This window comes from Acinetobacter lwoffii (genome assembly GCF_024129435.1).
Taxonomy (GTDB): domain Bacteria; phylum Pseudomonadota; class Gammaproteobacteria; order Pseudomonadales; family Moraxellaceae; genus Acinetobacter; species Acinetobacter lwoffii_F.
Genome location: NZ_JAMXXN010000017.1, coordinates 1 through 55,802 on the forward strand (window position 1 = coordinate 1; position 55,802 = coordinate 55,802).

General features: G+C 42.3%; 50 protein-coding genes and 1 pseudogene. 32 read left to right on the forward strand and 19 right to left on the reverse strand.

Going from position 1 to position 55,802, the window contains the following annotated elements:
* Window positions 1-323 precede the first annotated feature (323 nt).
* The 5 genes from NI455_RS10965 (at window position 324) to NI455_RS10985 (ending at window position 4,678) form a co-directional block, all read left to right on the forward strand.
* Window positions 324-1,688 (forward strand): MFS transporter, encoded by a 1,365-nt coding sequence (locus NI455_RS10965; protein WP_114541999.1) that lies wholly within the window; start codon window positions 324-326, stop codon window positions 1,686-1,688.
* A gap of 342 nt (window positions 1,689-2,030) precedes the next feature.
* Entirely contained in the window at window positions 2,031-3,380 is a 1,350-nt protein-coding gene (locus NI455_RS10970) for an aromatic acid/H+ symport family MFS transporter (protein WP_253114135.1), read from the forward strand.
* A gap of 112 nt (window positions 3,381-3,492) precedes the next feature.
* Window positions 3,493-3,924, forward strand: a complete 432-nt coding sequence (locus NI455_RS10975) for a hypothetical protein (protein ID WP_244783327.1) — start codon at window positions 3,493-3,495, stop codon at window positions 3,922-3,924.
* A gap of 3 nt (window positions 3,925-3,927) precedes the next feature.
* The gene (locus NI455_RS10980) at window positions 3,928-4,299 is read left to right on the forward strand and encodes a hypothetical protein (protein WP_244783326.1); all 372 of its coding nucleotides are present in this window, start codon (window positions 3,928-3,930) and stop codon (window positions 4,297-4,299) included.
* A 55-nt stretch (window positions 4,300-4,354) separates the two neighbouring features.
* Window positions 4,355-4,678 carry an ankyrin repeat domain-containing protein gene (locus tag NI455_RS10985; protein WP_004728940.1) on the forward strand — a complete coding sequence of 108 codons (324 nt, stop codon included), beginning with the start codon at window positions 4,355-4,357 and terminating at the stop codon, window positions 4,676-4,678.
* Between the two features lie 49 nt (window positions 4,679-4,727).
* On the opposite strand, the gene NI455_RS10990 is transcribed toward NI455_RS10985, so the two are convergent.
* Both NI455_RS10990 and NI455_RS10995 read right to left on the reverse strand, forming a co-directional pair.
* Window positions 4,728-5,279, reverse strand: coding sequence for a type 1 glutamine amidotransferase domain-containing protein (locus tag NI455_RS10990; RefSeq protein ID WP_168730570.1), 552 nt, complete (start codon window positions 5,277-5,279; stop codon window positions 4,728-4,730).
* A gap of 366 nt (window positions 5,280-5,645) precedes the next feature.
* A complete protein-coding gene (locus tag NI455_RS10995) occupies window positions 5,646-6,335 on the reverse strand; it encodes a TIGR04219 family outer membrane beta-barrel protein (RefSeq protein WP_253114137.1) in 690 nt (229 codons plus the stop codon).
* Between the two features lie 134 nt (window positions 6,336-6,469).
* Here NI455_RS10995 and NI455_RS11000 point away from each other — a divergent pair, with 134 nt between their 5' ends.
* The 4 genes from NI455_RS11000 to zupT all read left to right on the forward strand — a co-directional run bounded on the left by NI455_RS11000 (window position 6,470) and on the right by zupT (window position 10,998).
* Window positions 6,470-7,918 (forward strand): aldehyde dehydrogenase family protein, encoded by a 1,449-nt coding sequence (locus NI455_RS11000; protein WP_253114140.1) that lies wholly within the window; start codon window positions 6,470-6,472, stop codon window positions 7,916-7,918.
* Between the two features lie 585 nt (window positions 7,919-8,503).
* Window positions 8,504-9,979, forward strand: coding sequence for a sodium-dependent transporter (locus tag NI455_RS11005; protein WP_253114142.1), 1,476 nt, complete (start codon window positions 8,504-8,506; stop codon window positions 9,977-9,979).
* 10 nt (window positions 9,980-9,989) lie between these two features.
* Window positions 9,990-10,100, forward strand: a complete 111-nt coding sequence (locus NI455_RS11010; RefSeq protein WP_004647694.1) for a methionine/alanine import family NSS transporter small subunit — start codon at window positions 9,990-9,992, stop codon at window positions 10,098-10,100.
* Between the two features lie 88 nt (window positions 10,101-10,188).
* Window positions 10,189-10,998, forward strand: a complete 810-nt coding sequence (gene zupT / locus NI455_RS11015; protein ID WP_253114144.1) for a zinc transporter ZupT — start codon at window positions 10,189-10,191, stop codon at window positions 10,996-10,998.
* 70 nt (window positions 10,999-11,068) lie between these two features.
* Here zupT and rsmB read toward each other — a convergent pair whose 3' ends face one another.
* Both rsmB and fmt read right to left on the reverse strand, forming a co-directional pair.
* Window positions 11,069-12,376: a 16S rRNA (cytosine(967)-C(5))-methyltransferase RsmB gene (rsmB, locus tag NI455_RS11020; protein ID WP_253114147.1), complete on the reverse strand. Its 1,308-nt coding sequence runs from the start codon at window positions 12,374-12,376 to the stop codon at window positions 11,069-11,071.
* Window positions 12,373-13,335 (reverse strand): methionyl-tRNA formyltransferase, encoded by a 963-nt coding sequence (fmt, locus tag NI455_RS11025; RefSeq protein WP_253114150.1) that lies wholly within the window; start codon window positions 13,333-13,335, stop codon window positions 12,373-12,375. Before fmt ends, rsmB begins: the two co-directional genes overlap by 4 nt.
* Before the next feature lie 408 nt (window positions 13,336-13,743).
* Here fmt and ilvD (NI455_RS11030) point away from each other — a divergent pair, with 408 nt between their 5' ends.
* The 4 genes from ilvD (NI455_RS11030) (at window position 13,744) to NI455_RS11045 (ending at window position 19,390) form a co-directional block, all read left to right on the forward strand.
* Window positions 13,744-15,573 carry a dihydroxy-acid dehydratase gene (gene ilvD, locus NI455_RS11030; protein ID WP_080633081.1) on the forward strand — a complete coding sequence of 610 codons (1,830 nt, stop codon included), beginning with the start codon at window positions 13,744-13,746 and terminating at the stop codon, window positions 15,571-15,573.
* A gap of 389 nt (window positions 15,574-15,962) precedes the next feature.
* Window positions 15,963-17,648: a dihydroxy-acid dehydratase gene (ilvD, locus tag NI455_RS11035; RefSeq protein WP_005108266.1), complete on the forward strand. Its 1,686-nt coding sequence runs from the start codon at window positions 15,963-15,965 to the stop codon at window positions 17,646-17,648.
* Window positions 17,649-17,799: 151 nt separating this feature from the next.
* Window positions 17,800-19,122, forward strand: a complete 1,323-nt coding sequence (locus NI455_RS11040) for a hypothetical protein (protein WP_005245482.1) — start codon at window positions 17,800-17,802, stop codon at window positions 19,120-19,122.
* Window positions 19,103-19,390, forward strand: coding sequence for a chorismate mutase (locus tag NI455_RS11045; RefSeq protein ID WP_005094791.1), 288 nt, complete (start codon window positions 19,103-19,105; stop codon window positions 19,388-19,390). The genes NI455_RS11040 and NI455_RS11045 overlap by 20 nt, the downstream gene beginning before the upstream one ends.
* Window positions 19,391-19,511: 121 nt before the next feature.
* Here NI455_RS11045 and NI455_RS11050 read toward each other — a convergent pair whose 3' ends face one another.
* From NI455_RS11050 to NI455_RS11060, 3 genes are all read right to left on the reverse strand, one after another.
* Window positions 19,512-20,807: a solute carrier family 23 protein gene (locus tag NI455_RS11050; RefSeq protein WP_253114153.1), complete on the reverse strand. Its 1,296-nt coding sequence runs from the start codon at window positions 20,805-20,807 to the stop codon at window positions 19,512-19,514.
* A gap of 296 nt (window positions 20,808-21,103) precedes the next feature.
* Window positions 21,104-23,788, reverse strand: coding sequence for a phosphoenolpyruvate carboxylase (ppc, locus tag NI455_RS11055; RefSeq protein ID WP_253114156.1), 2,685 nt, complete (start codon window positions 23,786-23,788; stop codon window positions 21,104-21,106).
* A gap of 149 nt (window positions 23,789-23,937) precedes the next feature.
* Complete coding sequence (locus tag NI455_RS11060; RefSeq protein WP_253114158.1) at window positions 23,938-24,561, reverse strand: TetR/AcrR family transcriptional regulator; 624 nt, start codon at window positions 24,559-24,561, stop codon at window positions 23,938-23,940.
* Window positions 24,562-24,709: 148 nt separating this feature from the next.
* Here NI455_RS11060 and NI455_RS11065 point away from each other — a divergent pair, with 148 nt between their 5' ends.
* The 9 genes from NI455_RS11065 to NI455_RS11105 all read left to right on the forward strand — a co-directional run bounded on the left by NI455_RS11065 (window position 24,710) and on the right by NI455_RS11105 (window position 34,229).
* A complete protein-coding gene (locus NI455_RS11065; RefSeq protein ID WP_253114159.1) occupies window positions 24,710-25,813 on the forward strand; it encodes an efflux RND transporter periplasmic adaptor subunit in 1,104 nt (367 codons plus the stop codon).
* 2 nt (window positions 25,814-25,815) lie between these two features.
* Window positions 25,816-28,953 (forward strand): efflux RND transporter permease subunit, encoded by a 3,138-nt coding sequence (locus tag NI455_RS11070; protein ID WP_253114161.1) that lies wholly within the window; start codon window positions 25,816-25,818, stop codon window positions 28,951-28,953.
* A gap of 131 nt (window positions 28,954-29,084) precedes the next feature.
* Window positions 29,085-29,462: a hypothetical protein gene (locus NI455_RS11075; protein ID WP_005245471.1), complete on the forward strand. Its 378-nt coding sequence runs from the start codon at window positions 29,085-29,087 to the stop codon at window positions 29,460-29,462.
* A 104-nt stretch (window positions 29,463-29,566) separates the two neighbouring features.
* A complete protein-coding gene (gene dnaJ / locus NI455_RS11080; RefSeq protein WP_005104999.1) occupies window positions 29,567-30,685 on the forward strand; it encodes a molecular chaperone DnaJ in 1,119 nt (372 codons plus the stop codon).
* 599 nt (window positions 30,686-31,284) lie between these two features.
* Entirely contained in the window at window positions 31,285-31,500 is a 216-nt protein-coding gene (locus NI455_RS11085; RefSeq protein WP_005105001.1) for a cold-shock protein, read from the forward strand.
* Between the two features lie 110 nt (window positions 31,501-31,610).
* The gene (locus tag NI455_RS11090; protein WP_004280858.1) at window positions 31,611-31,838 is read left to right on the forward strand and encodes a hypothetical protein; all 228 of its coding nucleotides are present in this window, start codon (window positions 31,611-31,613) and stop codon (window positions 31,836-31,838) included.
* Between the two features lie 69 nt (window positions 31,839-31,907).
* The gene (locus tag NI455_RS11095) at window positions 31,908-32,105 is read left to right on the forward strand and encodes a hypothetical protein (protein ID WP_004280859.1); all 198 of its coding nucleotides are present in this window, start codon (window positions 31,908-31,910) and stop codon (window positions 32,103-32,105) included.
* Window positions 32,106-32,706: 601 nt separating this feature from the next.
* Complete coding sequence (dapB, locus tag NI455_RS11100; protein WP_005108275.1) at window positions 32,707-33,528, forward strand: 4-hydroxy-tetrahydrodipicolinate reductase; 822 nt, start codon at window positions 32,707-32,709, stop codon at window positions 33,526-33,528.
* Window positions 33,529-33,584: 56 nt separating this feature from the next.
* The gene (locus NI455_RS11105) at window positions 33,585-34,229 is read left to right on the forward strand and encodes an START domain-containing protein (protein WP_253114163.1); all 645 of its coding nucleotides are present in this window, start codon (window positions 33,585-33,587) and stop codon (window positions 34,227-34,229) included.
* 48 nt (window positions 34,230-34,277) lie between these two features.
* On the opposite strand, the gene ahr is transcribed toward NI455_RS11105, so the two are convergent.
* From ahr to NI455_RS11160, 11 genes are all read right to left on the reverse strand, one after another.
* Entirely contained in the window at window positions 34,278-35,306 is a 1,029-nt protein-coding gene (ahr, locus tag NI455_RS11110) for an NADPH-dependent aldehyde reductase Ahr (protein WP_253114165.1), read from the reverse strand.
* A 4-nt stretch (window positions 35,307-35,310) separates the two neighbouring features.
* Window positions 35,311-35,892 carry a DNA-3-methyladenine glycosylase I gene (locus NI455_RS11115; RefSeq protein ID WP_253114167.1) on the reverse strand — a complete coding sequence of 194 codons (582 nt, stop codon included), beginning with the start codon at window positions 35,890-35,892 and terminating at the stop codon, window positions 35,311-35,313.
* A 24-nt stretch (window positions 35,893-35,916) separates the two neighbouring features.
* Window positions 35,917-36,162 carry a hypothetical protein gene (locus tag NI455_RS11120; RefSeq protein ID WP_253114169.1) on the reverse strand — a complete coding sequence of 82 codons (246 nt, stop codon included), beginning with the start codon at window positions 36,160-36,162 and terminating at the stop codon, window positions 35,917-35,919.
* Window positions 36,163-36,177: 15 nt separating this feature from the next.
* Window positions 36,178-36,720: a M23 family metallopeptidase gene (locus tag NI455_RS11125; protein WP_253114172.1), complete on the reverse strand. Its 543-nt coding sequence runs from the start codon at window positions 36,718-36,720 to the stop codon at window positions 36,178-36,180.
* 69 nt (window positions 36,721-36,789) lie between these two features.
* Window positions 36,790-37,818, reverse strand: a complete 1,029-nt coding sequence (gene mutY / locus NI455_RS11130) for an A/G-specific adenine glycosylase (protein ID WP_290447036.1) — start codon at window positions 37,816-37,818, stop codon at window positions 36,790-36,792.
* A gap of 162 nt (window positions 37,819-37,980) precedes the next feature.
* Window positions 37,981-38,340, reverse strand: a complete 360-nt coding sequence (locus tag NI455_RS11135; RefSeq protein WP_253114201.1) for an HIT family protein — start codon at window positions 38,338-38,340, stop codon at window positions 37,981-37,983.
* Between the two features lie 94 nt (window positions 38,341-38,434).
* The gene (locus tag NI455_RS11140) at window positions 38,435-39,169 is read right to left on the reverse strand and encodes a dienelactone hydrolase family protein (protein WP_253114177.1); all 735 of its coding nucleotides are present in this window, start codon (window positions 39,167-39,169) and stop codon (window positions 38,435-38,437) included.
* A gap of 164 nt (window positions 39,170-39,333) precedes the next feature.
* The gene (gene bamJ / locus NI455_RS11145; protein ID WP_253114180.1) at window positions 39,334-40,023 is read right to left on the reverse strand and encodes a BamJ family beta-barrel-assembly machinery protein; all 690 of its coding nucleotides are present in this window, start codon (window positions 40,021-40,023) and stop codon (window positions 39,334-39,336) included.
* Between the two features lie 48 nt (window positions 40,024-40,071).
* A complete protein-coding gene (bamJ, locus tag NI455_RS11150) occupies window positions 40,072-40,776 on the reverse strand; it encodes a BamJ family beta-barrel-assembly machinery protein (RefSeq protein WP_253114182.1) in 705 nt (234 codons plus the stop codon).
* A gap of 167 nt (window positions 40,777-40,943) precedes the next feature.
* On the reverse strand, window positions 40,944-43,127 hold the full coding sequence (locus NI455_RS11155) for a polysaccharide biosynthesis tyrosine autokinase (protein WP_253114185.1): 2,184 nt from the start codon (window positions 43,125-43,127) through the stop codon (window positions 40,944-40,946).
* A gap of 250 nt (window positions 43,128-43,377) precedes the next feature.
* A complete protein-coding gene (locus tag NI455_RS11160) occupies window positions 43,378-44,454 on the reverse strand; it encodes a polysaccharide biosynthesis/export family protein (protein ID WP_219307811.1) in 1,077 nt (358 codons plus the stop codon).
* 737 nt (window positions 44,455-45,191) lie between these two features.
* Between NI455_RS11160 and rfbB the strand changes: the two genes are divergently transcribed.
* From rfbB to NI455_RS11210, 10 genes are all read left to right on the forward strand, one after another.
* Window positions 45,192-46,250 carry a dTDP-glucose 4,6-dehydratase gene (gene rfbB, locus NI455_RS11165; RefSeq protein ID WP_253114202.1) on the forward strand — a complete coding sequence of 353 codons (1,059 nt, stop codon included), beginning with the start codon at window positions 45,192-45,194 and terminating at the stop codon, window positions 46,248-46,250.
* Complete coding sequence (rfbA, locus tag NI455_RS11170; protein ID WP_253114186.1) at window positions 46,250-47,128, forward strand: glucose-1-phosphate thymidylyltransferase RfbA; 879 nt, start codon at window positions 46,250-46,252, stop codon at window positions 47,126-47,128. Before rfbB ends, rfbA begins: the two co-directional genes overlap by 1 nt.
* A gap of 2 nt (window positions 47,129-47,130) precedes the next feature.
* Window positions 47,131-47,556, forward strand: coding sequence for a sugar 3,4-ketoisomerase (locus tag NI455_RS11175; RefSeq protein ID WP_253114187.1), 426 nt, complete (start codon window positions 47,131-47,133; stop codon window positions 47,554-47,556).
* 222 nt (window positions 47,557-47,778) lie between these two features.
* Window positions 47,779-48,894 (forward strand): DegT/DnrJ/EryC1/StrS family aminotransferase, encoded by a 1,116-nt coding sequence (locus NI455_RS11180; protein ID WP_253114188.1) that lies wholly within the window; start codon window positions 47,779-47,781, stop codon window positions 48,892-48,894.
* Window positions 48,895-50,139 carry an O-antigen translocase gene (locus NI455_RS11185; RefSeq protein WP_253114189.1) on the forward strand — a complete coding sequence of 415 codons (1,245 nt, stop codon included), beginning with the start codon at window positions 48,895-48,897 and terminating at the stop codon, window positions 50,137-50,139.
* A 13-nt stretch (window positions 50,140-50,152) separates the two neighbouring features.
* The gene (locus NI455_RS11190; RefSeq protein ID WP_253114190.1) at window positions 50,153-51,040 is read left to right on the forward strand and encodes a glycosyltransferase family 2 protein; all 888 of its coding nucleotides are present in this window, start codon (window positions 50,153-50,155) and stop codon (window positions 51,038-51,040) included.
* Window positions 51,041-51,191: 151 nt separating this feature from the next.
* Window positions 51,192-52,334, forward strand: coding sequence for an O-antigen ligase family protein (locus NI455_RS11195; RefSeq protein ID WP_253114192.1), 1,143 nt, complete (start codon window positions 51,192-51,194; stop codon window positions 52,332-52,334).
* A gap of 2 nt (window positions 52,335-52,336) precedes the next feature.
* Window positions 52,337-53,203 (forward strand): glycosyltransferase family 2 protein, encoded by an 867-nt coding sequence (locus NI455_RS11200; RefSeq protein ID WP_253114193.1) that lies wholly within the window; start codon window positions 52,337-52,339, stop codon window positions 53,201-53,203.
* Window positions 53,203-54,351 (forward strand): glycosyltransferase family 4 protein, encoded by a 1,149-nt coding sequence (locus tag NI455_RS11205; protein WP_253114197.1) that lies wholly within the window; start codon window positions 53,203-53,205, stop codon window positions 54,349-54,351. The genes NI455_RS11200 and NI455_RS11205 overlap by 1 nt, the downstream gene beginning before the upstream one ends.
* Before the next feature lie 104 nt (window positions 54,352-54,455).
* A complete protein-coding gene (locus NI455_RS11210) occupies window positions 54,456-55,409 on the forward strand; it encodes a GNAT family N-acetyltransferase (RefSeq protein WP_253114199.1) in 954 nt (317 codons plus the stop codon).
* 232 nt (window positions 55,410-55,641) lie between these two features.
* Here the strand turns inward: NI455_RS11210 and NI455_RS11215 are convergent.
* Window positions 55,642-55,802 (reverse strand): annotated as a pseudogene (locus NI455_RS11215) (IS5/IS1182 family transposase); the annotation flags it as partial.

Below are 55,802 nucleotides of genomic sequence, written 5' to 3' on the forward strand. Positions count from 1 at the left end.
GGGGTTACCCATGTGAGAGTAAGTCATCGCCAGCTCATTATTCCTAAACACCCCCGACCATAAGGCCGGGGGTGTTTTTTTTATGCGCGGGTTTTAGTCAAATAATTGTGGGAATTGTTGAATATTGATTAAAAACTGGACTCATGGGTTTAGAATTTTAAGGAATAAGTAAGACTTTAGTCGGATATTGCATGAAAAGTAGCTGTGTTGAACTAAGTTGTTGCGAAGACATGGCGATAAGAATCATTAAAAATAATAAATAAGAGTTAGGGTCATGTGTCGTGCTAAAAACAACGAAAAAGACTCACAGGAGGTGAGTAAAAATGGCAGAAAACATGAAGCGAGTAGCAAACACGGTAAGTGTGAATGATGTGATTGATCAGGCAAAATTCACTAAATTTCACTTAAGCATTGTATTGTGGTGTTTGTTTATTGTCCTATTTGACGGATATGATTTAGCAATTAACGGTGTTGTTCTACCTCTACTTATGCAAGAGTGGGGCATGAGTGCTGTTCAAGCAGGCATGCTTGCAAGTACAGCACTCGCTGGCATGATGTTTGGAGCCATGCTGTTTGGGATGCTTGCAGACAAAATTGGTCGTAAAAAAGTTATCTTGATTTGTGTTTCTTTATTTAGTGCTTTTACATTTTTAGGTGGATTTACCACTAATCCAACAGAATTTGGTATTTTACGTTTTATTGCTGGTTTAGGGATTGGTGGTGTATTACCAAACTTAGTCGCTCTAACGTCTGAATATGCACCTAAACGTTTAAAAAGCACACTGGTAACTACCATGTTTAGTGGTTATGCCGTGGGCGGTATTATGGCTGCATTATGCGGTACATGGTTTACACCAAGTTTTGGTTGGGAGATTATGTTCTTCATTGCAGGTATTCCATTACTTTTTGTTCCATTTTTTTGGAAGTTCTTACCTGAGTCTTTAACTTTCCTCGTTAAAGAACAAAAAGTGAATGAAGCACGTCGCTTTATAAAGCAAGTCGAGCCAACTGCAGACATACAAGCAGATACTGAACTTGTTCTAGCTAGCGCTGATCAAACCCAAAGTGCATCAGTAAAAGCTTTATTTACAGAAAATCGTGCCACAGGAACATTCTTATTTTGGATTGCTTTCTTTATGTGCTTACTCATGCTTTACGCACTTGGAAGCTGGCTACCAAAACTTATGATGGCCGCGGGATATTCTTTAGGTAGCAGTTTAATGTTCTTATTAGCACTGAATATTGGTGCCGTGATCGGAACCATTAGCGGTGGTATTTTGGCAGACCGTTTTGACTTTAAACCTGTTCTTATGAGTATGTTAACTGTCGGTGTACTGTCTTTGGTTGGTTTGGGCTTTAATTCTCCAACCCCTGTTATTTATTTACTTGTCAGTTTAGCAGGTGCCTCATCTATTGGTACCAGTATCTTGTTATATAGCTATGTTGCTCAATACTATCCTGTTGCAGTACGTTCTACTGGTATTGGTTGGGCTTCTGCTGTAGGGCGTACAGGTGCAATCGTTGGCCCAATCGTGATTGGTATGCTGCTTGGGATGGAGTTACCACATAAATGGAACTTTATCGCAGTTGCAATGCCAGGTATTATTGGCATCATCGCTATTTCAATGATTCGTAAGCCACAACCTGGTCGCGTTATGGTGAAAAAATTAAAAACAGCCAAAATTTAAACTCTCGTAATTGACCTACTCAGTTAAAAAGCTCCTTACTTAAAGGGGCTTTTTCATATCTTTAGTATGAAATTAAATCAATATTCAATTGGTCAAAAGAATAAGCGGATTAAAAGAGCTTAAATATTGGGCGAATTAAAAAATAAATATCAATTATTCAAAAGTTTATATTAATAATAGTGTGACATATCACGCAAATAAATGACCTTTCGGTGAGCATAGCAGAATATCAATTAGTCTTATTGTGCCTTAAATCCCGCTTGCGTATATTGCCTGACATTGAAGATTGACTTCAGTCTTCAACAAGATGTTATGGACAAGTACTCATGGGAGATGAGAACGATGACAACGGAAAAAATAGATGTAAATTCTGTAGTCGATAATGCGAAATTCACGCCTTTCCACTTCAATGTAGTTGCTTGGTGTTTACTCATTATCTTATTTGATGGCTACGATCTCGCAATCAATGGTGTAGTTTTACCGTTATTGATGCAAGACTGGGGCTTAAGTGCAGTGCAGGCCGGAATGCTTGCAAGTACCGCACTGGCTGGCATGATGTTTGGTGCGATGATCTTTGGTTCCCTCGCGGACAAGATCGGCCGTAAGAAAGTGATCATGATCTGTATTGTATTATTTAGTGGTTTAACTTTTGCCGGCGGCTTTGCTTCAAACCCAACCGAATTCGGTATTTTACGTTTCCTTGCCGGTCTTGGTATTGGTGGCGTAATGCCAAACCTGGTGGCGTTGACTTCGGAATATGCCCCACAAAAAATGCGTAGTACGCTGGTGACCACCATGTTTAGTGGTTATGCGGTAGGTGGCGTAATGGCTGCGTTATTGGGTTCATGGTTTACCCCAAGTTTTGGTTGGCAAATCATGTTCTTTATCGCGGGTATTCCACTGTTTTTATTACCAGTGATCTGGAAATTCCTGCCTGAATCTCTCGCATTTATTGTGAAACAGAATAAGCAGCCAGAAGCTCGTCGTATTGTACGTCGCTTGGCGCCAAATCTGACAGTTACCGAGAATACAACTTTCACTTTGCCACAGGAAAATGTGCCTGAAGCAGCCAACGTGGTGAGCTTGTTCCGTCGTGGTCGTGCGGTCAATACTTTACTGTTCTGGGTCGCGTTCTTCACTTGTCTGTTAACCATGTATGCACTGAGCAGCTGGTTACCGAAGTTAATGATGGCAGCGGGCTACTCGATGGACAACAGCTTGATGTTCATGATGGTGATGAACGTTGGTGCGGTTGTGGGTATTGTCGGTGGTGGTATTCTTGCGGATCGTTTCCACTTGAAACCAGTACTGATGTTCCTCGGTATGATGGGTGCGATTGTGATGAGCTCAATGGGCTTTGCATCTAACCAATTCTTACTTTACATCTTGGTGTTCCTGGCAGGTGCAGCGTCGATTGGTTCACAAATGTTGCTATATAGCTATGTTGCGCAGTTCTATCCACTTGCGGTACGTTCGACAGGGATTGGCTGGTCTTCTGCGATCGGTCGTATGGGTGCGATTGTAGGGCCGATCCTGATTGGTGGTTTACTTGGTATGAACCTGCCTGCTTACTTTAACTTTATGGCAGTCGGTTTACCGGTTCTGATTACTGCAATTGCTGTTGCATTAATCATGCATGACAATGAATCTGAAAAGATTGGTTCAATTGAATCAGCAGTGTCTAAAGCTTAAAGCTAAGTTTTTAAATAAGAAGCCTCCGAAAGGGGGCTTTTTTTAATTTAATTGTTAAATTTTCAAAAGCTTGTATGATTAAAAAGTATATTTTTTATTCAAAGAGGGTTGAATGAACGTATGGTTATTCATACAAAATGCAATTTCAATACTGTCTGACGTATTTGCGATAGCCGCTGCAGGTATAGCTATTTGGCTTTTCTTCACTAAATCAAATGAAATTAAGACAGCTTTCAATTTACTTTTGAATTGGTCATTTCAACTTACCTTGACAGATTTAAAATCAAAAATAGAACGTTTAAATGAGTATTCAGCTAAAAATCCAGATGAGTTAGAAGAAATAAGAAATATTCTTCATGAAATAGCAGGTCAAATGAAAGGAAATGAGCAAATAGTAAAAACATCAAATGATCTAATTTCAAAAATTGAAAAGTTAGCAAGTAGTAAAAATCTAGATGAACCTCGAAAGCGTTCAATTATCAGTGAAATTCGTGAAGTATTGAGAAATATGCAGGTAAATTCCGTTGCATCACCTTTGGAGTAATAGATGTCTAAAATTGTACAAGCTATCAATGCAATGATAGTTAATCCAGATAAAATTAAATCGGTTATTGCTAGTGGAGCAGAATATTTTTTTATATATAAAGATAAATATAAGTGGTCAATAATTAAAAATGAGCAAGATGATTATATTATTTTCTATTATCCAGATGATATAAGTTTAGAAGAAGTGGTTTCTATCTCTAATCAGAATTGGCAAAACTTAAATGCTATAAAATATGCATTATCTGATATTCGTACTAGAGAGGCTGATGCTAGTTTTTCAGAGCTTTACACTCTAGTTTCTGAAAAGGCATATGGAATTGATGAAGTATTTAAAGACATTATTTCTGATCTAGATGAAGATTTACCATTCTAAAGATTAGAAAATTGGTATAACTTGATTAAAATCATCCCAGCATAGATTTAAAATTATGAAACTCAACTCATTCTCCCCAATCCCTGAAGATGATGACGAATTACATCTTCCTGAACTGGTGTACTGGGCTTCTTTAGGCGATGTTGAACAGGTCGAGCAAGGCTTACAGGAAGGTCTGGACGTTAACTCTGCCGACGAAGAAGGCTATAGTGCTTTACAGGCCGCTGCTGAAAATGATCATCTGGAAGTGGTCAAACTCTTGGTCAGCAAGGGTGCTGATATTGCACATCGCAGTCCAAATACTGCTTTAGAGCTGGCTGAAATGGCAGGCAATAAAGAGGTGGTGGCTTATCTGAAAAGTCTGGCCGGAGGTGTCTGAATATAAAAAAAGAACCTCAATGCTGAGGTTCTTTTTTTAGTGTAGGAGCTTAGGCAGCTTCGCCTTCAAGCTCTTTTAAGATCGCTTCATTGAAAGCCGGTAAATCGTCCGGATTGCGTGAAGTAATCAGTACCCAGTCACCTGTATTGCAGCGGTGGACTTCTTCGTCGACCCATTTCCCGCCGGCATTTTCCAGATCTAGCTTGATGCTCTTATATGAGGTCAGATTCTTGTCTTTGATGCGCTGTGCATCAATCAGGGTCCATGGCCCATGACAGATTGCGGCAATCGGTTTGTGATTGTCGGCAAAATGCTGAATGATTTTCTGCGCATCCTGATTGATTCTTAAAGTATCTGCATTGACAGTGCCGCCGGGAATCACCAAAAGATCATAATCATTCGGATCGACATGGTCGAAACTGGTATCCGGCGTGTATTGGGTAGCAGCCTTGGTATCACCTTTGACAGTGGCGACATCTTCATTTTTTTCTGCAGCATGAATCACTTCAAAACCTTTGGACTTTAGAAAATTTAAAGGCTCAGTGAGTTCATCATGTTCAATGCCTTGATTAGATGTAATAAAGAGGACCTTTTTTACCATGATTGCTGTTCCCAAAAAATGTGAGGATTTTTAGCTTAACAACAAGGGGATTCTTACAATGTTGGAGTTTTAGCTCGGAACTGTTAAGCAATGATAAATAAAATAATAGGCAGAAAAAAAAGCCCCGACATCCTGTCGGGGCTTTTTCGTATCTCGTGATTTAGGTATAACTCCTGTCGTACCTCACGTCCTGGTGTTGCGATGTTCTTATTGTTTTTAGGTCTTCGGAGCATCCTGCTCTCTATGTTTATAAAGTAATACACATCCCGGTGGCGCACTAGCAGCAGATTGCGGTTATTGCTGTACGCTTTGGCTTACATCAGCGTAGAGAAATTGAACTTTATAGGCTTAACCGGTTGTATTGCATTAAAAATGTATATCTAGACCGATATAAGGACCTTTAAATTCCAGCTGTAAGTCTGGACGTTGATCCTGTTCAAAATCTACCTGCATGAGGCGATAACCGATTTTGGCACCGACATCGACCAGCAGATTATCAATGAAATCATATTGCAGTTCGGCTTGTACATCGGTCTTTCGGGTATCACTGCCGTGACTGTAAACCGCTTCTGCTTGGGCACTCAGTCCGGTAAAGGGTAATTTAACCCCGGCTGTTGCATAGAGCAGTGGGCTATATTCATCCAGATCGTATTGCGTGAAAGCGCCGGCAGTCCGGTTTTCCACCGTACCATCCAGATTGGTTAAACCTGCACCTATATCCGCATGCACAATGGTATCCAGCAATTCGTAATACAGAATATAGTCAATATTGTTCAGCTTGATATCTGAGGCATTGATAAGAGAACTCTGTTCGCTGGTGCTGTCCAGATTGACGTATTTAATCTTGGCATTTGGTAACAATGGCACAGGATGTTCTACAGCGACAGATAGCTGCGCTGTACCTTGTCGATCTAGCTCATGCTTGAAATTGTTATCCTGACTATAGCCGTCAAAATCCCAGTAACTGAGATCTGCTTTCACGCCGATTACATCTGCATGACTGAGCGTACTGAGTCCAAAACCGAAGAATAAGGTGGTGAGTATTTTTGCGCGCATGGCTCTATTCCCTAAAGCTTTATTAAAATTGGAGGTGTCTGGTTACTTAAAAACATCTTCTTAATATGGAGTAGCAAGTGCATGATATAGAGAATTTCAAAAATGTATATCCTTGGATTTTGTAGGACAATAAGATGGTAGCGAGAAGCACACAACAAACGAAAGAGTATGTATTATATGTCGCCGGTCAGGCCGTTCAGACTGGTGAATGGTTAGAGGTCAAACATAAATATAACCACGAACTGTATGCCCGTGTCGCCTTGGCTGATGCCAATACACTGGAACAGGCGATTCAGTCTGCCGTAGATGCTGAAGCCGAAATGGCTGCCTTGGAGCCGTTTCAGAAACAGAAAATTCTGCTGCATTGCGTACGCCGTTTTCGTGAGATTCATGAAGAACTGACTGAAATTCTGATTGCAGAAGGGGGCAAGCCGCGTAAAGCAGCCGAAGCCGAAGTTGAACGTCTGATTAATACTTTCCAGATTGCCGCAGATGCCGTGACCCAGATTGATCAGGGACGTATGCTGCCTTTGGCCGTGACTGCAGCAGCATCCGGCTATCAGGGCATTGTGAAACAGGTGCCGATTGGTGCGGTGTCTTTGATCAGTCCGTTTAATTTTCCTTTAAATCTGACCGCGCATAAAATTGCTCCTGCGATTGCAGCCGGTTGTCCCTTTGTGCTGAAACCGCCGAGTCTGACCCCGATTTCTGCCTTAAAAATTGCCGAAATTCTGGCGGAAACCGATTTACCGCAAGGCGCTTTTTCGGTCTTGCCCTGTCCGCGAGAGCTGGCCGATCTACTGGTCACTGATGAGCGTTTTAAATTACTCAGTTTTACCGGTTCCGATGCCGTAGGCTGGGATATGAAAGCGCGTGCCGGACGCAAAAAAGTGGTCTTGGAGCTGGGTGGCAATGCTGCCGTCATGATTGAGCCGGATACCGAAATTAACGATGCCTTGATTAATCGTCTGATTGGTGGGGCGTATAACCACGCCGGACAGGTGTGTATCAGTGTGCAACGCATTTTGGTGCATCAGCAGATTTATACTGAAGTGAAGGACAAACTGCTGGCGAAACTGAAAACGATTAAAGCCGCTGATCCGAATCTGAGCACAACCTTGGTTGGTCCGATGATCAAGGAAGATGAAGCCAAACGCCTGAAAAAATGGCTGGATAAAGCCGTGAAAAAAGACGCGAAAATCCTGATTGGAGGCGAATTGAATGGTGTGATGTTCGCACCGACCTTGCTGGAAAATGTAGACCACAGTCTGGAAATCTACCGTGATGAAGCCTTTGGCCCGGTGGCAATCCTGGAAGTGTATGCTGATTTCGAATCCGGTATTGCCTGTATCAACCGCAGCCGTTTTGGCTTGCAAGCTGGAGTGTATACCCAGAATCTGAACAAGATGCTGTATGCCTGGGATCATCTGCATGTCGGCGGTGTCATTATCAATGATATTCCGTCTTTCCGGGTCGATAACATGCCTTATGGCGGGGTCAAGGATTCAGGTCTGGGTCGTGAAGGAATTCAGTCAGCCATTCGCGACATGCAGGAAGAGCGCATGCTGGTGATTAAAGCCTAAGTTTAGAATACTCATCGCTTCGATATCACTAGCAGCTTGTTTTAAATCTGCTTGTGATATTTAATCCGGTTTTTAAGGAGGTTAAAGTTCCATGAGAGACTTTGATTTCCCATATCACGGCTTGGTCATGTGTCTTAGTATGAGCCGTTTCATCTTCAAATAATGATCTAAAAACAGATGCTGGATTAGAGTCTTGCAATACATTTTTTGAAACAGCGACCCTGTAGTAAAACTTAAGAAAAATATATTCCAAAAAGTTTGTCAATATATAACTTGTTTAATCTGCCTTATTTTGCAGAATTATTGAACGCTTAATTCGAATAGATTATAAATAACGAATATTTTAAGCAGAATTTACAGAAAAAATTTAAAAAAGTCAGTATTGTTAAATCATCTACAAGGTCAGTTTTTCGATCAGACTTTAAGCAAGATGTAAGACCTGCTGACCTGTTTGTACATTAGAATTCGACGCCCACAAGGTGCCCTCTAATTCAAACACCCAAAATTATTGAAAATGCTTCTTTTTTTGCTTGCGCCATAACCATAACAAGCAGCATCTAAAGGGGTTAAAAGTTTAGGTGTTCTATGACAGAAACTCGTGAGAATTGGTCCGCACGATCAGGATTCATTATTGCAGCGATTGGTTCCGCCGTTGGCTTGGGGAATATCTGGCGTTTCCCTTATGTTGCCTATGAAAATGGTGGCGGGGCATTCCTGATCCCTTATCTGATTGCGATTTTCGCAGCAGGTTTACCTTTATTGTTTTTAGACTATGCGGTCGGACACAAGTTCCGCAAAGCGCCGCCTATGGCCTATAAAAAACTCATGAATGCCGAATCTCTGGGTTGGTGGCAGGTCATGGTCACTCTGGTGATCGGGATTTACTATGCCAGCGTCTTGTCCTGGGCCGGCAGTTATATGTTCTATTCCTTTGGACAGCAGTGGGGCACAGATACCCAAGGCTTCTTCTTCAATACTTACCTGCAAAATGGTGAGGGTCTGACGCTCGGTTTTGTACCTGTGCTGTTCTTTGGTTTGGTGGTCGTTTGGGCAGCAGTCATGCTGATTCTTTACGGTGGAGTACGCCGTGGGGTGGAACTGGCGAATAAAATCTTTATGCCATTGCTGGTGATTTTATTCACGATCCTAGTGATTCAGGCAGTACGTTTACCTGGTGCAGTCGATGGCTTAAATGCTTTCTTCACGCCGAACTGGGAAGCGATGGCCAACTATAAAGTCTGGTTAGCCGCTTTTGGTCATATCTTTTTCTCACTATCAGTGGGCTTCGGGATCATGTTGACCTATGCATCTTACCTGAAACGCAAAACTAACCTGACCGGTTCAGGCATTGTGGTGGCATTGGCCAACTCGTCTTTTGAAATCCTGGCGGGTATTGGTGTGTTTGCAGCACTTGGTTTTATGGCGTTCAGTTCAGGCGCTAAAGTTGAAGATGTGGTGTCTGGCGGTATTGGTCTGGCCTTTATTGCGTTTCCAAAAATCATTTCCAGTTTAGGTGCAGGTGGTGACCTGTTCGGTTTCCTGTTCTTTGGTTCATTGACGGTGGCGGGTATTACCTCCATGGTCAGTATCCTGCAAGTTCCGATTGCTGCGTTCCAGGACAAACTGGGCTGGTCAAAGAACAAGTCAGTGACCATTATTGCGGGTGGTTCAGCAGTGATTTCTACCCTGATGTTCTCGACACATAGTGCCATTACCTTTGTCGATATCATCGATTACTTTGCCAATAACATCGGTATTGTTGGTGGTGGTCTGTTATCGATTATTCTGTTGTCGTGGTTCCGTCGTCCATTAATGAAACAGCTGGAAGGCCATGTGAATGAGTTTGCCAGCGTGAAACTAGGTACGAGCTGGAACTTCATGCTGACGGTGATCACGCCGTTGTCATTATTGCTGGCATTGGGCCTGACCCTGAAATCGATCATGGCAGAAGGTTATGGTGGCTATGCTGCCAGTACCCTATGGATGGTAGGTGGAGGAGTAATGGCATTCTTTATTCTGGGTGCCATTCTATTCAGCCTGATTAAAGATCGTCACAGCTAGGAGAGCGACTATGAATACATCTGCACTAATCATGATGATCATCTCTATCGTTTTATTATGGGGTGGTCTGGTACTGGCTGTGATTCATCTGGCAAAGAATCCGGAAGAACCAGAAGACTAAAAATCTTCACATAAACCTACTGTTACCATAAACGGAAGTCATTATCATCCTTGATGATAATGACTTTTTTAATGGCTGATGCTCTGACATGATTTCCGTTTCAGATGGACAAGTCTATACAGCCTTTGCCGTGACTTTATTTGCCGGGCTGGCCACCGTGGTGGGTGGGGGACTGGTATTATTCTTAAAAAAACCTAATTTCCGTTTGCTGGCCTTTGGTCTGGCCTTTGCTGCCGGGGCCATGATCTATGTCTCTTTAACCGAAATTCTGAACAAATCGATCGCGTCCTTTAGCCTGGATTTTGATGAAAAAACCGGTTTTGCCTTTGGCACTTTTGCTTTTTTACTGGGCGTAGTTCTGGTGTTATTGCTAGATCGCTTTGTGCCAAACCCACATGACACTATTGAAACCCATTCTGCCAAGGGCGTCAGTTCACCCCAATTACTGCGTACCGGCATGCTGACCCTGTTTGCGATTAGCGCACATAACCTGCCGGAAGGGCTGGCGACGTTTTTTGCCACGCTGGAAAGTCCTGCTTTGGGTGCACCATTGGCAGTCGCGATTGCGATTCATAATGTACCAGAAGGCGTGGCGATTGCCCTGCCGGTCTATATGGCCACCGGCCGTAAAGATTATGTGCTCTGGGCCAGTTTGGTTTCCGGACTGGCCGAACCATTAGGGGCAGCGCTCGGGTATTTTATTCTGGCACCTTATATGAGTGAAACCGTCTATGGTCTGATCTTTGGCGTGATTGGCGGGGTGATGGTTTATCTGGCGCTGGATGAATTATTGCCGACGGCAAAGCGCTATTCTGAAGGGCATGAAACAGTCTATGGATTGGTGAGCGGCATGGCGGCATTGGCGAGCAGTCTGGTGATTTTTAAGTTTATTCAATAAGCTATATATTCACTAAATCATGCGCCATAAAAAAAGCAGCTTGCGCTGCCTTTCATTTTAAACGCATGACTTATGCAGTTTTTTCTATACGGCAATAGAAGAAGCCATCGCCTTGATCTGCTTTCGGCAACAACTGACGACCATGAATCTGCTCGATGCCCCAATCGGCTTCGATTTTGATTTCTTTGGCATCGGCATGGGTATTAAAAAACTCGACCATCTGCTGTTCGTTTTCGGCTTTTAGAATTGAACAGGTAATGTAGAGCAAAGTACCACCGACTTTCAGTTGCTGCCACATATTTTCCAGAATCTGCTTTTGCAGCTGTACCGTTTGCGGAATATCTGTGGAATGACGCAGTAAACGGATGTCCGGATGACGACGGATCACACCAATTGCAGAGCATGGTGCATCCAGAACGATACAGTCGACCGGCTCCGGAGCGGTCCAGGTGATCGCATCAGCCGCGATAATTTCAACGTCGGCATATTCAGTTAATAGTAAACGTTCCAGATTTTCTGCTACTCGGACTAAACGTTTGGCATCCTGATCAATGGCATAGAGTTTTTTCGGGCTATATTTTTCCAGGATATGTGCAGTTTTACCCCCCGGAGCGGCGCAGGCATCTACAACGACTTTGCCTTCAAGGTCAGGAACCAAGGTTGCGCAAAGCTGGGCATGTTCATCCTGAACCGAGAAACCGCCGGCTTCATAGCCCGGCAGGTTTGGAATATGGACATTCTGTTCCAGAACGATGCCAACTTCAGAAAGAGTACAGGCACGTGCTTCATAGCCTTCTTCTTCCAGAATTTCCAGATATTCATCGCGGCTGACCTGGTTGACATTGACACGCAAGGTGAGCGGTGCAATCTGTTTCAAGTCATGCGACAGTTCGGCAAGCTGTTCCGGCCAGTCTTTCTTTAAACGCTTGTAGAGCCAGCTTGGCAGGCCATGCGCCTGATTTAAAGCCAGGTCAAATTCTTCTGTTTCACGTGAAACACGACGCAGCACGGCATTCACCAGACCGCTTAAAGGTTCAAAGCCCAGCTGTTTGGCAGCAGTCACGGTTTCTGAAATTGCAGCATGCGCCGGAATACGGGTACATAGAATCTGGTACAAACCCAAATATAAGCAGCTTTCTAGCGCCTGGTTATCGAGAGGTTTGGTTAAGAGCGGCAGGGTGATGGCTTTCAGGCCATGCCACTGACGTAAACAGCCTAGAGTTAACTCGTGATACAGACCACGGTCACGCTCAGACACAATGTTGATATGTTGATTGAGTACAGAAGCAAGTGATTGGCCATTTTGTACAGCCAATAGGGTTTTTACAACTTGCGCGCGCAAATTCAAATTTTTAGCTGATGATTGAATTTGGCTCATGCGAATTTATATCCTACCGATAGTTTTTGAGTTTGATTAATTTGAACAGCATTCAGGGCTTTGCCGCCTGGCCATTGCAGATTGGTGATACAGATGGCATTTTGATCGCCACACATTACATGCACGCCGTCTTTATCCAGAGCAATTACTTCACCAGGCAGGGCATTGCTTGTCTTTTGCGTAGAAAGCGAGGAATTCCAGATGCGTAAATTGTTGCTGTCATCCAGTTGGGTAAATGCCACCGGCCATGGATTAAAAGCACGAATATTACGGTCAATGGCTGCTGCAGGCTGGGTCCAGTCAATTTGTGCTTCAGCTTTTGATAGTTTATGCGCGTAAACCGTCAGGCTTTCATCCTGGACTTCGCGAATCTCAAGATAGTGCTGTAAAGTCTGTTCCGATTCGAGCACGGCCACAATCGCCTCAGCACCTTGCAGCGCCAGTTTGTCATGCAGGCTGGCAGAAGTATCCTCGGCAGTAATCGGACATCGTGTTTTATACATCATGTCCCCGGTATCCAGACCGGCTGCCATTTTCATAATGGTCACACCTGTTTCGATATCGCCGGTAGCAATCGCGCGCTGAATTGGGGCTGCACCGCGCCAGCGTGGCAACAGCGAACCATGAATATTCAGGCAACCATATTTTGGCGTATCCAGAACCACTTGTGGCAGGATCAGGCCATAAGCTGCCACCACCATCACATCTGCATTTAAGGCTTTAAGTTCCGCTTGCGCCGCCAGACCTTCTTCAGTCGATGACTTGAAATGCAAAGGCTGATAGACCGAAAGATGATGTTCAAGCGCTAACTGCTTCACCGCAGATGCCGTGAGCTTTTGTCCACGTCCGGCCTTGCGGTCCGGTTGAGTATAGACCGCCACAATTTCATGTTCGGTTCTAAGCAACGCAGCCAATGCAGTCGCTGCAAATTCTGGTGTGCCTGCAAATATGATCTTCACACATGAAATTCCAAATAAACTTAAAAGCTATTATAAGCCAAAAGCCAAATTTCAGCCTAATCGTTGCAAAAACTTATCCGAGAAGCTTGGTGAGTGCTTGAATTTCAGTAGAATTTTTATATAAAAAAAACTCATGCAAATTGTAAAAATTATTCATGAAAGTTTTGTATTGTCCTGATGATGATGGCGGTATAGTAGATTTCATTAAGAAATTTTTATCGTCAGATCATCCAAACCTCTCGATAGACATTTTTGCCTGCATCTACACTCAAAAGGCCATCTTGTAAATCAAGGGCTTGTAGTATGATAGGTTTAAAATTCAACTGATTTAAGCTCTTTGTCAGTATGATTTAGCCAGAGTGGATCTGCCCGATTCACTGCAAGCTCAAACTTTGTTGGAAATATAAAATGCCTGACTATCGTTCAAAAACATCGACACACGGAAGAAATATGGCTGGCGCACGCGGTTTATGGCGTGCTACCGGCATGAAAGATGAAGATTTCGGTAAGCCGATTATTGCGGTGGTGAACTCGTTCACCCAGTTTGTACCGGGTCATGTGCATCTTAAAGATCTGGGTCAGCTGGTGGCACGTCAAATTGAAGCGTCAGGCGGCGTGGCCAAAGAATTCAATACCATTGCGGTCGATGACGGCATCGCGATGGGTCATGACGGCATGCTGTATTCATTGCCTTCACGTGATCTGATTGCAGACTCGGTCGAGTACATGGTCAATGCCCATTGTGCCGATGCGATGGTGTGTATCTCGAACTGTGACAAGATCACCCCGGGTATGTTAATGGCTTCAATGCGTCTGAACATTCCGGTGGTATTTGTCTCTGGCGGTCCAATGGAAGCGGGCAAGGTCAAAATCCGCGGTAATGAAAAAGCCATTGATCTGGTCGATGCCATGATTGTTGCAGCAGATGACAGCTTCACTGACGAAGAAGTCGCTGAATATGAGCGTTCAGCTTGCCCAACCTGTGGTTCATGTTCAGGCATGTTCACTGCAAACTCGATGAACTGTTTGACTGAAGCACTTGGTTTATCGCTTCCGGGTAATGGTTCAACCCTGGCAACCCACGCAAATCGTAAAAAATTATTCGAGCGTGCGGGTCAACTGATTGTTGAAATCACTAAACGTCATTATGAGCAAAATGACTACAGCTTGTTGCCACGTTCAATCGCAACCAAAGCAGCGTTTGAAAATGCCATGACTTTAGACATTTCCATGGGTGGTTCAACCAATACTGTTCTGCATTTGTTGGCAGCAGCACACGAAGCTGAAGTCGACTTTACTATGACCGATATCGACCGTTTGTCACGTAATGTGCCGGTACTATGTAAAGTTGCGCCGGCGAAACAGGATGTCCATATGGAAGATGTACACCGTGCCGGTGGCATCATGTCGATTCTGGGCGAACTGGATCGTGCAGGCTTACTGGATACTTCTGTTCCAACGGTCCATGAAAAAACTTTAAAAGATGCCTTGGATAAATGGGACATCATCCGTACTGAAGATGAAGACGTGTATCAATTCTTCAAATCTGCACCGGGCGGTGTACCAACGCAGACGGCATTTTCACAAGACCGTTACTATGCACGTTTAGATGGCGACCGTGACAATGGCGTGATTCGTAATGCAGCCAATGCATTCTCGCAAGATGGTGGCCTGGCAGTACTTTATGGCAACATCGCACTAGAAGGCTGTATCGTAAAAACAGCAGGTGTGGATGATTCAATCCTGAAATTCAACGGGACTGCACGTGTGTTTGAAAGTCAGGATGCTGCGGTTGAAGCAATTCTGGGTGGTAAAATCACTGCGGGTGATGTCGTCGTGATTCGCTACGAAGGTCCACGTGGTGGTCCGGGCATGCAGGAAATGCTGTACCCGACCAGTTATCTCAAATCGAAAGGTTTGGGTAAAGACTGTGCACTTTTAACAGATGGCCGTTTCTCGGGTGGTTCATCTGGTCTGTCGATTGGTCACGTGTCTCCTGAAGCAGCGGAAGGTGGTGCGATTGGTCTGGTTGAAGATGGTGACCGTATCGAAATTGATATTCCAAACCGTACCATTCACCTGGCAGTGGATGATGCAACCATGGCAGCACGTCGTGAAGCCCAAGAAGCCAAAGGCTGGCAGCCTGCTGAACAGCGTCCTCGTAAAGTGTCTAAAGCACTCAAAGCGTATGCGATGCATACCACCAGTGCCTCGAAAGGTGCAGTACGTGATATCTAATTTGTAATTTTACAGATTTAAAAAGCACTCCAGATGGGGTGCTTTTTTTTATTTGAAATTTATAGATTCAATAAGACGGGGGTCTTAAAGGAAATTGTTTAATTTCAGTTTATAACCTTCGGTTCGACCTACTTTTGTTTCGGCAAAAGTAGGCAAAACTACTATCATCTGCAAAACTCGTCCGAAACTAGCATTTTTCACTTATATCGCAGAAACAGTAAATATTAATTGTAGTCCTGCCTCGGACAGTTGCAGATGACTTTGGCATGTATCGAATATTATAGAAGCAGCTGAAAGCTGTATTGCTTTGTTTTAATTCTATACAATGACCTTAAAATAAATTGTCCAAGACCGAAGCTTAAAATTGGTCATCGCCCAGGAAGAGAATAATGAGTAAAGATAATATCCGCGAGCATTCAGCCCCCGTTTATGAAGGCATTGAAAATGCACCGGCGCGTTCCATGATGCGTGCTACCGGTTTTAAAGATGCCGATTTTAAACGGCCATTTATTGGTATCGCTTCGACCTGGGCCAATGTCACACCATGTAATATGCATATTGATGGTCTGGCCAGAACAGTCGAGCAGGGCGTCAGTGCCGCGGGTGGTAAGGGCATTATCTTTAATACCATTACGATTTCAGATGGTATTTCCAATGGCACGGAAGGTATGAAATATTCACTGCTATCACGGGAAGTGATCGCAGACTCCATTGAAACGGTCGTGGGTTGCCAGGCTTATGATGGAGTCATCGCGATTGGTGGCTGTGATAAAAACATGCCAGGTTGCATCATGGGGTTGGCCCGCTTAAACCGTCCAGGGTTGTTTATTTATGGTGGAACCATCAAACCCGGCGAAGGCCATACCGACATGATTTCGGTATTTGAAGCAGTCGGTCAATATGCCAAAGGTGAAATTAACGCGATTCAAGTCAAGCATATTGAAGAAGTATCCTTGCCGGGTCCGGGCTCTTGTGGCGGCATGTATACGGCCAACTCGATGGCCTCTGCAATTGAAGCACTCGGTATGAGCTTGCCGGGCTCCTCGGCACAGGAAGCGATTTCGGATGACAAGCAAATCGACTGTGCCCGTGCCGGTGAAGCAGTCATGAATCTGTTACGACTGGATATCAAGCCACGTGACATCATGACCAAGGCTGCTTTTGAAAATTCGATCAAGGTCTTGATTGCGCTGGGTGGTTCGACCAATGGCGTGTTGCATCTGCTAGCCATGGCGCATACCGCAGGGGTTGAATTGAGTCTGGATGACTTTGTCCGAATTGGCAAAGATATTCCGGTGGTGGCCGATGTGCGTCCATCCGGGAAATATTTAATGTCAGAACTGATTGCGATTGGTGGGATTCAACCACTGATGAAGCGCATGCTGGATGCCGGCATGCTGGATGGGTCCTGTTTAACGGTCACAGGTAAGACGCTGGCAGAAAACCTGGCCGATGTGCAGGACTATCCGGAAGGTCAGCAGATTATTCTGCCTTTTGATGCGCCCGTGAAAAAAGATTCCCATCTGGTGATTTTGAAAGGCAATCTGTCGCCGAAGGGCGCTGTGGCCAAGATTACCGGTAAGGAAGGTCTGCATTTTGCTGGCCCGGCACGGGTCTTTGAAGGCGAGCAGGGTGCCATGCGCGGGATTCTGGATGGCGAAGTCCAGCCGGGTGAAGTGGTGGTGATTCGTGGCGTCGGCCCTAAAGGTGGTCCGGGCATGCCGGAAATGCTGAAACCGACTTCTGCGATTATTGGTAAAGGTCTGGGCGCTTCGGTGGCTTTAATTACTGACGGACGCTTCTCTGGCGGCAGTCATGGTTTCGTGATTGGTCATGTGACGCCAGAAGCTTATGAGGGCGGCCCGATTGGTCTGGTGCAAAATGGTGATCAGATTTCGATTAATGCCGAAACTCGGGAAATGACCTGGCATGTCGCGGAAGAAGAAATTGCTGCACGTCAAGCGGCCTGGACCAAACCTCAGCCAAACTATACCCACGGTGCGCTGGCTAAATTCGCCAAACTGACTTCAGGTGCAGAAACCGGGGCGGTCACTGACCTGAATCTTGACCTCTAATCCATTGTTAAACATTGAACATTTGCTTATGACTTGATATAAGTTTTTACAGCATGCAGGGCTTTGGCTTCTGCGATCTTAAAAATAGATTATTCTGCGCAGCTTCTCATATGTTGAGCTGCGCACCGTCATTGTTGTCGAGGCCGATCTCATGTCCCTGTTACGCCGTTGGTTTGATCCAATCCGATCGAGTTGGTTTTACCAAAAACCGACCCGTCAAACGGTGTTATCTATTCAAGATGGGCTGAGTATCCATTTAAGACTGGATGATGTGTACAGTTATCTGGCGGTACAGCAGTTGCCCCAGCTCGAAGAAATTTTAAGTCCAGAACTCAAGCCGCTAAAAGTCATCATTTCCAGTGAGCATGCCGAAGCGCCGAACCAGATGTCTTTTGATGAATGGCAGCACTACACGATTAATGATGCAAAAATCTTGTCAAAACAGCATCGTTTCAGTTTTCATGATACGCCGGAATTACCGAGCGCTGAGGCCTTAAAACAGGCCGAACTGATTTTGCGACATACGCCGCTGCGTGGACAGGATTTCCTGTATTTGTTGGAAGATGTCTTCCATATGCTTTGGCAAAAACAGACCGGAAAATTACGAACTCTTTATGCCATGGCCAGTCGCCACCATCAGCCACAGGATTTTCCCGAACGTATTTTTGACCAGACCCCGATTCTGGCCAGCTATTTCAATTTAGGCGGTCGCCAGTATCAGGCGGTCGATGACCTGTTGCGTCTGACCCGGCGTCTGGAGCAGCAAAAACTGCTGACCGGTAATCCGATTTTTATGATCGATCACATTGAATGGCGTGAACATCTGATCAGTGATGCCGAGGAGCTGAACGAGATCCAGTCGATGGATCCGGAACTGGACTTGTATATCGCGCTGGAAGATCCGATCTCCTGGCTATTGCTGGCCTATATCAAGGAAGAACTGGCGGATTATTATAATATCCAGCTGAATGTCTATCCCTTGTCCTATCGTGGACGAGATGACTTTGACTGGAGTCTGGCCACACGGTTATCCAAACGGACGGAAGTTGAATTCACTCCGTTCTGCCGACCGACCGAGCAGGCGATTGCGCCAATGGCACAATTATTTTATAGCTGTCCCGAGGAGCAGCGGATCGAGGCGATGTACCAGATCTTGCAGGCCGTCTGGACCCGTGGTGAAGACCTGTCTTATGCACCCCATTTCAAACGTTTGCAGCAACAGTTAAATATTGTCGATCTGACCCAGGACGATATTCTGGTCAAGCTGCAGGACAATGATATGCTCTGTGAAATGAAGTCGCAGCCGAATTTTCCGGTACTGGAACTGCGCATAGATGATCAAAGTTATACATTTAATAGCTTATATCGGGTCTGGATGATTGAAAGTATTTTCAGTAATGTGTTAGAAGAAAAGTATAAGAGTAATAATCAAACTGAAAGTGAACTGAAAAAACATGGAAAAGATCAAAGCTGAATCACTAGAACATGCACGTCAACAGATCGATGCCATTGATACAGCTTTAGTTGAGCTGATCGCTGCGCGTCAATTTTATGTTGATCAAACCACCCGTTTCAAAAAAACCGAAACCGATTTACAGTCACCGGAACGTATGGAGCAGATTGTAGAAAATGTCAGAGCTCTGGCGCAAAAACAAGGTGTCGATCAGGAGTTTATTGAACATCTATACCGTGAAATGTTCCAATACTTTATTCAACGTGAACTGAAAGAGTTTCGTCCTTAAACAGACACGTGCTTTAATAGAAGCCTTGCGGGGCTTCTTTTCATTTCTTTAATCGCAAAGTTGAAAAATATAAAGATAAAAAAAGCAGCCATTCGGCTGCTCAATACTTTTATTTCGAGTTTTATTTTTTATCGGCCAGGCTAAAGAACCAGTTCAGGATCAGTGCAGCAAACGTTGCCGTACCAATACCACCCAGATTGAAGCTGCCAAAAGTCAGGGCAAAATCACCCGTACCTAAAATAATGGTCACCGCAGCCACCATCAGGTTCTTGTTCTGCGAGAAATCGACCTTGTTCTCAATCCAGATTTTGGCACCAGCAATGGTAATCAAACCAAAGACTACAATCGAAGCACCGGTCAGAATCGCTGTCGGAATCGTGTGAATAATCGCACCAAACTTAGGCGATAAACCCAGGAACACAGCAAAGACACCCGCGACTGCAAAGATGATGGTCGAGTAAACCCGTGTCACGGCCATCACACCAATGTTTTCACCATAGGTAGTCATACCCGGCGCACCTACACCACCGGCTAAAGTGGTTGCAACACCATCTGCCACAAAGGCTTTACCAATATGCGGATCGAGGTTTTCACCGGTCATCGCGCCTACGGCTTTAATATGGCCCAGATTTTCAGCCACCAGAATCAAGGCAATCGGTGCAATGATCAACATGGCATTCAATTCAAAGGTCGGCGCGTGGAAAGTCGGTAAACCGAACCAGGCTGCTTGCTGAATAGGAAGGAAGTTGATCGCAGTGCCATAACCCATGACATTACTGAGTACGAAGTAAATCAGATAAGCCAATAACAGGCCAACCAATAACAGCAGGCGCTGTAATAAGCCACGGGTGAATACGGCAATTGAACCCATGCACAACACAGTGACCAGAGACATCCACATATTGAAGGTATTGCCCATCACACTTTTCACTGTGACTGGAGCAAGGTTCAGGCCAATGATCATCACCACGGCACCGGTCACTACCGGTGGCATCAGCTTTTCAATCCAGCGGGTGCCCGTCGCCATGACCAGAAAGCCCATGAGTGCATAGAAGATGCCACATGCGATAATCCCGCCTGCTGCAACGCCAATATTTGGATTCAGTCCGCCACCACCCGCATAACCTGTTGCTGCGATGACCACACCAATAAAGGCAAAGCTTGAACCTAGATAACTTGGAACCCGGCCACCGGTGATTAAAAAGAACAGAATGGTACAGATCCCTGACATTAAAATCGCCAGGTTAGGATCAAAGCCCATTAAAAAAGGTGCCAGTACAGTCGCGCCAAACATGGCAAAAGTATGTTGTACACCCAAAATGACCGTTTGTGCGGGTGGCAAATACTCTGCGGTACCTACTGGTCGTGCATCGATACTGCCCTCATAAGGGCGCCATTTGGGAAACCAACTGGACATAAAATGAGCACTCAAAAGATAAATTGTGCACATCATACTCTTGTTCTTTAGAAGATTTAATCACTTAAACAAAATTTTTGTTCAAATTAATTCTATGACTTTATTTAAGATTTTACCGGGTGGTAAAAGAATACTGGGTTAAAATTAAAGTGAAATCAGTAGATTAATTTCTTATTATGAATAGGGGTATCTATAAATAAATCTGATTTACTATATAAAATAAAATATTTCCTGGCTATTGACTGGTCAATAAAAAAGCACATCACCAGGATGTGCTTTCAAATGGGCATTTTTGCTTAGCCAGTATTACGCAAACCGGCTGCAATACCGGCAATACTGACCATCAGCGCATGATCTACCGGGGTGTTTTCGGCCTGTTGCTGTTCAAGATATAAACGGCGACGTTTCATCAGTTCAGCTTGCAGCAAGTGCAAGGGTAACAGATATGGTTTACGTACCTTCATGGACTGATCCAGTACGCCATTGCTGCTGAGCAGTTTCGATTCACCTTTCAAGCTTAACAGGGTTTGTACGGCATCCTGCAAACGTTGGCGCAACGCTGTCCCCAGAATTTTCAGATCTTCATCCTGGGTCAGATGCGATTCATAATACAGCGCTACATGGGCATCGGCTTTGGACAATACCATTTCCAGCATATCAATCAGGGTCTGGAAATATGGCCACTCGGCCAGCATCTCATCGAGTACATTACGCTGTCCCTGATCCAGTACCGCATTTAATGCAGCACCGGTACCGAGCCAGGCAGGCAACATCAGGCGAATCTGGGTCCAGGCAAATACCCAGGGAATTGCCCGTAAGGATTCAATGCCGCCGCTGACTTTACGTTTGGCGGGACGTGAACCCAGCGGTAGCATTTGTAGTTCTAGTTCTGGCGTTACCGTACGCAGGTATTTTACAAAATGCGGATTTTCACGCACGGTCTGGCGATAGACCTGAACAGACAGTTCGGTCATTTGATGCATCAGGTCGCGCCATTCCTGTTTTGGTTCTGGTGGCGGGAGCAGGGTCGCTTCCAGGGTTGCAGCGGTATAAATTTCCAGATTTTGCAGCGCGATTTCTTCCAGTCCGAATTTAAAGCGGATCATTTCGCCCTGTTCAGTCACCCGGATTGCACCGGAAATAGAACCTGGTGGCTGAGAGAACAAGGCTTGCTGGGTTGGCGCACCGCCACGGCTAATTGAACCGCCACGACCATGGAACAGGGTCAATTGCACGCCATGTTGCTGGGCGATCGCCGTCAATTCTTCTTGGGCACGATACTGTGCCCAGTTGGCCGACATAAAACCGGCATCCTTGGCAGAATCCGAATAACCAATCATCACTTCATGCTTGCCCTGAATATGCTGTTTGTACCAGTGTATATTGAACAGGGTCGACATGGTTGCGGCTGCACAATCTAGATCTTTTAAGGTTTCAAACAGGGGAACCACCCGTAATGCCTGCTCGATACCGGCTTCTTTTTGTAAAAGCAGTACCGCCAGCACATCACTTGGATATTCCGCCATCGAGATGATATAAGCACCCAGAGATTCGCTCGGTTGCTCGGCTAGCGTACGCATGGTGGCAAACACTTCCTGTACATCCGGATGTTCAATCAGGCTGCCTGCTGGCTCATTCAGGTGTTTTGGCAGCAACGGACGTTTGCTTTGCAGCTCTTGCAGTAAAAAGTTTTGCCGTGCCTGTTCAGTCCAGGTTTCAAAATTCCCCAGTCCTAAATATTCGGTAATCGCAGAAATCGCCTGACGGTGACGACCCGATTCCTGACGGATATCCAGTTTTAGCAGTTCGATCCCAAAACTGTTTACCCGATAAATAAAGTCCAGCAGGCTGCCATTGGCAATTTCGGCCAGATTGCAGTCCATCAGCGAACGGTAGCAGGTCAGGAGTGGCTGTAAAAGTTCGTCTTTACTTTTAATCACCAGACTGTCATCGGCATCATTGCCTTTTAATTTTTCTGCCAGCCAGTGCCGTGTGGCTTTCAGGCGGGTACGGGTGTCACGTAAATATTCACGGTAGGGTTCAGGATGGGGCTGGCCCAAGGCTTCGGAAATTTCCGGGCTACATTGCTGGATAGACAGTTCCCAGCGCAGGTTTTCAATATCGCGTACATAAAGGTCGGCTGCTTTCCAGCGCGACAGCCACAGCACTTCCTGGGTTACGGTATGGGTCACATTCGGGTTGCCGTCGCGGTCACCACCCATCCAGGAGGCAAAACGTACCGGTGCCACATCTAGGGGCAGGTTCTGAGCACACTGTTCTGTGACCATGCTATTCAGTTCCCGGATAAATTTCGGAACCGCATTCCACAAGGTCTGCTCAATGGTGGTAAAGCCCCATTTGGCTTCATCAATCGGAGTTGGACGATGCTGACGGATTTCATCGGTTTGCCAGGCAGAGCTGATCAGCTGTTTCAGATCGGCCAGAACTGCCTGACGTTCACGTGGCGTCAGTTTCTGCTGGTCAAATTTGGACAGGGCATTATTGATACCGTCATATTTTTGAATCAGGGTACGGCGGCTGACTTCTGTGGGATGCGCGGTCAGAACCAGTTCAATTTTCAGTTCACAGATTTGCTGATACAGCGTATCGGCAGAAATCTCCTGCTGTTTAAATTTTTCAAATAAAGGCACCAGAGGATTGGGCGATTCTGCAGTGTCATCAAACTCGCTCTGACGGCGACGACGTACCACATGATATTGTTCGGCAATATTGGCAAAGTTTAAAAAGTGGGTAAAGGCGCGGGTCAGCGGCAGGATTTCTGCATCTTCTAGACTCAAAAATAGTTGTTCCAGTTGTTTTTCTGCTTCGACCTGTCCATCGCGAGCGCCTTTGGATAGGGCACGGATCTGCTCGATCTGATTAAACAAATCCTGCCCGGCATGTAATTTTAAGGTTTCCCCAAGCAAATTACCCAGTAAGCGTACGTCTTCGCGTAGTGGTGCATCAATCTGTTGAATCATTTTTTATTCCCTCACATGCATGCTTTGACTATACCGCGACTGCATGACAATCCAAGTCCCTTAGAGACAAAAGTTGCAGAGTATTGGCTGCTTTTTTAGCAAATTTTAGGCCACATATGGTTATCGGTGCTCGATCCTGAGAGAAGGCTTTAGTCAGGCAGAGCATATTTCAGCATAAACAGTTCAATGGCCTCGCTAATGATCTGTTGCTGTTCTGCGCTTGAAGGGGGAGGGCTGAGACCCAGCAGGATTTTCTGATGACGGGTTCCGGTCAGCAGGGACACGATCAGCTCGGTCTGTTTTTCTGGAAGATCGACCTGAATAAAGCTGTACTGTTGGGCCAGAGCAAAGAAATCATTCCAGACTGCATCCAGTTTGCTATGCGAGGCCTGATAAAACTGTTCTGCCAGAGGACTTTGCTGCGAGGCCAGTTCCATCAGTAACAGGTCCAGCTTGATCGCTTCTGGTAAATGAATAATATTTAAAGCGCGCTGACAGGCCTGATAAAACTCCTGCGCAAAGTCACTGCTCGGCTGCAAGAGCTGAGGATGTTCATGCAGAATGGCTTCACAGGTATCCTCAATCGCACAGCTAAACAGGGTCGCCTTGTCCTGAAAATGGTTATACACCGTCAGCTTGGTCACACCTGCCTCACGTGCAATCTGGTTCATGCTGGAGGCATGATAGCCATGCGCTAAAAACAGCGCTTTGGCCACGCTGAGGATGCGCTGACGCTTTTCCAGATCCTTGGGTCGTCCTACAGGTATTTGCACAATTTCTTCCAAAAAAAGTCAATACGGTCATTGCTTTGAAGCTTGAGTTTTAATTAGTGTACCGGGTGGTATATTAATTAAAAAACAAGCAATTCAATATATCAGCATAGTTTGCCCTAAAAAAGACGATCAGATAAGAGCGAATAAGATGAGCAGGATTTACAGCGTATTGGCTGGCATGGTGGTGCTTTGCAGCGTGACTTTAAGCGGGTGCAGCAAAGATACTGCTGCAGCACAACAGGAAGTTCCCTTTGTCATGGTGGCGACACCCACCACTTCACAGCATGAATTAAAAAGTTATGCCGGTGATGTGCAGGCACGCCAGCAAACGGCGCTGGCATTTCGGGTCGCTGGGCAGGTGACCCAGCGCTTCGCTGATGTGGGTGACCAGGTCAAAGCCGGGCAAGTCCTGGCAACTCTGGATGTCAAAGATGCCCAGCTGCAGCTGAATGCAGCACGTGCCCAGCTGGAAAGCGCGCAGTCTGCTACTAAGATTGCTCAGGATGAATTACAACGTTTCAAGCAGTTATTGCCATCCAATGCCGTGAGCCGCTCACAATATGACGCGATCGAAAACCAGTACAAGACCGCCCTATCAAATCTGAAACAGGCACAATCCAACTACGATACCGCTAAAAACCAGACTGCTTATAACCAGCTGATTGCCACCAGAAACGGCGTGATCACTGCACGTAATATAGAAACAGGACAGGTGGTGGCTGCCGGGCAGGCGGCGTATGAACTGGCGATTGCCGGTGAGCGTGAAGTGGTGATTGGGGTGCCGGAACAGGCTATTTCGGAGATCAAGGTTGGACAGGCAGCTACAGTGACATTATGGTCCAAACCTGAAGAGAAATTTGCCGCTTTTGTCCGCGAGATTTCACCAGCAGCGGACCAGTCGCGTACCTTTCGGGTTAAAGTTTCCTTACGTGAAGGCAATGGTCAGATCCAGCTGGGGCAAAGTGCCCGGGTATTTTTTCAGCACAGCCGCGACAATATGCTCAGTGTGCCGCTATCCAGTGTCTCGGCAACGGATCAGCAGGCTTATGTGATGGTGGTCCAGCCGGATCATACCTTGCGTAAAGTTCCGGTTCAGCTCGGTGCCTATGGCCGGGACAGTGTTCCTGTACTCAGTGGCCTCAAGCCGGAAGATTATGTAGTGATTGGCGGCGTACATCTGCTGCGTAACCAGCAAAAAATCAATCCGATTGATCGTGAAAACCGTCGTGTGACCATTCAGGCAGGGAGTTAAGCATGAACTTTAACCTGTCGGAATGGGCCTTAAAAAATAAAGGTCTGGTGCTGTATTTTATGATCCTGCTGGGTCTGATCGGCATCGTCTCTTATTCCCAACTGTCACAAAGTGAAGATCCGCCTTTTACTTTTAAAGTCATGGTGATCCAGACCTATTGGCCGGGTGCCAGTGCCAAAGAAGTATCCCTACAGGTCACTGACCGGATTGAAAAGGAACTGATGACCACGGGACAGTATGACCGCATCATGGCCTATTCACGTCCGGGTGAATCCATGGTGACTTTTGTTGCCAAGGATTCCCTGGCTTCGAAAGATGTCGCTGATGTCTGGTATAACGTGCGCAAGAAGGTGGGCGATATCCGGCATGAATTGCCACAAGGGGTACAAGGTCCGTTCTTTAATGATGAATTCGGCGATACCTTTGGCAATATTTATGTGCTCAAGGGTAAAGATTTTGACTATGCGACCCTCAAGGAATACGCCGACCGCTTACAGCTGCAACTGCAACGGGTCAAAGATGTTGCCAAAGTTGAGCTGATTGGCCTGCAAGACCAGAAAATCTGGATTGAGATTTCCAATACCAAGGCCATCCAGCTGGGCGTTCCAGTCATGGCGATTCAGCAAGCCCTGCAGCAGCAAAATGCCACCACCCAGTCCGGTTTTTTTGAAACCGGTTCAGACCGGATTCAGGTGCGGGTCAGTGGTGCATTAAATAGTGTTGAAGAATTAAGACAGATGCCGCTGCTGGTCAATGGCAAAACCATTCAGTTGGGAGATGTCGCGGAAGTCTATCGAGGCTTTAGTGATCCGGCACAGCCCCGGATGCGCTTTATGGGCGAAAATGGCATTGGCATTGCTGTATCGATGCGTAAGGGTGGGGACATCATTGCCTTGGGTAAAAATCTGGAACAGGAATTCGCCCGCCTCCAAAAAGCCCTGCCACTTGGCATGGAGCTGCAAAAAGTCTCCGATCAGCCGGTGGCAGTCAAACGCAGTATTAACGAATTTATGAAAGTGCTGGCAGAAGCGGTGATTATCGTATTGCTGGTCAGTTTTTTCTCGCTCGGTTTCCGGACTGGTCTGGTGGTGGCATTTTCCATTCCGCTAGTGCTGGCCATGACCTTTGCCGGTATGCAGCTGTTTGATGTCGGACTGCATAAAATTTCCTTGGGGGCCCTGATTCTGGCCCTCGGTCTTTTGGTCGATGATGCCATTATCGCGATTGAAATGATGGCGATTAAAATGGAGCAGGGTTATAGCCGTTTACAGGCGGCCGGGCATGCCTGGCGCACCACGGCTTTTCCGATGCTGACCGGAACCCTGATTACCGCTGCCGGTTTTCTGCCGATCGCCACTGCAGCCTCGAGTACCGGGGAATATACCCGTTCGATTTTCCAGGTGGTGACCATCGCATTGCTGGTGTCCTGGCTGGCCGCAGTACTGTTTGTGCCATATTTAGGCGATAAACTTCTACCGGATTTCAACAAAGATTTAATTCAAAAAGCGCCGTGGTACCAGCGTCTCTGGGCACGTCTGCGCAAACAGCCAGAACCTCAGCCGATTGTGCATCACGCCGGTAAACATTATGACCCCTATCAAACCCGGTTTTATCGGGGTTTTCGCCGTTGGGTCGATGCCTGTGTGACCTATCGTAAAACTGTCATTGCTGCCACGGTCGGAATTTTTATCCTGTCTATTTTAATGTTTAAGCTGGTGCCGCAGCAGTTTTTCCCGCCCTCGAACCGGGCTGAAATTCTGGTGGATCTCAAACTTGAAGAAGGTGCATCACTGAAGGCCACTGAAGCTGCAGTAAAAAAAGTCGAAGCCTTTTTATCAAAACAAGAGGGCATTGATAACTATGTGGCTTATGTTGGGATGGGATCGCCGCGTTTCTATTTACCGCTCGATCAGCAGCTGCCGCAAACCAGCTTTGCCCAGTTTGTGGTATTGGCTTCCTCGCTGGAAGACCGCAATGAAATCCGCAAATCCTTAAGTGACCAGATTCGAAAGTTATTGCCAGAAGTGCGTACCAGGGTGTCCTTGCTGGAAAATGGCCCACCTGTGGGCTATCCACTACAATTCCGGGTGTCGGGTGAAGACTTAGGATTAGTCCGTGAATGGGCGCAGAAAGTTGCAGCCACCGTGGGAGAAAATCCGAATACCACCAATGTACATCTGGACTGGGGCGAGCCGAGCAAAGTCATCAAATTGCAGATTGATCAGGATCGTGCCCGTCAGTTGGGGGTGAGCAGCAGTGAACTGGCCAATGTACTCAACAGCTCGATTTTGGGGGCCGGCATTGATCAGTATCGGGAAAAACGTGAACTGATTGAAATCCGTTTACGTGGTGCTCAGGCTGAACGGGTGGAGGTAGCATCTTTAGCCAGTCTGGCTGTGCCGACCGCAACCGGTACATCAGTACCTTTGGCGCAGCTGGCCAAAATTGAATACAGCTTTGAAGAAGGTCTGATCTGGCATCGGAATCGTTTACCGACCATTACCGTGCGTGCCGACATTCGTAGCAAGTTACAGCCAGCTACTGTGGTCAATGAACTCAAAGAGCCACTGGAAAAAATCCGGGCAGAGCTGCCGAATGGCTATCTGCTGCAAGTGGGCGGTACGGTTGAAGAATCTGCTCGCGGGCAGAACTCGGTTAATGCCGGCATGCCTTTATTCCTCGCAGTCGTCATGACTTTATTGATGATTCAGCTCAAGAGCATCTCAAGGGCCTTTATTGTGTTCCTGACTGCACCTTTGGGCATTATCGGAGTGGTGTTATTCCTGTTAATTTTCAATAAACCTTTCGGTTTTGTTGCGATGCTCGGAACGATTGCATTATCGGGAATGATTATGCGCAATTCGCTCATTCTGATTGACCAGATCGAGCAGGATATTCAGGCCGGAGAGTCGCAGTGGGATGCCATCATCAATGCCACGGTACGCCGTTGTCGTCCGATCGTATTGACCGCACTGGCTGCGGTGCTGGCGATGATTCCTTTGTCCCGTAGTATTTTTTTCGGGCCGATGGCAGTGGCGATTATGGGCGGTTTGATTGTAGCAACACTATTAACCCTGTTTTTTCTGCCTGCCCTATATGCACAGTGGTTTAAAGTGAAAAAAAGTTTAAATTCTGTTTAAATTTGTCATAATTTCAGGTGCGAAATTTGGAAATTTTCAATATAGTAGCACCTGAGATTTTTATAATTTAAAAAAATAAGTAATTGCTGCATTGGCCGAGCTGCCAATACGGTAACGAGGTTGAACCAAACATGACTCAAGATACATTAACCAAGATGCGACGTTCCGTAGCGATGGCTTATGTCTTCATGTTTTTGGCCTTATTTACCCTGTTTAGTGGACTATTGGCCTACTGGTTCGCACGTAAAGTCACCCAGGTTGATTATGCCGAGGTCTGGTTACAAGCGCAGGCACTGTGGATCATGCGTAATATCGTGATTTATACCATTTTGGCGATCTTCGCTGCGCTGTGGTTTATTCCCCTGTTTTTCTTTGCCTGGGACAGCCAGCTCTGGGTTAAAGCCTGTGTAGTGACCGGGGTAATTTTCAGCTTTATTGCCTTTATTTTCCTGATCAATGCCTGGTTTAAAGGCATCCATAAATTCTCTCAAAACAAAGCTGTGTTCTAAAGCGTATAATTTTTTTCATATTTCCCCTTGTAAAACTCGGTTTGACCCCAATTTCAGACCTCAGTTGAATATTAAACAAAATTCCGTGAGGAGCATCGCCAGACATGGCTAAACGTGATTATTATGAGGTTTTGGGCGTCGCTAAAACCGCTAGTGATGATGAAATCAAAAAAGCCTACCGTAAGTTGGCGATGAAATATCATCCAGACCGTAACCCGGACAATGCTGAAGCTGAAGAGAAATTCAAAGAAGCAGCAGAGGCCTATGAAGTGCTCTCTGATGGTGAAAAGCGCAGCATGTACGACCGTATGGGCCATCAGGCCTTTGAAGGTGGTATGGGCGGCGGTGGCGGCTTCGGCGGTGGTTTCAGCGCAGAAGACATTTTCAGCCAGTTCGGTGATATTTTCGGTGGTGCTTTTGGTGGCGGCGGTGGTCGTGGCCAGCAACGCGCACGCCGTGGTTCTGACTTACGCTATGTGATGGAACTGACCCTGGAAGAAGCGGTCAAAGGCGTCAAGAAAACCATTACCTTTACTGCACCGGCACCGTGTGATGCCTGTGATGGTAAGGGTTCAAAAAATCCAAACGATGTAGAAACCTGCCGTACCTGTCATGGTGCTGGTCAAGTGCGCATGCAGCAAGGTTTCTTCTCGGTACAGCAAACCTGTAGCACCTGTCGTGGTCAGGGCAAAATCATCAAGAACCCATGTAATAAATGTCATGGTTCAGGTGTGTCGGATCGTCAGCAAACTCTGGAAGTCACTATTCCTGCGGGTGTGGATAATGGCGACCGCGTTCGCTTGACCGGTAAGGGTGAAGCAATCCGTGATGGTCAGTCAGGTGACTTGTACGTAGAAGTGGTGGTGCGTGAGCATGAAATCTTCCAGCGTGATGGCGCTGACCTGTATATGGATGTGCCGGTATCAATTGCTGATGCAGCCTTAGGTAAGGAAGTTCAGATTCCTACGCTAGATGGCCGTGTTAGTCTGAAAATTCCTGAAGGTACGCAAACAGGTAAACTGTTCCGTTTACGTGGTAAGGGTGTTAAACCGGTACGTACCAGCATGCAAGGTGACTTGCTGTGCCGTATTGTGGTAGAAACTCCAGTCAACTTAAGTGCACGTCAACGTGAACTGTTAAAAGAACTGCAAGAAACCATGGATGGTGAAGATAGCAAATCATCACCAAAGAAAAAATCATTCTTTGATCGTTTGTTTGATTAATTGAGTGAAAGTAAAAAAGGACGCTGAGGCGTCCTTTTTTATTATGTAGATAAGATACTCTAGATTAGAAGATGCTATTTATTGTTTGATAAGTCTCGCTTAAACATAAAAACCGCCTAAAAAGCGGTTTCTGTTTTTATATTTGACTATCTAAATAGAAAGTATGAGTCCAAATTTGGAGGGTGATAGATATTTTGTAAGTGAGAAAAAAGCATCATTCCCGAAATTAAAAAGGCCAATATTGTTATTACAGAGCTATATAATCGCATTCATTACTTATCAAATTTACCAGTACAGCAGATTACTCTTATTTTGTTATCATGACAATGAAAGCTTAATCTTATTGAAATAATTATAAATTTTACTTTTTAATAAATAAAATAAATATATATATAAGAAAACTTGATTAATTAAATTTTTCGTGTATAGTTAACTTAACTAGAAAAAAGTCTTGTTTCGGTAAATCTTCTTTAAGTATCGTAGTTTTAGTCATAATCCTTCGTTTTTTTTCAGATTTTAAGTCTCATTCTTTATTATTTCAAAGTTATAATCAGTCTATAAAATGACTAAAAAATTATTAAAAATTATTAGGATATATTATGTCAAACTCAAATGTTGTTAAAGGTACTGTAAAGTGGTTCAACGAAACTAAAGGTTTTGGTTTTATTCAACAAGAATCAGGTCCAGATGTTTTTGCTCATTTCAGTGAAATTGCGAGTTCAGGTTTTAAAACCTTGCTTGAAGGCCAGCTGGTTGAATTCAGTGTAGCTCAAGGTCAAAAAGGACCGAATGCTGTAAATATTGTTGCTATCTAAGCAAGAATAAACAGTAAAAAAAGCACTTAATAAGTGCTTTTTTTATCGTTCAAATTTAATTTTAAGTTATTTTCCAAATTGGAAAAATCTTTAGAAAAACAGGATTCAAGTTGTTAAAAATAAATGATTTAATTGCAAAATCTAAAAATGGTACTGAAATTATTGTTTCGTTAATTCCTCTCAATAAAATGCAAAATACACGTCAGGGTTTAAAAAGAATTGAAGTGGGTAAAAGAGTTCTTCTTTCATCTGGAGTTGAGGTAGATTTAAACTTAGATGGTCGTACATTCTATACTTCTATAAATCAATTATTTAAGCTAAATCATAAAGTTATTTAAAGATAAAATTCAGAAACATCAATTTTTAGTGGATATTTTGCCACTTTAACTATTATTAAAGGTATAGATATGCTTAAACAAAGTATTAGTGTAAAGGATCAGTTTGGGGCTCAACACGCTATTCAAGCAACAGTCGATCATCATTTTTCTAAAACACAATCTCATTCCAATATAAAACATATCACTGTAGATGGTGAAGATATTCGTCCCAGTTTTGAAATGTGCTTTCAAAGTACCTTAAGTGGAAAAATTTTCAAAATTGTATAGACCAGGCAAATTTTGCTTTAGGTATTATTATTTTTAATAAGTTACCTAATAGCTAGATAATTCATTTGCTCACTCTAAGGACTGATTTTTGTATAAGGCAAAATTGAGTCCTTTTAGTCTCAATAAGACTTAAAATCCTATCTACTCATCAATTCAAAAGTAGATATTCATAATTAAAATTTAGTAAAAGTCTTGCATAAGAATCCCGTTAATCTAACTGAGATTTAAATCATCAAGATTTTGAGCTGACTTAATAATGGCGAGCCTAAACAGGAAAAACTGTATTGGCAAGTCGTCTGTTTAACTTCAAAAATCAGTAATCTCAGTAAATCAATGCAAAATCATAGCGATAAAATTATGAATAAGCTTATTCAAGTTATATGAGCAATTGCTAAAAACTATATGACGAGTCAAGTTGAGGTACATCGTATAGCTTTGACGGAAGTGATAGCCTAACTTCTTAAGCTTGATTAAAACTCTTATCAATATCAGTGATTTCGCTCTTTGAGTATTTTCATTGATTTTTATGCAATGCATCTTAGTGTTATTCCGCAGTTTTGCTATAGTAAGAGCAATTTTGGATCAACATCAGGACTATGTTATGTCAGCTACACCACGCATTGGGATCTTAGGTGCAGGCGGTCGTATGGGGCGTATCCTTATTCAGGCTGTGCATGAAGCAGGTTATCAATTGGCGGCTGCAGTAGAACGCCCTGAAAGTACACTATTAGGTGCTGATGCTGGCGAACTTGCCGGAATTGGCGCAACAGGTGTTAAGGTCGTGGGTAGCCTTACCGATGTAGTCAAAGACTGTGATGTCGTGATCGATTTCACTGCGCCAGCAGCGACCGTCAATCATCTTAAAATCTGCCGTGAAGCAGGGGTCGCAATCGTGATTGGTACCACCGGTATGAATGACGAGCAAAAAGCCTATTTGGAGGAATCTGCCACGGAAACTCCTGTAGTTTATGCAGCGAATTATTCAGTGGGTGTGAACGTTTCGATCAAACTGCTTGAACTGGCATCTAAAGTGTTTGGTGACACGGTTGATATTGAAGTGATTGAAGCACATCACCGTCACAAAGTAGATGCGCCATCGGGTACAGCTTTGATGTGGGGTGAGGCGATTGCGGAAACTTTGGGTCGTGACCTGAAAGAAGATGCGATATATTGCCGTGAAGGTCATACCGGTCCGCGTGAGCGTAAGAGCATTGGCTTCCAGACCATTCGTGGTGGCGATATTGTCGGTGAACATACCGCGATGTTTATTGCCGATGGGGAACGTGTGGAAATTACCCATAAAGCCACCAATCGCATGAACTTTGCTTCTGGTGCGGTACGTGCTGCGGCTTGGGTCGTAGGCCGTGAAGCGCGTAAATATGATATGAAGGACGTGCTCGGTTTTAACGATATTCAGGTTTAAAACCGAGTCAAAATCATTTATAAAAAAATCTAAAACTAAAATAAGACGAATAAAAAATGCAAAAAATGATTTTCCTGCTCTGTGCAGTGGCGCTTGGTGCCATTGCGCAGGCCAAGCCTGTCGGGACGCCTAAACTCAGTATTCATAAAAACAATATCAAGGTCTGGACCTACCAGAATGAACAAAACCCGGTTTTTCTCTATAAAGCTGAAACGACCTATACTGCACCGCTTGAAAATGCCGTGTCCCTCATTTTGAATGTTGAGCATGCCGTGCAATGGGTTCCCTATATGGGTAGCATCAAGGTCCTGTCCCGCGATGATAAAAAAGGTGACTTTACCCTGTATATGGTGCTGGATTTTCCATTTCCCTTAAAAGACCGTGACCTGATTGTGCAGGGCAAGATGATCAAGGAAGCCAATGGCCAGATCACCATCAAGAATAAAGCCATCCAAAGTGGCTATCCTTTAAACCCGGATTATGTGCGTTTAACCGATTATCAGGGCGACTGGACTTTTCAGAAACTGGCTAATAATAAGGTTAAGGTCTCTACCTATGGTTATGCCAATCCGGAGGGTTCCATTCCTTTGACCTTCGTAAATATGTTTGTGCAACAGCAGCCCTATCAGATCCTGCAGAAAATGAAGACCGAGCTAGCCAAGCCTGCCAGTATTGCGGTCTTACCTGAAGCTCTGCAATAAAAAAGACCCAATCGCTGGGTCTTTTTAACACGTGAAAACAGACTGAATTTAAGCTGTAAAATCTGCTTTAAGTACAATCCGGTAACGGGCTTTGCCAGAATGCAGATGTTCAATCGCTTGGTTCAGCTGTGACATCGGGAAGACTTCGATTTGTGGCGCAATATTTTTACGTGCAGCAAATTGGAGTAACTGACGTAAAGCCGCCGGCGAACCTGTCGGTGAACCGGTAACTGACTTGGCTCCACCAATCAGCATGCCTGCCGGAATCTGCATCGGCTCCAATGGCAAACCTAACATATGCACAGTACCGTTTGGTGCCAGAGTTGCCAGATAAGCCTGCCAGTTCAAGGTGACATTGACGGTACTCAACAGTAAATCAAACTTGCCACGCTGAGCCTTTAATGCAGCGACATCACGACTGTTCACTACATGGTCAGCGCCCATGGCTTTCAGCTCATCGGTTTTATCCAGATTTGAAGTGAAAGCGGTAATCTCGCAGCCCCAAGCTTTGAGCAATTTAATCGCGATATGACCCAAACCGCCAATCCCGATTACGCCAACATGATGAATAGCCTGAATCTGATGTTTTAGGATCGGATCGAATACGGTAATTCCGCCACAGAGCAGGGGACCCGCACTTTCAGGATCAAGATCTTCAGGTAGGGGAATGACCCATTGCCATCCGGCACGCACTTTGTCGGCAAAACCACCGGCATGTCCGACAATGGTAGCCACCTGACTGCCAGTACACAGCACCTGCTGGCCTGAAATACAAGGATCGCAATATTGGCAACTTTCTGCCGTCCAGCCGATACCCACCCGTTGACCAACTTTCAGGCCTTTGGCTTCTGCACCCAGATGGGTAATAGTACCGATAATCTCGTGTCCAGCCACCACCGGATAGACCGATGAACCCCAGTCATTATTGATCACTGAAATATCGGAATGACAGAGGCCGCAGTATTCCACTTTAACTTCGACCTGATGCGGTTGTAGTTCTCCGGCATCAAATTGATAGGGTTGCAGTTCAGCACCTGCGGACATGGCGGCATAAGCTTGAATAATACTATTCGACATGATTTCAGCTCTTATTTAAATGGGAGGATATTGTTTTAAAGTTACAATGATTTTCATGGTCATCGACCATACCGACGGCCTGCATAAACGCATAGCAAATGGTGGGCCCGACAAATTTAAAACCAGCCTGTTTGAGTGCTTTAGACATCTTCTGGCTTTCAACTGTTTGGGCGGGCGCTTGACGATAATCCGCAACATCATTATTCAGCCGCGGTTGCTGGGCAAAAGACCAGAGCCATTCCACCGGATTGATGCCTTGCTGTTTTAGCTTCAGCCATGCTTGGGCATTTTTCCGAATGGCATTGAGCTTGCCGCGATGTCGTATCAGGCTAGCATCTTCAAGTTTCAGTTGGAGTTGTTCATCTGTAAGTGAGGCAATAGATTCAATGGAATATTGAAAAAAATGTTCACGATAAGCTTCACGTTTTCTGAGCACGGTAATCCAGGCCAGACCGGCCTGCTGTCCTTCCAGACACAGCATTTCAAACAGGCGATTTTCATCCAGCAGGACCTGTCCCCATTCTTGGTCATGGTAGGCGATATACAGCGGATCATCGGAGCACCAGCCACAGCGTTGCACAGTCATGTGATGCTCCTTATTTTTATGGTTTTATAATTTAAACACAGTCCATTGATCTTGCTGGTTATCCCAGTAAGACAATTCAGCCTGATCCAGATCGCTAAATTGAATCCACATATCTTTACCGGCCTTGTCACCATAACCGGTACTGATTAGAAGTGCATCCTCGGTAATTTCCATCACCCAGCCTTGGTAAGTTTGACCGTTCAATTCAATTTTTTGTTGATTGCCTGATTCAGCAAATTCCACCAGACGATTGATCAACGCTTCTGACATGTAAATATCCTAAAATTAACGTAAATAGGGATAAGGGTTGACCACACCGCGGCCCTTGCCCTGTAAATAGATTCCATAATGCAGATGGGGAGCAGTATGCCGGGCATTGCCGCTATTGCCGACATAACCGATCAGCTGGCCTTTTTTAATATAGTCGCCTACTTTTAAGCCATGTTTATGGCCATCCAGATGCGCATAATAATGCCAGGAGCCGCCTGGACCCAGAATCCAGACTACTTTACCACCCAAATTGTTATTACGTAAATCTGCAATCAGGCCCTCAGTCGCGCTAAAAACTTTGGTTCCACGTGGAGCCATGATATCAATACCTTCATGCAGGCGTCCGCGACTGCGCGAAGCGCCCCAGGTATCTGTTAATTCACGTGCCTGTACGCGTGCAACCGGGATTGGCAATGAATTAGGCATCTGCAGGCTGTTGAGCTTCTTCACCAGGATAGGATTCAGTTGTACAGCGGGGGATTTTTTCGGTGTACTGGTACAGGCTGCCAGCAGCACAGCTATTAAAGCAATCCATGTCAAAGCAAGGTATTGGCGCACTTTATTCATCCTTAAATATTGGCAATGCTCATATTGAGCTGATCGATATTTTGCTTTATTCAGACTATGTCACAGATTGACGCTAGTGATCAATTTTTTCATGGCAGTCGGAATGCCGGCATCGGTTGCTGTTTGCGGACTCATCCAGCAGCCTTGCAGTTCAATCGCCAGATGTTCCTGCTGATCCTGATCTACTGCAAAAACAATCGCTTCAAGGTGCCAGGTAAAATGGGTAAAACTGTGGCTAATCTGGGTTTTTTTGACGATATTTTTCAGGCCAAGTTGCTGGCATTGCTGTTCCAATTCATGTGCATTTTCAATAATCGGCAGACACCAGAGACCGCCCCAAAGACCGCTATTGGGACGTTGTTGCCAAAGCCAGTCTGTACCGGACTGGATCAGCAAGACCTGTGCAGATCGTACTGGAACCGGTTTTTTGGCCTTCTTAAAAGGTAATTCATTTTCCAGTCCTTGCTGATGAGCCTTGCAATGCTGCTGCATTGGGCAATACAGACATAAAGGCTTTTTCGGCGTACAAACGGTCGCGCCCAGATCCATAATCGCCTGGGTATAGTCATGATTGCGTTCAATAGGACAGAGCTGTTCCGCCAGTTGCCAGAGGGCACGCTCATGCACCGGTTTGGACAGATCATCCTCAATCGCAAAGAAACGTGACAATACCCGTTTGACATTACCATCCATGATTACGCCATATTGACGTAAACCGAGTGACATCAGGGCACCAGCGGTAGAACGGCCAATGCCGGGCAAGGCCATCCATTCTTCCAAGGTTTGAGGGAACTGCTGCTGTGCTGTCACGATGCCGGCCGCTTTGTGCAGGTTCCGGGCGCGGGCATAATAGCCGAGACCTGCCCAGTAGGGTGCCACTTCATCCCATGAGGCTTGACCCAAGTCTTGAACAGTCGGAAAACGCTGAATAAATCGTTCGAAATATTGCAGTACAGTTTTGACCTGAGTTTGCTGCAACATGATTTCAGAGACCCAGACTTTATAGGGATCATCTGTTATCTGCCAAGGCAAGTCATGACGACCATGCACATCAAACCATTCTAACAGGGCATCTGAAAATACAAACATGAACACATAGCAACCGAATAAGCAGCAGCTAGTATAGCGGAATCAGCAGGGTGGGAATGTGAAAAGTAGGATAAAAAACCAGATATGAATCTATAGAAATAGAATATTCATTGCATAAAAATAAACGCTCCGTAGAGCATTTATTTTTGATAAAGAATCCGGTTAATCGTTAATTCCCCAGCGCTCATCCAGCTTTAAGGTTTTGCCTGCATAACGCGGAATAATATGAATATGCAGATGTTCTACCTTTTCCTGAAATACTTCACCATCAATAAAGCCGACATGAAAACCGGCAGGCTGGTAGCGCAATTGCAGTTCATTGCGTGCCTGTTCCAGTAAGGACATCAAACTTTTACGTTCTTTGTCAGTCACTTCGAAAAACGAGGCCACATGCCGCAATGGAATAATCACACAGTGACCTTTGGACAATGAATTCGGTTCAGGCAACACCACACCATAATCATTTTTGGCAATGACATCATATTCGTCAAAATTGCAGTAGGGGCAGTTGGTTTCAGCCATCATACACATTCTCCTCTGGTAGGATTTATCTTTCTTTTCTTCATGAAGTATCTAAAATATTCAGCCTGTGAACAAGCCGGATAGTTGTTTCTATTTATGCCAAATGACGTTCTAGCAAGGCATACATCGCTGCCAAGCTTTTTTGTTCCGCTTCTGCATTGTAACCAAGATCCACACCATTGGCTTTGGCCCGTTCATCAGCAAGCGGGTTGCTAAAGCCATGTTTGGCATTTTCAAAAACAATTACTTCATACTCGACTTTGGCAGCATGCATTTCCTCACGGAAACTGGCCACATCATCCAGAGTAACCATGCTGTCCAGTTCACCATGTAGCACCAGGATTTCCGCCTGTACCTGACCTTCCTGAGCCGGTGCTTTTGGCGTCAGATTGGCATGGAAAGTGACGACTGCTTTTAATGGGGCATTGGAACGGGCCAAATCCAGCACGACTTTGCCTCCGTAGCAGAAACCAATCGCTGCAAGTTTTTCGGGATTAACTTCATCCTGCGCTGCCAAGGTATTCAAAGCCGCTGTGGCACGGTTAACGATGGTGTCAGGATCTGCAAAAGTTTGCATCATCCACTGATATGCCTGATCAGAATTGGTCGTGACTTTTTTATCCCCATACATGTCCATGGCCAAGGCCGCATAGCCATGTTCTGCAAGTTCACGGGCACGCTGTTCGGTATATTCGTTACGCCCCCACCATTCTGGTGCGACCAGTACACCGGCAACAGGAATATCAGTTTCTGGTGCGGCAAAATAACCGATTAATGGGCTGCCATCCTGTGCAGTGTAATGAATTTCGCGGGTCTTGATTGCTGCCATGCTGACATCCTCTATTGTTGTTGAATCGCTTGATTAAAACATAACATAGCAAAACTGATAGGAATGTGACATGAAAACCTGCGATTTACGGATACTTAAGCCTATAAAAAAAGAGAGGTCAATATAGAACCTCTCTGATTGTAGATCTGGAAAAATAGGACTTATTATTTAATAATTTCCAGTAATTCCACATCAAAAATTAAAGTACTGTTCGGTTCAATGACATCCCCTGAACCAATCTGTCCATAGGCCAGTTCGGCCGGGATAAAGAAACGATATTTGGCACCTTCTTTCATCAGCTGTAAACCTTCGGTCCAGCCGGTAATGACCTGGGTGGTACGAAACACCACGGGCTGATTACGGGCAATCGAGCTGTCAAAAACCGTACCATCGATCAAACGGCCTTCATAATGTACACGGACATTACTATTTGCGCTCGGCGATTTGCCTTTGCCTTCTTGAAGAATCTGATATTGCAGGCCTGATTGGGTGGTTTTGATCCCCGGTTTTTTAGCATTCTCTGCCAGAAACGCCTGACCAATTCTGGCATTTTCATCCGCCTGCTTTTTTAGGGTAATCAGCTCTTTGGCTTCAGACTGACGCTTAAACTGGGTCAAGACCCGCGCCATGTCTTCTTCACTTAAAGTCGCCTGTTTCCCAGCGGCTGCCGCTTTTAAACCGGCGCTGAAGGCATCCAGATCAATGCCTTGTAAGGAATCTGCATTACTTTTTCCCATCAGATAACCAAAGCTGTAGCCAACCTGTTCAGCCTCAGGACTTTTATTGGTAACTTCTTTGGCAAACAGACTGCCAGAACTCAGCAGTAAAACCATCAAACTTATTTGTATTTTCATGATTAATTCTCAAAATAAAGGAGAGCGCGTTGCTCTCCTTTTCGTGGATTATTTTACTTCAATGAGTTCCACATCAAAAATCAAAGTACTGTGTGGAGGAATCGTACCTGGCACGCCCTGTTCACCATAACCGAGTTTAGATGGGATATACAGAGTGGCTTTACCACCTTCTTTCATCAGTTGCAGACCTTCGGTCCAGCCTGGAATGACCTGATTGAGTGGGAACTCAATCGGCTCGCCACGTTCAACCGAACTGTCAAACACGGTACCATCAACCAATTTCCCTGTGTAATGTACTTTCACAATTGAAGTTGCTGCAGGCTGCTTGCCCGTACCTTCTTTGGTCACTAAATATTGCAAACCAGATGCTGTAGTTTTTACCCCAGCTTTTTTGGTATTTTCAGTCAGGAAAGTATCACTTGATGCCTGAGCCTGTTTGGCACTATCCACTTGCTTCTGCTGCATTTCTTTTTGGAACTGCTCATAAGCTGCTTGTAATTCTTCTTCAGTATAAGCGGGAGCGGTACGGGCATGACCTTCGCGAACGCCTGTCACAAAGCTGTTAATATCCAGCTCAGGTGGAGTTTGATGAGCGACTTCATAACCGAGTGCATAGCTAATTTTAGAAACAGCAGAGGCATCTTTAGATGCTTTTGTGGTTTGAGCAGCTGGGTTTTGAGTTGCATAGTAAACAGGTACTAGCGCGGCACCGCCTAAAAGAACAGCGACAGCAATCGGTAAGGCCTTACTCATGTATTATTCCAATCTAATGTTATCGTTGAGGTTCATTCCATCTTAGCAGAAAATTTTGAGAAATCTTGCAGAATGGGTGGTTTTTTAGCAAGCGGACATCGCAGTTGTGTTGAAGTTTAAAGAGATAAAAAAAACCAGCAATAGCTGGTTTTTCTATCTAAATGGGATCAACCATTTTGTTCTCTAGACTTATAACTATAAATGTAATCATAGCTATAGCTCCCCCCGGCTGAACGCTGAATATCATTCAGGATAAAGCCATTTACGATACTACCGGCCTGTTTAAAGCGGTTTAATGTAAGCTCTAGCTCCTTCATTTGTGTTTTTGCATAGCGCGCCACCACCAAATTGAGTCCAACATATTGAGATACGATAATCGCATCCGTGACTGCCAGGACAGGAGGTGTATCAATAATGATATGGTCATAGTGCGGAATCAGAGATTGTAGTAATTCCTTGAAGCGTACTGAATTAAGAAGCTCAGAAGGGTTTGCTGAACTTTCACCACAGGTGATTACATTCAAGTTCGGAACATTGGTGTTTTGTACCACCTGTTCTAATGTAATTTGCTCATTCAGGTATTCAGTTAATCCATGTTGATTATCCAGATCAAAATATTTGTGGATGTGACCACGACGCAAGTCTGCATCAATCACCAATACGCGTTTATTTTTTTCCGCCATGATGACTGCCAGGTTGCTAGAAACAAATGATTTCCCGACTTTTGGTGCTGGACCTGAAATCATGATGATGTTGGTCTTGGCTTGGCTTAGGGCGAAATGACTCGCTGTACGTATGCTTCGTAAGCTTTCGATCGCAATATCATCGCTATGTTTAAGGGCTAATACAAAAGGAATCTTTTTCTTTTTGAGTAGTTTTAGCCCAGGTTTCTGACTCGGAGAATGGGCAATATTCGCATATACTGGAAGCTCTAGTTGATATTCTATTTGACTGCTATCTTTCACACCAGAACGCAGCATATTGCGGAATAATGCCACCAAGATTCCCACAAAAATACCGAACCAAAAGGCGAGGAACAGAATCAGTGGTGTTTTCTGTTGCACTTGGTCAATGGGTTCAAGTGCGGTATCAATGATATGTACATTGCCAATTTCACCCGCTTTGGCAACACGCAGTTGTTGGTAGGAATTCACCAGGTTGGTATACAGTTGCTGTTTGACTTCGACTTCGCGTGACAGTTGCAAATACTGGCGTTGTATCTCTGGAATATTTTTGAGTGTTGTATTCAGTTCACGAATCTTGCCATTGATCACACGAAGTTGAGCCGTAATTTCTCGCATGGCTGGATGTAGTGCTGCATATTTGGCAGCTATTTCTGCCTGTCTCTGTTCAAGTAAGACTTTTTGTGTTTCTAAGGTGATGCTCTGATTTAAATACAATTCAGATTCTTTAGCGATATCAACTGTATTATGCCGTTGACGGAACTGGTTAAAGGCAAATTCTGCATTATCAAGCTGTTTCTTTAAATCCGGTAATTGTTCATCCAGAAACGCCAGTGTCTGCGCTGTTTCTGTTGAACGTCGCGTAATATTGTGCTGGCTATAAGTCGCTAAAATCGTGTTCAGGACCTTAGTGATATGCTGTTTATCTTGACCCTGATAGCGAAGCTGCAGAACTCCACTCAGTTCGCCTTTTTCTGTCACTGAATAATTGGCAAGAATAGAATCAATCGCTGTTGGTAATGAGAGTTTTTGTACCCGATAGCTGTTATCTAGCTTATCCTGAGTAAAGATGGCAACTTTCCAATCTCCCTGTGCAGCTTTGCCTTGAACAGCCTGGTTAAGTGGCCCTTGAAAGACAATTTCCTCTGTAGCTGGATTGATCAAGCTAAAGCTCTGTGGTTGAAACTTCAGCAGGAGATTTTTATCCTGGTACGCTACGGGAACTTCAAACTGACGGATATCAAAGCTTTTTTGACCTTCTTTAAAGCGTACATTTTCGGGTTGATATTCGGTTTGGGAATTTCTGCCGTAAATGAGACGATTGATAAAAGAGTCTTCAGTGCTAGCAATATGGAGATCCAGATTTAAACGATCAATCACTGATTCAAGAATCGTGCGTGATTTTAAAACCTCAATCTCAGCATTTGATGAAGACATCTGACTAATAATACTTGACAAGCTGCCTAATAAGGCAGCTGATGCCCCTCTATTTTCTTCGACCTGAACGATTGCATCTACCTTATAGTTAATGGCTGCGGTACGCATGTACAGCAACACTGCCATCAGGCTAAGCAAACCACATAAGAGGATGAGCTTCCATTGCGAGAGCAAGGAAAAGAACACCCCTTTTAGGTCAATCATATTTTCGGTATTGTTATTTTTGTTCATAATTTTACTATCTAAAAGTTTAAAAGTGATTTTTCCAGTCGATGATATATTCTTAAATAAAATTATGAAAAATAATCAAAGACTTGCTGCTTTTGTGAGAAAGAATCCTACATATTTGGGTTTTATTGTCCTTTCTTGAAATATCTAACCCGCATAAGGCCAGATATTTTAATAATGATCAGAAGAAGACAGTTCTTATTGTGTCTGTTTCATATTCAGTATTAAGCACCTAGTACTATAGCTAAATTACCTATCGTATAGCCGAATCAGCGACATATGAAAATGGAAGAATCTGGCTAACAACGCGTTCCCAACGGGTCAGACCTGTGGCATCAACATAGACAATATCATTGCTACGCATTTTGAACTGTTTCGCCAGGCCAAAATCTCCAAGATTTTTTAGACTTAAGTGATATATTTCAGTCATCTGATTGTCTGGATTGCCACGTAAGACATAAATCCGGCTAGAATTCGCGGAATAGGGGTTAATGCCTTCACTTTCCCCCAATACATCAGCGAGAGTCATACCTTGGTCACGTAGTGGTAAGGGCTTATTGGCACTGGCCTCACCCATGACATAGATCTTCTGATTTTCACGAGGACTGATATAAAGAGTGTCATTCGGTTGAATCAATAGCTTATGCAAGGAATATCCAGCCTTTTCCAGTGCAATGGTATTCAGGTCATAGGTTACACCCTGACGCACAAGTTGAATTGAAGTAGAGTCACCTTGCTCATTTATACCACCCGCCAAACCGAGCGCCGTATAAACACTTACTGGTTGGTCAGACAGGTAAAATTGTCCTGCCGATTTCACATTGCCAACCACAGAATAGCGTTGCCCTTGATATGAAATCACGCGTACCACTACATCCGGACGGTTTAAATAAGGTGTTAATAGGCGTCGTACTTCCTGATTCACTTGCGGAAGAGTTTTTCCTGCTGCTTTATAGCGTCCAATGAATGGGAAGTGGATATAACCATTTCGATCAATTTGATAGCCGTTGTTATTATCGCTGGCCGTAGGGGCTGCACTGATTTCAGGGTAAGCCCATAGTTGAAAAGATAAGATATCACCTGGATTCAAGCGATAATCCTGCACCTCTGTCTGAAATAAAGTTGCATAATGATTGAGATTATTCGTTTGAGCCGACTGTACGACAGGTAGGGTTTGCTGATTCAATTGCACCAGATTGACAGGCGTTCCTAGCTCAGTTTGATAGATGCCTTCTTTCGGTAAATTATAGGTTTGAAAGCCGGATATTGCTGCACATCCAACTAAAGATAGGCTTAAGGTAAAAATACCTAAAAGGTGTCTATGGTTCACTTGAAACCCCTTTATTTTTATATATTCAGAATTGGTATTTATTAATAATTATTAATTTTTAATTCGATTTATGTGATTAACATCTAAAAAGTATAATAGATCACATACCTTGTCTATAGCTATTTTTAAGTCAATTTAATAAGTTTGAAAAAATATACTGCGAAAAGATGGACGAAAATGGACGTGAAACCTTGATTAAACAAGCTGTAGAGATATAGCGAATTACTTAAGTCTTAGAATAAGGATTAATTGTTTCTAATTGTTATTTTTTAATAGATGATGTAACTGAAAAGATTAAGAGCATAATCATAGTCAATATAGGAAAGTATTTTTATATAATTTTTATCTAATCTAAAGGTTTTTTAGATCATTGATTTTTACAGAATTTAAATAAAATTTAAATGATTTATAAGAAAAATTAATTTAAAATAATTAAAACAAGACTTTGTTAATTAAAATATTATTAGAAAATTTTTGATAAATATTAAATTAATATTAGTTGAAAAATATATAGAAGATTGATGGCTATATACGATGAGATGAGTTCTAAAAAACTCATTGAACTTATAAAATGTAACCACATTTAAGCATCTACTTTTTTATAAGTGGTTTGTGTAATAAAATTAATATATCTTATGAACAAATCAATAAAAATAGATATGCCCAGAAGACAGCAGTACATTAAAAATAATTTGTGAAAAGTAAAATAAAAATATTAAAGGATACTAAAAATGGTGATGAAAATATTGGTGACCGGTGGGGCTGGTTTTATTGGATCTGCTGTTATCCGGCATATCATTAAAGAGACTGAACATCATGTTTTAAATGTTGATAAGTTAACTTATGCAGGTAACTTGGAGTCATTAGTTTCTGTATTGGATCACCCACGTTACCATTTCTCTCAAACTGATATTTGTGATCATGCAGCTTTAACACGATTATTTGCAAGCTTTGAACCCGATGTGATTATGCATCTGGCAGCAGAGTCTCATGTGGACCGTTCCATCGATGGTCCGGCCGAATTTATTAAAACAAATATTGTCGGTACCTATACCTTATTAGAAGCTGCACGAAAGTATTGGCAAAAGCTGCCTGAAATTAAAAAATCCAGATTCAAATTCCATCATATTTCAACAGATGAGGTCTATGGAGATTTGGAAGGCACAACCGATCTGTTTGCAGAAACAACACCTTATTTGCCAAGTTCACCTTATTCCGCCAGTAAGGCCAGCTCGGATCATTTAGTTCGGGCCTGGCATAGGACCTATGGTTTGCCGGTGGTTGTCACGAACTGTTCCAATAACTATGGACCTTATCATTTTCCTGAAAAACTGATTCCTTTGATGATCCTCAATGCTTTAGAGGGGAAGCCCTTACCAGTGTATGGCAACGGTCAGCAGGTTCGGGACTGGCTTTTCGTAGAAGACCATGCCCGCGCTTTATATCAGGTTGCGACTCAAGGTCTTGTAGGTGAAACTTATAATATTGGTGGATGGAATGAAAAACAAAATATAGATGTGGTAAAAATCATCTGTCAGATTTTAGATGAATTAAAACCCCAACTGAAGGGGGAACGTTATGAAAGCCTCATCACTTTTGTTAATGATCGGCCTGGACATGATCTGCGCTATGCCATTGATGCTTCAAAAATTGAACGGGAACTGGGGTGGAAGCCACAGGAATCATTCGAGACCGGTATCCGTAAAACTGTGCAGTGGTATCTGGATAATCTGATATGGTGTCATCGCGTTCAGGATGGTTCTTATCAGCGTGAACGTTTAGGGGAGGCAGTCTAATGGCTAGCACAACCAAAGGGATTATTTTAGCCGGTGGTTCGGGAACACGTTTGCATCCGATTACCAAAGGCATCTCGAAACAGCTACTTCCGATTTATGACAAACCGATGGTTTATTACCCATTATCTGTCCTGATGTTAGCCGGTATCAGTGAAGCTCTTGTCATTAGTACTCCAGATGATATTGAGGGGTTTAAGCGTTTATTAGGAGATGGTTCACAGTTTGGCATGGAGCTGAGTTATGTAATTCAGCCTCGCCCTGATGGTTTGGCACAAGCCTTTATCCTGGGCGAAAAATTTATTGGCCAAAGCAATGTATGTTTGGTGCTGGGCGATAATATTTTCTACGGGCAAGGTTTTACTCCTATGCTACGCCAGGCTGCAGCACGGCAAAAAGGAGCAACTGTATTTGGCTATCAGGTGAAAGATCCTGAACGCTTTGGTGTTGTAGAATTTGATGAACAGCAACGTGTGATGTCAATTGAAGAAAAACCGAAACATCCTAAATCTAACTTTGCTGTAACGGGTCTGTATTTTTATGACAATGATGTCATTCAGATTGCCAAACAGGTTCAACCATCCGAACGGGGCGAGCTTGAAATTACCTCGATTAACCAGGCATATCTGGAGCGTGGTGATTTAAATGTTGAATTGTTGGGGCGTGGATTTGCCTGGTTAGATACAGGTACACAGGGCAGTCTGCTTGAGGCTGCTCAATTTGTAGAAACTATTGAAAAACGTCAGGGTTATAAAGTGGCCTGCTTGGAAGAAATTGCATTGAATAATGGCTGGCTGAGCAGAGAGGAAGTTTTAGCGATTGGTCAAACAATGAATAAAAATGGCTATGGACAATATCTGATTTCTTTAGTGGGGAAATAATAATGAGTTTAGTTAAATTAATTGATTTACCTAATTTAGGTGATGAACGAGGTGGATTAGTTGCAATTGAATCAAATCAATCTATTCCATTTAAAGTTAAACGTCTTTATTATATTTTTAGTACTTTGAATAAAGCTCGTGGTTTTCATGCCCATATTGCTTTGAAACAAATAGCTATATGTATAAAAGGTAGCTGTCGATTTATATTGGATAATGGATGTATTAAAGATGAAATTATTTTGAATTCTCCTTTAAAAGGATTGTATATAGAATCTTTAATATGGAGAGAAATTCATGATTTTTCTGAAGATTGTGTGCTATTGGTATTAGCAAATAATTATTATGATGAAAATGATTATATTCGAAATTATCAGGATTTTTTAAAAGAGGTAAATAAACCAATTGTAAATTTAACAGTAAATAATTAAATATATAATATGATAAAAACACAAGAATTATTAATTTTCAATGTATTCGTTGTAGAATAATATTTTAAAAAATAATTAAAAATTAATAAATATAGTAGAGCTAATTTTTATATCAATAAATCTAGAAGTAGTACATTAAATATAGGAACAACTGTTTGAAAATAAGCTCTTATTTTGGAGCTATATTCCCTAATTTTTTGATTTTTTATGAGATTGATAAGAATGATTCCTTTTCTTGACCTAAAAGCGATAAATGCTCAATATCTTGATAAACTTATCGTAGCTTGTACACAGGTAGTTGATTCTGGCTGGTATATATGTGGAAAACAGGTAGACGATTTTGAAAGGCATTTTGCGCATTATTGTGGAACGCAGTATGCCATAGGGGTTGCCAATGGTTTGGATGCTCTTATTCTGACCCTGCGTGCATGGAAAGAATTGGGTAAGCTAAATGAAGGAGATGAAGTCATTGTGCCTTCAAATACTTATATTGCGAGTATTTTGGCGATTTCACAAAACAATTTAAATCCGGTGCTGGTCGAACCGGATATTCATACTTTTAATATTGATACTAAAAAAATTGAAGCAGCTATTACTATCAAAACAAAGGCGATTTTACCCGTTCATTTATATGGACAGCTTGCTGCAATGCCAGAAATTATGGTGATTGCCAAGAAATATAATTTACTGGTCCTAGAGGATTCAGCACAAGCACATGGTGCTGAAATAGATGGTAAAAAAGCAGGTAATTGGGGAGATGCCTCAGGCTTCAGTTTTTATCCAGGTAAAAACTTGGGGGCATTAGGAGATGGGGGCGCGATTACCACCAATGATGCCGAGTTAGCCAATATGCTGAAGGCGATACGTAATTATGGTTCGCATGAAAAATATAAAAACCTGATGCTTGGAGTAAATAGTCGTCTTGATGAAATTCAGGCGGCAATTCTGAACGTAAAACTGAAATTTTTGGACCGAGAGAACCAACATCGCCGTCAGATTGCAGATCTCTATTTAAAAGAAATTCAAAATCCAGCCATTGATCTTCCACTCATAAATATAGACGCGGAAACTTATACCCAGCATGTTTGGCATTTGTTTGTCATCCGAACCCGACATCGGGAAGAATTACAAAAATATCTGGCAGACCATGGGGTACAGACACTGATTCATTACCCGATTCCACCGCATAAACAACAAGCTTATAAAGAGTGGAATGACTTAAGTTTACCAATTTCAGAACAAATTCATGCCGAGGTCTTGAGCTTACCGATCGGACCTACTTTATCTATGGATGAAGCAAAGCAAATTGTTCAGTTATGTAATGGTTTTCAAATATAGATGAATTTACTTACGACCAGCGTACTCAATGGTGTGGCGGTGCTGATTAAGACCCTAACCCTATTTGTACTGAATAAAATTTTGGCTGTATATCTGGGACCGACTGGATATGCCGCTTTAGGACAATTCCAAAATTTTATTCAAATGGTAACAACTTTTGCAGGTAGCGCAATTAATACTGCCGTCATTAAATATACGGCCGAGTATCATGAAGATCAAAACAAACAACGTGCAATCTGGAAAACAGCAGGCAGTCTTGTTTTTCTATTCAGCCTGATTTTTGCAATATTAATTTTAATTTTCCAAAACCAGCTATCACTTTATATATTTCATACCCTTGAATATCAAAATGTTTTCGTATGGTTCGCAGTGTTTTTAATATTTTTTAATTTTAATACATTATTTTTAGCAATATTAAATGGCAAAAAAGAAATATTAAAATTAGTCATTGCTAATATTTCAGGCAGTTTATTTGCTCTTATTATTACAAGTATTTTAGCCATAAAATTACATTTATATGGTGCCTTGATTGCATTATCCATTTATCAGTCTATTGCATTTATAGCCACGTTATTTCTGTGTTGTAGAGCGGACTGGTTTAAATTTTCGTCTCTGTTTGGAAAAATAGACTTCGAAATTACTAAAAAATTTAGTTCTTTTGTTTGGATGGCATTGGTAAGTGCGATCTGCGTGCCTTTATCGCAAATGCTGATTCGTGCCTATTTAAGCCAGGAGTTTGGCGTGGCATATGCAGGATACTGGGAAGCGATGATCCGTCTAAGTACCGTATACCTGATGCTGGTTACAACAATATTGGGGGTCTATTACTTGCCGCGCCTATCAGAGCTCAAGATACTTGAAGAAATTAAGAAAGAAGTCTATTTAGGCTATAAGTTCCTTTTTCCAATGGCTGTGGCAGGAGGCATAATTGTTTTTGTGTTACGTGATTGGATTATCAATGTATTGTTCAGTCCCTCCTTCGCACCCATGCAAAGCCTGTTCTTTTGGCAAATGATGGGCGATGCATTAAAGATAGGGAGCTGGATACTAGGTTATTTAATGTTAAGCAAAGCCATGACCAAACTGTATATCTCTACAGAAATTATATTTACTCTTTCCCTTCTGATTTTGACCTATGTGTGTACCCAAGTTTTTGGATTTGAAGGGGTTTCGATTGCTTACCTGGTAAATTACGGGATGTATTGGATAGTCATCAGTTTATTTATATTTAAACCATTAGAATAAAAAGAGACATAATATGAAAATTGAAGACCTTTTAATTTCTATCATTATACCAAGTTATAATCATGAGAAATTTGTGTGTGACAGTATCCGGAGTGTCATTGACCAGTCGTATCAGAATATTGAGTTAATTGTCATTGATGATGGATCTACAGATTCTTCCGTAGAAAAAATCCAAGAACTGATTCCGCTCTGTGAAAAACGATTTACCCGATTTGAGTTTAGACATCGACCCAATCAGGGCTTGAGTGCAACCTTGAATGAAGCATTAGCATGGACACAGGGAGAATATTTTTCTTCTCTGGCTTCAGATGATATAATTTTAAAAGATAAAATAAAAATACAATCCGAATTTTTAAACCAAAACAAAAATTGTATCGCAGTATTTGGAGGAGTGGCAGTTATTGATAATGATTCTAATCTTGTCAAAAATAGAGTTAAAAAAAGACAAAGTTATAATTTTGAAAAAATTTTATTATTAGAACATGATTTGCCAGCTACGACCCAACTGATCCAATCTAAAGCTTTGAAAAAAATTGGCGGTTATGATGCTAAGGTAAAAATCGAAGACTGGTATATGTGGTTGCTTTTAGCACAGGAGGGGGAGTTATGTTATCTTCCAGTTATTTTTGCTAAATACAGGCTACATGATAATAATATGCATAAACAGACGTCTCTTATGCATGATTCGAGAATGATGATTTTAAATGAATACCAAAATCATATTCTATTTAACAAAGCAAAAAAAAGAGCTTTATGGATAAATGCATTTGAGTTGGGGCTGTTTTCCAAAAAGCAATCATTAGAAAAAATGCTAAGCATTTTGAGAGAATATCCATCTGAAATTTTAACATATGATTTCTTCAGGTTTTTTTACTGGTTACTTATTAAAAAAGATTTTTAATATAAATAAGTTCGATAAATATTATTGATTTTGTTAGAGAATACCATTTTAAAATATATTAAATAAGAAAATAATTAAATTAATAATATAAAATATTAATCGGTTCTTTTGCTTTTCTGTCGAGCAAAAGACAATAAAAAAGGAATGGATAATGATTATTTTAAATGAAACTAATTCAAAAAATAACATTATTTTTTTAAGTGGTACTAATATAAGAGATAAGTCAATTATATATCTTATACTATTTTCATTTTTTTTATCTCAGTTTTATTTTTGGTCAAGTGGAGTTCCACAATTCAGCCATATTTTTATTATGGGTGCCATTTTATTGCTATTTAGCAAAAGCTCTAAAATAAATATTGAGTATTCAAATATAATTTTATTATTCGTTGCTTATGCAATTTGTGTAAATTTTGCTTGGTATTTAATTGTTCTAGATTCAAGTTATATGATGTCGACAGTTTACTGGATATTTAATTTGTTGTTTTTTCTATTAATGATGAATTTAAATCAGGTCCAGATAAAATTTTTCTATGAAAAATTATTATTCCTTATCCCTTTTTCCTATATTGTTGAAATTATTATCTGGGTAAGTAACTTAGGTCGTTATGATTTTGAACCTCGATACAATGGTCTTTTTAATGATCCTAACCAGATGGCATTTTGGGTGCTGAGTAGCTGTGCAATTTACCTATATATTTCAGGAAACGGCTTTAAAAAAATAACTGTCTATTTTTTAGCCTTATTCCTGATTTTATTGACTATGTCAAGATCTGCTTCAATTGGTTTTTTAATGTTAACTCTAGGACTTATATTTAGTCAAAAAGGGGACCTGAATAAAAGAATATTTGTATTCATTGGAACATTAGTGCTTTTTGGAAGCTTAAGCTACTTTTTATATAACTTGGGGGTCTTTGATAGCGTTGTACTACGCTTTATGGAAGGGTTAGATCAACGAGACAGTCAGGTAGAAGGGCGTGGTCTTTTCAGTTTTTTAGATTATCCTCAATATTTAATTTTTGGGGCTGGGCAAGGTGCCCACTGGTTATATAATCCTACCGGGAATGAAATTCATTCAACTTGGCTAGGTATCTTATTTTATTATGGAATTATAGGTATATCCTTATTTTTAATATTTCTATACCAAATATTCAAGAAACTATCACTTTCAAACAAGATGATATTCTTAGGACCAATGTTATATGGGTTTACCACCTATAGTGCAAGAACGCTGATTTTTTGGTTTTTATTGGCAGCTTTTTTAATATTTTCAAATAATAATAAGGAAGAATAAATATGTATATTTCTATAGGAATTCCATTTTTTAATGCTGAAAAATATTTAGAAGATGCGATTAAATCGGTTCTGGCCCAAACTTTTCAAAACTGGGAACTCATAGTGGTAGATGATGGATCAACAGACCGGTCTTTAGAGATAGCCCGATCATTTGTTGATCCTCGAATCCGTATCATTTCTGATGGCTTCAATAGAAGATTACCTTATCGCTTAAATCAGATTATTAATGAAGCACAATATGACATTATTGCACGTATGGATGCTGATGATCTAATGGCAGTAGATCGGCTTGAAAAACAGATAAAAGTCTTAAATGAAAATCCAGAGATTGATTTAGTGGTAACCAGCTTGTATTCGATTGGAAATAAAAATGAAATTTTAGGGAAAAGAATTTATTCTAATCATCAAATGCAACCCAAAGAAATTTTGCAAGGCCTGACCAACTTATTACATCCTTCATTGCTTGCACGAAAGGCGTGGTGTAAAAGAAATCCCTATCAAGTTAATAACTGTCTAGCGGAAGATTATGAATTATGGCTCTCAGCAGCGATAAAAAATGATTTTAATTATGTGGTGATGCAAGAACCCTTGTATTTTTACAGAGAAGTAGAAAATGTAAAAAAAGAAAAAATGATTCGTGGTTATAATACTCAAATTGAAGTGATTAAAAAATATTATAATAATGTCATATCTGATCTTGAAAAAAATAAGATTGTTCTAAAATTTGAAATAAAAAAAATGATTGTAGAAATATTAAGTTTTTTGAATTTAATGCAAATTTTAAATAAGCGTAGGATGACTACTGTTTCTGAAGACGATAAAAATTTTTATATGTCACAATTAGAACTTATAGGACGATTAAAATAATGATAAATAAAAAAATTGCTATTATAGGTTCTACTGCTTATAACCTTTATAATTTTCGTAAAGATTTTATTTTTGCATGTTTAGAGCAGGGTCATCAGGTTTATGCTTTTGTCTCAGAGTATGATGATCAGTGGCTAGATATAATTAAAAATCTTGGAGCAACTCCTATTTCCTATCAACTTAGTCGTGGGGGATTGAACCCATTATCTGATCTATATTCTATTTTTCAGCTTATAAATAAAATAAAAGAAATTCAACCTGATATAGTCTTTTCATACTCAACTAAACCTATTATTTATGCTACTTTAGCTGCTTATAAGACAAATGTTCCCTATATTTATGGAATGATTGAAGGCTTGGGTTCACCTTTTACCATTCATAAACATGGTCAAAGTTTAAAGACTAAATTAATACGCTTTGTACAAATTTCTTTATATCGGCTTGCATTTCCATATTTAGATAAAATTATTTTCTTAAATCGCGATGATCCTAAAGATCTAGTACATCGTTATAATCTTCCCCATAAAAATAATGCAATTGAAGTCTTAGGACCAATTGGCCTTAATTTACAAGAGTATGCTTATACGAAATGGGATGCCGAGAAAAATTTATCTTTTATCTTTATTGCCAGGTTAATTGCCGAAAAGGGTATATTTGAATATTTAGAAGCTGCTCGAATAGTTAAAGAAAAATATCCTGATATAACATTTAAAATTATAGGGGGGTTAGATCCTGAAAACCCAACTGGTTTAAAGCAGGTACAATTAGATCAATTGATAGAAACAGGAATTATAGAATACGCTGGTTTCGTTAAAGATGTGAATCAAAGAATATGTGAGAGTGCAGTTTTTGTATTACCCTCCTATTATCGTGAGGGCATACCTCGCAGTACACAAGAAGCAATGGCTATAGGAAGACCAGTGATTACTACTGATGTACCTGGCTGTAATGAAACTGTAGTAGAGGGTGTTACGGGTTTCCTAATTCCTAAATGGGATGTAAACGCATTAGTAAAGAAAATGATTTATTTCATAGAATATCCTGAACAAGTAAATAAAATGGGGTATCAAGGATTTTTATATGCTAAAAAAAATTTTAATGCTGATCATATAAATCATAGATTATTGCAAATATTAGGAATGAATTAGGCTTAGAATTCATTTAATAATATTTTTATTTATAAAAATAATTTTGATTAAATTTAACTTAAAAATAATAAGTAGAGAATGTTTAACTTATACAGGAGATTGCAATGGGCGAAGATATAAGCTTTAAAATAAAAAAATACGAAGATTCAGATAAAATAATGTGGAATAAATTTTTGTTAAAATGTAAAAATTATCACTTTATGTTTAATCGGGATTTCATGGAGTATCATTCTGATCGTTTCGAAGATTTCTCTTTAATATTTAAAAATGATGAAGATGAAATTATGGCTTTATTACCTGGAAATATTAAAGATAATATTTTTTATAGTCATCAAGGTTTAACCTTTGGTGGATTTTTATTTGATAGAGGGATGCATGCTGCTGATATGCTTGAACTCTTTACTCAATTAAAGATTTTTTTTAAAGAAAAAAATATTGAAAAAATTATATATAAATGTATTCCAAGTATTTATCATAATTATCCAGCGCAAGAAGACTTATATGCTTTATTTAGAAATCATGCCAACCTTTATCGTAGAGATATTAGTGTTTGTATTGATTTAGAGGAAGAATATTCATATTCGGAAAGCAAAAGAAGATCAATTAAGAAGCTCAAAAAAAATGGTATTATTTGTGAAGAAATAGATCAGCCTAGTATTGTTTGGGGTGTCCTTCGTGAAGTATTACGTGAGCATCATAACCAACAACCTGTCCATAATGAAATTGAAATAGATTTATTGAAAAGCAGATTTCCTAATAATATAAGAGCTTATAAGTGCTGTCTTGATGGGAATATTGTGGCAGCAGCAGTTACTTTTGAAACTGAGAGAGTGGTTCATATTCAGTATTTGGCGAGTAATGATAAAGGCAGAGAGGGAAAAGTATTAGATTATCTGATTGATTTTTTAATAAATAACAGTAAAAAATTTGCTAAAATATTTGACTTTGGTATTTCTAATGAACATGAAGGGAAGTTTTTAAATAGGGGGTTGATTAATCAAAAAGAAAGATTTGGTGCTCGTGCGATTGTACATGATTTTTATACTATAGATTTTTGACATACTCGCCCATTTTCGACAAGCTCAAACCTGTTTTATGATCACGATCTTATTTTTCAGGGCTTGTGGTTATGCGTCTTTAGATGTAATTAAGAAGTATATTCAAAGTTAGCAGGGTTAAAGCTTTTTGAAATTCACCTCCACCTTGACTGTCGGGGTGGAGTCCTCTTCCCTTACAGAGGCTTTGTTGCACAAAGATTTGAAATGCAAAGCGCCCCTAATTGAGCCAAATTTAAGGCGTAACTTGGGTAAGTGGTCGACCTAATTCCGTAAATCTGTTAAGGACTGCTACACGTGCATGGATCTCATTCACTTGGCTATCAAAACTCCTTGCACTGAGTTTATCTCCTAATAATTTGATGCAATGCATCTTAGTTTCAACCAAACTTCGCC

What these genes read in the sequence shown, in the direction of transcription:
- NI455_RS11065 (WP_253114159.1), top strand. Translation starts at nt 24,710, where the DNA reads ATGAGCAGGATTTACAGCGTATTGGCTGGCATGGTGGTGCTTTGCAGC.
- bamJ (WP_253114182.1), bottom strand. Translation starts at nt 40,776, where the DNA reads ATGAGTAAGGCCTTACCGATTGCTGTCGCTGTTCTTTTAGGCGGTGCC.
- NI455_RS11005 (WP_253114142.1), top strand. Translation starts at nt 8,504, where the DNA reads ATGACAGAAACTCGTGAGAATTGGTCCGCACGATCAGGATTCATTATT.
- rfbB (WP_253114202.1), top strand. Translation starts at nt 45,192, where the DNA reads ATGAAAATATTGGTGACCGGTGGGGCTGGTTTTATTGGATCTGCTGTT.
- ilvD (WP_080633081.1), top strand. Translation starts at nt 13,744, where the DNA reads ATGCCTGACTATCGTTCAAAAACATCGACACACGGAAGAAATATGGCT.
- NI455_RS10970 (WP_253114135.1), top strand. Translation starts at nt 2,031, where the DNA reads ATGACAACGGAAAAAATAGATGTAAATTCTGTAGTCGATAATGCGAAA.
- NI455_RS11195 (WP_253114192.1), top strand. Translation starts at nt 51,192, where the DNA reads ATGATTATTTTAAATGAAACTAATTCAAAAAATAACATTATTTTTTTA.
- NI455_RS11200 (WP_253114193.1), top strand. Translation starts at nt 52,337, where the DNA reads ATGTATATTTCTATAGGAATTCCATTTTTTAATGCTGAAAAATATTTA.
- NI455_RS11070 (WP_253114161.1), top strand. Translation starts at nt 25,816, where the DNA reads ATGAACTTTAACCTGTCGGAATGGGCCTTAAAAAATAAAGGTCTGGTG.
- NI455_RS11210 (WP_253114199.1), top strand. Translation starts at nt 54,456, where the DNA reads ATGGGCGAAGATATAAGCTTTAAAATAAAAAAATACGAAGATTCAGAT.
- bamJ (WP_253114180.1), bottom strand. Translation starts at nt 40,023, where the DNA reads ATGAAAATACAAATAAGTTTGATGGTTTTACTGCTGAGTTCTGGCAGT.
- NI455_RS11135 (WP_253114201.1), bottom strand. Translation starts at nt 38,340, where the DNA reads ATGGCTGAAACCAACTGCCCCTACTGCAATTTTGACGAATATGATGTC.
- NI455_RS11205 (WP_253114197.1), top strand. Translation starts at nt 53,203, where the DNA reads ATGATAAATAAAAAAATTGCTATTATAGGTTCTACTGCTTATAACCTT.
- rfbA (WP_253114186.1), top strand. Translation starts at nt 46,250, where the DNA reads ATGGCTAGCACAACCAAAGGGATTATTTTAGCCGGTGGTTCGGGAACA.
- ilvD (WP_005108266.1), top strand. Translation starts at nt 15,963, where the DNA reads ATGAGTAAAGATAATATCCGCGAGCATTCAGCCCCCGTTTATGAAGGC.
- NI455_RS11115 (WP_253114167.1), bottom strand. Translation starts at nt 35,892, where the DNA reads ATGACTGTGCAACGCTGTGGCTGGTGCTCCGATGATCCGCTGTATATC.
- NI455_RS11175 (WP_253114187.1), top strand. Translation starts at nt 47,131, where the DNA reads ATGAGTTTAGTTAAATTAATTGATTTACCTAATTTAGGTGATGAACGA.
- NI455_RS11105 (WP_253114163.1), top strand. Translation starts at nt 33,585, where the DNA reads ATGCAAAAAATGATTTTCCTGCTCTGTGCAGTGGCGCTTGGTGCCATT.
- NI455_RS10965 (WP_114541999.1), top strand. Translation starts at nt 324, where the DNA reads ATGGCAGAAAACATGAAGCGAGTAGCAAACACGGTAAGTGTGAATGAT.
- NI455_RS11040 (WP_005245482.1), top strand. Translation starts at nt 17,800, where the DNA reads ATGTCCCTGTTACGCCGTTGGTTTGATCCAATCCGATCGAGTTGGTTT.
- NI455_RS11045 (WP_005094791.1), top strand. Translation starts at nt 19,103, where the DNA reads ATGGAAAAGATCAAAGCTGAATCACTAGAACATGCACGTCAACAGATC.
- NI455_RS10980 (WP_244783326.1), top strand. Translation starts at nt 3,928, where the DNA reads ATGTCTAAAATTGTACAAGCTATCAATGCAATGATAGTTAATCCAGAT.
- NI455_RS11095 (WP_004280859.1), top strand. Translation starts at nt 31,908, where the DNA reads ATGCTTAAACAAAGTATTAGTGTAAAGGATCAGTTTGGGGCTCAACAC.
- zupT (WP_253114144.1), top strand. Translation starts at nt 10,189, where the DNA reads ATGATTTCCGTTTCAGATGGACAAGTCTATACAGCCTTTGCCGTGACT.
- NI455_RS10995 (WP_253114137.1), bottom strand. Translation starts at nt 6,335, where the DNA reads ATGCGCGCAAAAATACTCACCACCTTATTCTTCGGTTTTGGACTCAGT.
- NI455_RS10990 (WP_168730570.1), bottom strand. Translation starts at nt 5,279, where the DNA reads ATGGTAAAAAAGGTCCTCTTTATTACATCTAATCAAGGCATTGAACAT.
- NI455_RS11120 (WP_253114169.1), bottom strand. Translation starts at nt 36,162, where the DNA reads ATGTCAGAAGCGTTGATCAATCGTCTGGTGGAATTTGCTGAATCAGGC.
- NI455_RS11075 (WP_005245471.1), top strand. Translation starts at nt 29,085, where the DNA reads ATGACTCAAGATACATTAACCAAGATGCGACGTTCCGTAGCGATGGCT.
- dnaJ (WP_005104999.1), top strand. Translation starts at nt 29,567, where the DNA reads ATGGCTAAACGTGATTATTATGAGGTTTTGGGCGTCGCTAAAACCGCT.
- NI455_RS11180 (WP_253114188.1), top strand. Translation starts at nt 47,779, where the DNA reads ATGATTCCTTTTCTTGACCTAAAAGCGATAAATGCTCAATATCTTGAT.
- dapB (WP_005108275.1), top strand. Translation starts at nt 32,707, where the DNA reads ATGTCAGCTACACCACGCATTGGGATCTTAGGTGCAGGCGGTCGTATG.
- NI455_RS11050 (WP_253114153.1), bottom strand. Translation starts at nt 20,807, where the DNA reads ATGTCCAGTTGGTTTCCCAAATGGCGCCCTTATGAGGGCAGTATCGAT.
- NI455_RS10975 (WP_244783327.1), top strand. Translation starts at nt 3,493, where the DNA reads ATGAACGTATGGTTATTCATACAAAATGCAATTTCAATACTGTCTGAC.
- NI455_RS11155 (WP_253114185.1), bottom strand. Translation starts at nt 43,127, where the DNA reads ATGAACAAAAATAACAATACCGAAAATATGATTGACCTAAAAGGGGTG.
- NI455_RS11190 (WP_253114190.1), top strand. Translation starts at nt 50,153, where the DNA reads ATGAAAATTGAAGACCTTTTAATTTCTATCATTATACCAAGTTATAAT.
- mutY (WP_290447036.1), bottom strand. Translation starts at nt 37,818, where the DNA reads ATGTTTGTATTTTCAGATGCCCTGTTAGAATGGTTTGATGTGCATGGT.
- NI455_RS11010 (WP_004647694.1), top strand. Translation starts at nt 9,990, where the DNA reads ATGAATACATCTGCACTAATCATGATGATCATCTCTATCGTTTTATTA.
- NI455_RS11085 (WP_005105001.1), top strand. Translation starts at nt 31,285, where the DNA reads ATGTCAAACTCAAATGTTGTTAAAGGTACTGTAAAGTGGTTCAACGAA.
- rsmB (WP_253114147.1), bottom strand. Translation starts at nt 12,376, where the DNA reads ATGAGCCAAATTCAATCATCAGCTAAAAATTTGAATTTGCGCGCGCAA.
- ppc (WP_253114156.1), bottom strand. Translation starts at nt 23,788, where the DNA reads ATGATTCAACAGATTGATGCACCACTACGCGAAGACGTACGCTTACTG.
- ahr (WP_253114165.1), bottom strand. Translation starts at nt 35,306, where the DNA reads ATGTCGAATAGTATTATTCAAGCTTATGCCGCCATGTCCGCAGGTGCT.
- NI455_RS11000 (WP_253114140.1), top strand. Translation starts at nt 6,470, where the DNA reads ATGGTAGCGAGAAGCACACAACAAACGAAAGAGTATGTATTATATGTC.
- NI455_RS10985 (WP_004728940.1), top strand. Translation starts at nt 4,355, where the DNA reads ATGAAACTCAACTCATTCTCCCCAATCCCTGAAGATGATGACGAATTA.
- NI455_RS11140 (WP_253114177.1), bottom strand. Translation starts at nt 39,169, where the DNA reads ATGGCAGCAATCAAGACCCGCGAAATTCATTACACTGCACAGGATGGC.
- NI455_RS11185 (WP_253114189.1), top strand. Translation starts at nt 48,895, where the DNA reads ATGAATTTACTTACGACCAGCGTACTCAATGGTGTGGCGGTGCTGATT.